This is a genomic window from Pseudomonas sp. 09C 129 (genome assembly GCF_002843625.1).
Taxonomy (GTDB): domain Bacteria; phylum Pseudomonadota; class Gammaproteobacteria; order Pseudomonadales; family Pseudomonadaceae; genus Aquipseudomonas; species Aquipseudomonas chlororaphis.
This window is the reverse complement of record NZ_CP025261.1, coordinates 4,505,948-4,563,618: the sequence shown is the minus strand read 5'-3', so window position 1 is coordinate 4,563,618 and position 57,671 is coordinate 4,505,948. Positions and strand designations below refer to the sequence as shown.

Annotated in this window: 47 protein-coding genes, 1 tRNA gene and 1 pseudogene (2 of these 49 running past the window's edge); 17 read left to right on the top strand and 32 right to left on the bottom strand. The window is 62.4% G+C overall.

The window, feature by feature from the left end; genetic code table 11:
• Together CXQ81_RS20420 and CXQ81_RS20415 are read left to right on the top strand one after the other, a co-directional pair.
• Positions 1-742, top strand: the 3' portion of a protein-coding gene (locus CXQ81_RS20420) for an amino acid deaminase (RefSeq protein WP_101338374.1). The gene continues 476 nt to the left of window position 1, outside the view; 742 of the gene's 1,218 nt are visible here — the last part of the coding sequence; its start codon lies off the left edge, out of view; the stop codon is at positions 740-742.
• A 160-nt stretch (positions 743-902) separates the two neighbouring features.
• Positions 903-1,820 (top strand): sugar kinase, encoded by a 918-nt coding sequence (locus tag CXQ81_RS20415; protein WP_101338373.1) that lies wholly within the window; start codon positions 903-905, stop codon positions 1,818-1,820.
• A gap of 182 nt (positions 1,821-2,002) precedes the next feature.
• Here the strand turns inward: CXQ81_RS20415 and CXQ81_RS20410 are convergent, their stop codons facing one another.
• The 12 genes from CXQ81_RS20410 to CXQ81_RS20355 form a co-directional block, all read right to left on the bottom strand.
• Positions 2,003-2,278, bottom strand: coding sequence for a peptidylprolyl isomerase (locus CXQ81_RS20410; protein WP_007932676.1), 276 nt, complete (start codon positions 2,276-2,278; stop codon positions 2,003-2,005).
• A 52-nt stretch (positions 2,279-2,330) separates the two neighbouring features.
• Positions 2,331-4,868: a PAS domain-containing sensor histidine kinase gene (locus CXQ81_RS20405; RefSeq protein ID WP_101338372.1), complete on the bottom strand. Its 2,538-nt coding sequence runs from the start codon at positions 4,866-4,868 to the stop codon at positions 2,331-2,333.
• 304 nt (positions 4,869-5,172) lie between these two features.
• A complete protein-coding gene (locus CXQ81_RS20400; RefSeq protein ID WP_101338371.1) occupies positions 5,173-7,128 on the bottom strand; it encodes an acetoacetate--CoA ligase in 1,956 nt (651 codons plus the stop codon).
• A gap of 157 nt (positions 7,129-7,285) precedes the next feature.
• Positions 7,286-8,071: a 3-hydroxybutyrate dehydrogenase gene (gene hbdH / locus CXQ81_RS20395; RefSeq protein WP_101338370.1), complete on the bottom strand. Its 786-nt coding sequence runs from the start codon at positions 8,069-8,071 to the stop codon at positions 7,286-7,288.
• Positions 8,072-8,078: 7 nt separating this feature from the next.
• A complete protein-coding gene (locus tag CXQ81_RS20390; RefSeq protein ID WP_101338369.1) occupies positions 8,079-9,470 on the bottom strand; it encodes a GntP family permease in 1,392 nt (463 codons plus the stop codon).
• A gap of 300 nt (positions 9,471-9,770) precedes the next feature.
• Entirely contained in the window at positions 9,771-11,189 is a 1,419-nt protein-coding gene (locus tag CXQ81_RS20385; protein ID WP_101338368.1) for a sigma-54-dependent Fis family transcriptional regulator, read from the bottom strand.
• A gap of 296 nt (positions 11,190-11,485) precedes the next feature.
• Positions 11,486-13,060, bottom strand: coding sequence for an ABC transporter ATP-binding protein (locus tag CXQ81_RS20380; protein ID WP_007924455.1), 1,575 nt, complete (start codon positions 13,058-13,060; stop codon positions 11,486-11,488).
• Between the two features lie 17 nt (positions 13,061-13,077).
• Positions 13,078-14,100 carry an ABC transporter permease gene (locus CXQ81_RS20375; protein WP_101338367.1) on the bottom strand — a complete coding sequence of 341 codons (1,023 nt, stop codon included), beginning with the start codon at positions 14,098-14,100 and terminating at the stop codon, positions 13,078-13,080.
• Positions 14,100-15,161 carry a microcin C ABC transporter permease YejB gene (locus tag CXQ81_RS20370; protein WP_101338366.1) on the bottom strand — a complete coding sequence of 354 codons (1,062 nt, stop codon included), beginning with the start codon at positions 15,159-15,161 and terminating at the stop codon, positions 14,100-14,102. Before CXQ81_RS20370 ends, CXQ81_RS20375 begins: the two co-directional genes overlap by 1 nt.
• A complete protein-coding gene (locus tag CXQ81_RS20365) occupies positions 15,161-17,029 on the bottom strand; it encodes an extracellular solute-binding protein (RefSeq protein WP_101338365.1) in 1,869 nt (622 codons plus the stop codon). The genes CXQ81_RS20370 and CXQ81_RS20365 overlap by 1 nt, the downstream gene beginning before the upstream one ends.
• Positions 17,030-17,164: 135 nt before the next feature.
• A complete protein-coding gene (locus tag CXQ81_RS20360) occupies positions 17,165-17,446 on the bottom strand; it encodes a peptidylprolyl isomerase (RefSeq protein ID WP_007924449.1) in 282 nt (93 codons plus the stop codon).
• Positions 17,447-17,788: 342 nt separating this feature from the next.
• Positions 17,789-18,880, bottom strand: coding sequence for a 3-deoxy-7-phosphoheptulonate synthase (locus tag CXQ81_RS20355; RefSeq protein ID WP_101338364.1), 1,092 nt, complete (start codon positions 18,878-18,880; stop codon positions 17,789-17,791).
• A 641-nt stretch (positions 18,881-19,521) separates the two neighbouring features.
• Here CXQ81_RS20355 and CXQ81_RS20350 point away from each other — a divergent pair.
• Positions 19,522-20,280, top strand: coding sequence for a carbon-nitrogen hydrolase family protein (locus CXQ81_RS20350; protein ID WP_101338363.1), 759 nt, complete (start codon positions 19,522-19,524; stop codon positions 20,278-20,280).
• Positions 20,277-20,723, top strand: a complete 447-nt coding sequence (locus CXQ81_RS20345) for a GNAT family N-acetyltransferase (RefSeq protein ID WP_101338362.1) — start codon at positions 20,277-20,279, stop codon at positions 20,721-20,723. The genes CXQ81_RS20350 and CXQ81_RS20345 overlap by 4 nt, the downstream gene beginning before the upstream one ends.
• A gap of 57 nt (positions 20,724-20,780) precedes the next feature.
• Here the strand turns inward: CXQ81_RS20345 and CXQ81_RS20340 are convergent, their stop codons facing one another.
• A complete protein-coding gene (locus CXQ81_RS20340; protein WP_007924438.1) occupies positions 20,781-21,011 on the bottom strand; it encodes a DNA-binding protein in 231 nt (76 codons plus the stop codon).
• 81 nt (positions 21,012-21,092) lie between these two features.
• Between CXQ81_RS20340 and CXQ81_RS20335 the strand changes: the two genes are divergently transcribed.
• The 5 genes from CXQ81_RS20335 to CXQ81_RS20315 all read left to right on the top strand — a co-directional run bounded on the left by CXQ81_RS20335 (position 21,093) and on the right by CXQ81_RS20315 (position 25,123).
• Positions 21,093-21,458, top strand: a complete 366-nt coding sequence (locus tag CXQ81_RS20335; protein ID WP_007924437.1) for a helix-turn-helix domain-containing protein — start codon at positions 21,093-21,095, stop codon at positions 21,456-21,458.
• A gap of 145 nt (positions 21,459-21,603) precedes the next feature.
• The gene (uvrY, locus tag CXQ81_RS20330; RefSeq protein ID WP_020295157.1) at positions 21,604-22,245 is read left to right on the top strand and encodes a UvrY/SirA/GacA family response regulator transcription factor; all 642 of its coding nucleotides are present in this window, start codon (positions 21,604-21,606) and stop codon (positions 22,243-22,245) included.
• Between the two features lie 2 nt (positions 22,246-22,247).
• Entirely contained in the window at positions 22,248-24,071 is a 1,824-nt protein-coding gene (gene uvrC / locus CXQ81_RS20325) for an excinuclease ABC subunit UvrC (RefSeq protein ID WP_007924433.1), read from the top strand.
• A 352-nt stretch (positions 24,072-24,423) separates the two neighbouring features.
• Positions 24,424-24,984 (top strand): CDP-diacylglycerol--glycerol-3-phosphate 3-phosphatidyltransferase, encoded by a 561-nt coding sequence (gene pgsA, locus CXQ81_RS20320; RefSeq protein ID WP_007924430.1) that lies wholly within the window; start codon positions 24,424-24,426, stop codon positions 24,982-24,984.
• Positions 24,985-25,047: 63 nt separating this feature from the next.
• A tRNA-Gly gene (locus CXQ81_RS20315) sits at positions 25,048-25,123 on the top strand.
• A gap of 141 nt (positions 25,124-25,264) precedes the next feature.
• Here the strand turns inward: CXQ81_RS20315 and CXQ81_RS20310 are convergent.
• From CXQ81_RS20310 to CXQ81_RS20290, 5 genes and pseudogenes are all read right to left on the bottom strand, one after another.
• A pseudogene (locus tag CXQ81_RS20310) lies at positions 25,265-25,462 on the bottom strand (IS3 family transposase); the annotation flags it as partial.
• A gap of 248 nt (positions 25,463-25,710) precedes the next feature.
• Positions 25,711-26,280, bottom strand: a complete 570-nt coding sequence (locus CXQ81_RS20305) for a hypothetical protein (RefSeq protein ID WP_009044406.1) — start codon at positions 26,278-26,280, stop codon at positions 25,711-25,713.
• 11 nt (positions 26,281-26,291) lie between these two features.
• Positions 26,292-28,493, bottom strand: a complete 2,202-nt coding sequence (locus CXQ81_RS20300) for a xanthine dehydrogenase family protein molybdopterin-binding subunit (protein ID WP_101338361.1) — start codon at positions 28,491-28,493, stop codon at positions 26,292-26,294.
• Positions 28,490-28,948: a (2Fe-2S)-binding protein gene (locus tag CXQ81_RS20295; protein WP_009044404.1), complete on the bottom strand. Its 459-nt coding sequence runs from the start codon at positions 28,946-28,948 to the stop codon at positions 28,490-28,492. Before CXQ81_RS20295 ends, CXQ81_RS20300 begins: the two co-directional genes overlap by 4 nt.
• A gap of 933 nt (positions 28,949-29,881) precedes the next feature.
• Complete coding sequence (locus CXQ81_RS20290; RefSeq protein WP_101338360.1) at positions 29,882-30,541, bottom strand: YdcF family protein; 660 nt, start codon at positions 30,539-30,541, stop codon at positions 29,882-29,884.
• 728 nt (positions 30,542-31,269) lie between these two features.
• On the opposite strand from CXQ81_RS20290, the gene CXQ81_RS20285 reads away from it, so the two are divergent.
• The 7 genes from CXQ81_RS20285 (at position 31,270) to CXQ81_RS20255 (ending at position 38,888) form a co-directional block, all read left to right on the top strand.
• A complete protein-coding gene (locus CXQ81_RS20285) occupies positions 31,270-31,539 on the top strand; it encodes a hypothetical protein (protein WP_009044401.1) in 270 nt (89 codons plus the stop codon).
• Between the two features lie 27 nt (positions 31,540-31,566).
• A complete protein-coding gene (locus CXQ81_RS20280) occupies positions 31,567-33,321 on the top strand; it encodes a monovalent cation:proton antiporter-2 (CPA2) family protein (protein WP_101338359.1) in 1,755 nt (584 codons plus the stop codon).
• Entirely contained in the window at positions 33,318-33,875 is a 558-nt protein-coding gene (locus CXQ81_RS20275; protein WP_101338358.1) for a DUF924 family protein, read from the top strand. Before CXQ81_RS20280 ends, CXQ81_RS20275 begins: the two co-directional genes overlap by 4 nt.
• An 8-nt stretch (positions 33,876-33,883) precedes the next feature.
• Entirely contained in the window at positions 33,884-34,801 is a 918-nt protein-coding gene (locus CXQ81_RS20270) for a LysR family transcriptional regulator (RefSeq protein WP_101338357.1), read from the top strand.
• 571 nt (positions 34,802-35,372) lie between these two features.
• Positions 35,373-36,122 carry a glucose 1-dehydrogenase gene (locus tag CXQ81_RS20265; protein WP_087092257.1) on the top strand — a complete coding sequence of 250 codons (750 nt, stop codon included), beginning with the start codon at positions 35,373-35,375 and terminating at the stop codon, positions 36,120-36,122.
• Between the two features lie 56 nt (positions 36,123-36,178).
• On the top strand, positions 36,179-37,192 hold the full coding sequence (locus tag CXQ81_RS20260; RefSeq protein ID WP_101338356.1) for an alcohol dehydrogenase catalytic domain-containing protein: 1,014 nt from the start codon (positions 36,179-36,181) through the stop codon (positions 37,190-37,192).
• A gap of 703 nt (positions 37,193-37,895) precedes the next feature.
• Complete coding sequence (locus CXQ81_RS20255; protein WP_101338355.1) at positions 37,896-38,888, top strand: lipase; 993 nt, start codon at positions 37,896-37,898, stop codon at positions 38,886-38,888.
• 226 nt (positions 38,889-39,114) lie between these two features.
• On the opposite strand, the gene CXQ81_RS20250 is transcribed toward CXQ81_RS20255, so the two are convergent.
• From CXQ81_RS20250 to CXQ81_RS20205, 10 genes are all read right to left on the bottom strand, one after another.
• Positions 39,115-39,399, bottom strand: coding sequence for a hypothetical protein (locus tag CXQ81_RS20250; RefSeq protein ID WP_101338354.1), 285 nt, complete (start codon positions 39,397-39,399; stop codon positions 39,115-39,117).
• Positions 39,400-39,522: 123 nt separating this feature from the next.
• Complete coding sequence (locus CXQ81_RS20245) at positions 39,523-39,999, bottom strand: RidA family protein (protein WP_218244943.1); 477 nt, start codon at positions 39,997-39,999, stop codon at positions 39,523-39,525.
• Between the two features lie 166 nt (positions 40,000-40,165).
• Positions 40,166-43,348, bottom strand: a complete 3,183-nt coding sequence (locus CXQ81_RS20240; RefSeq protein ID WP_101338352.1) for an efflux RND transporter permease subunit — start codon at positions 43,346-43,348, stop codon at positions 40,166-40,168.
• A complete protein-coding gene (locus CXQ81_RS20235; RefSeq protein ID WP_101338351.1) occupies positions 43,345-44,574 on the bottom strand; it encodes an efflux RND transporter periplasmic adaptor subunit in 1,230 nt (409 codons plus the stop codon). The genes CXQ81_RS20240 and CXQ81_RS20235 overlap by 4 nt, the downstream gene beginning before the upstream one ends.
• A gap of 42 nt (positions 44,575-44,616) precedes the next feature.
• On the bottom strand, positions 44,617-45,285 hold the full coding sequence (locus CXQ81_RS20230) for a hypothetical protein (protein WP_101338350.1): 669 nt from the start codon (positions 45,283-45,285) through the stop codon (positions 44,617-44,619).
• Positions 45,282-45,848, bottom strand: a complete 567-nt coding sequence (locus tag CXQ81_RS20225; protein WP_256593405.1) for a DUF2165 family protein — start codon at positions 45,846-45,848, stop codon at positions 45,282-45,284. The genes CXQ81_RS20230 and CXQ81_RS20225 overlap by 4 nt, the downstream gene beginning before the upstream one ends.
• Complete coding sequence (locus CXQ81_RS20220; RefSeq protein ID WP_101338348.1) at positions 45,848-46,546, bottom strand: HAD family phosphatase; 699 nt, start codon at positions 46,544-46,546, stop codon at positions 45,848-45,850. The genes CXQ81_RS20225 and CXQ81_RS20220 overlap by 1 nt, the downstream gene beginning before the upstream one ends.
• A 49-nt stretch (positions 46,547-46,595) precedes the next feature.
• On the bottom strand, positions 46,596-47,402 hold the full coding sequence (locus CXQ81_RS20215; protein ID WP_101338347.1) for an AfsA-related hotdog domain-containing protein: 807 nt from the start codon (positions 47,400-47,402) through the stop codon (positions 46,596-46,598).
• Between the two features lie 117 nt (positions 47,403-47,519).
• Entirely contained in the window at positions 47,520-48,698 is a 1,179-nt protein-coding gene (locus CXQ81_RS20210; RefSeq protein WP_256593404.1) for an MFS transporter, read from the bottom strand.
• A gap of 162 nt (positions 48,699-48,860) precedes the next feature.
• Positions 48,861-49,379 carry a MarR family winged helix-turn-helix transcriptional regulator gene (locus CXQ81_RS20205; protein WP_007924376.1) on the bottom strand — a complete coding sequence of 173 codons (519 nt, stop codon included), beginning with the start codon at positions 49,377-49,379 and terminating at the stop codon, positions 48,861-48,863.
• Positions 49,380-49,686: 307 nt separating this feature from the next.
• On the opposite strand from CXQ81_RS20205, the gene CXQ81_RS20200 reads away from it, so the two are divergent.
• Positions 49,687-52,566: an ATP-binding protein gene (locus tag CXQ81_RS20200; RefSeq protein WP_101338345.1), complete on the top strand. Its 2,880-nt coding sequence runs from the start codon at positions 49,687-49,689 to the stop codon at positions 52,564-52,566.
• Positions 52,567-52,658: 92 nt separating this feature from the next.
• Here CXQ81_RS20200 and CXQ81_RS20195 read toward each other — a convergent pair whose 3' ends face one another.
• From CXQ81_RS20195 to CXQ81_RS20180, 4 genes are all read right to left on the bottom strand, one after another.
• Complete coding sequence (locus CXQ81_RS20195; RefSeq protein WP_101338344.1) at positions 52,659-53,771, bottom strand: alkene reductase; 1,113 nt, start codon at positions 53,769-53,771, stop codon at positions 52,659-52,661.
• A gap of 320 nt (positions 53,772-54,091) precedes the next feature.
• A complete protein-coding gene (locus tag CXQ81_RS20190) occupies positions 54,092-56,329 on the bottom strand; it encodes a molybdopterin cofactor-binding domain-containing protein (RefSeq protein WP_101338343.1) in 2,238 nt (745 codons plus the stop codon).
• A complete protein-coding gene (locus CXQ81_RS20185) occupies positions 56,326-56,799 on the bottom strand; it encodes a (2Fe-2S)-binding protein (protein ID WP_053261686.1) in 474 nt (157 codons plus the stop codon). The genes CXQ81_RS20190 and CXQ81_RS20185 overlap by 4 nt, the downstream gene beginning before the upstream one ends.
• Positions 56,796-57,671, bottom strand: partial view of a cytochrome c gene (locus CXQ81_RS20180; protein ID WP_101338342.1) — the 3' portion only. It continues 390 nt past the right edge of the window; 876 of the gene's 1,266 nt are visible here — the last part of the coding sequence; its start codon lies beyond the right edge, outside the window; its stop codon occupies positions 56,796-56,798. Before CXQ81_RS20180 ends, CXQ81_RS20185 begins: the two co-directional genes overlap by 4 nt.

The window sequence follows — 57,671 nt, the reverse complement described above, 5'->3', positions numbered from 1 at the left end:
CCGTTGTGGCTGCCGCAGCGAGCAGGAAGTACTGGCGCTGGCGCAGGCGATCCAGGCGCAACCGGCCCTGGCCTTGTGCGGCATCGAGGGCTACGAAGGGGTGATCCATGGCGATCATGCGGTGACTGGCATTCGGGAGTTTGCCGGGTCCCTGGTGCGCCTGGCGGTGCAGTTGCAGGACGACGGGCTGTTCGCCATCGATAAGCCGATCATCACTGCCTCGGGGTCGGCCTGGTATGACCTGATCGCCGAGTCCTTCGAGGCGCAGAACGCCCAGGGGCGTTTCCTCAGCGTGCTGCGCCCCGGCAGTTACGTGGCCCACGACCATGGCATCTATAAAGAGGCGCAGTGCTGCGTGCTCGACCGGCGCAGCGACCTGCACGAAGGCCTGCGCCCGGCGCTGGAAGTCTGGGCCCATGTGCAGTCCCTGCCGGAGCCGGGGTTCGCGGTGATCGCCCTGGGCAAGCGCGACGTGGCCTATGACGCCGGTCTGCCGGTGCCGTTGCTGCGCTACAAGCCGGGCGTGCTGCCGGCCAAGGGCGATGATGTCAGCGCCTGCAAGGTCACGGCGGTGATGGACCAGCATGCGTTCATGACCGTGGCGCCGGGGGTTGAGTTGCGGGTGGGGGACATTATTGCTTTTGGTACTTCGCACCCGTGTTTGACCTTTGATAAGTGGCGCACCGGGTTGCTGGTGGATGAGCGGCTGGATGTGCTGGAGAGCATGGAGACCTGTTTCTAGGGTAGGTCTGGCACCTGCTGCGCAGGTGATCGCGGGCAAGCCTCGCTCCTACGGATATGAGGCGTACACGCCTTGGCAAACGACACCAACCTTGTAGGAGCGAGGCTTGCCCGCGAAGACGTTCTTTCTCACAACAAAAAACTCTCAGAGACACCCCACCATGAACACCTGCACCACCGGGAAACGCATCGCCCTGATCGGCGAATGCATGATCGAACTGCAACACCGCGCCGACGGCAGCCTGCAACAGAGCTTCGGCGGCGATACCTTGAACACCGCGGTGTACCTGGCCCGTGAACTGGGCGAGGGCGCCCATGTCGACTATGTCACCGCCCTCGGTGACGACAGTTTCAGCGACGCCATGTGCCAGAGCTGGGCCGAGGAAGGCATCGGCCTGGGCATGGTCCAGCGCCTGCCGGGGCGCTTGCCCGGGTTGTACTGTATCCAGACCGACGCCAAGGGCGAGCGGCGCTTTCTTTACTGGCGCAACGAAGCGGCGGTGCGCGACTGTTTCACCACCCCCGCGGCCGAGCCGATCCTCGCGGCGTTGCCGACCTACGCGGTGCTGTATTTCAGCGGCATCACCCTGGCGGTGCTCGGCGAGTTGGGGCGCAAGAAGCTGATCGAGACCTTGGTTGAAGCACGCAAGCGTGGGGCGCAGATCGTCTTCGACAACAACTACCGGCCACGGCTCTGGGCCTCGGTGGAGCAGGCGCAGGCGGCTTATCGCGAGGCGCTGGCCTATGTCGACCTGGCGTTGCTGACGGTGGATGACGAGCAGGCGCTGTTCGGTTATGCCGACAGCCAGGCGGTATTGGCGGCTTACGCGGACACGCCGGAAGTGGTGCTCAAGCGCGGCGCTGAACCTTGCCTGATCCGCTGTGGCGGCGAGTCGTTCGAGGTGCCGGCGCAGCGGGTGGAGCAGGTGGTGGACACCACGGCGGCGGGGGATTCGTTCAGTGCGGCGTATCTGGCGTGTCGACTAAAGGGCGGCAATCCGCAGCAGGCGGCGCAGGCCGGGCATCGCTTGGCGAGCCGGGTGATCCAGGTGCCGGGGGCGTTGATCCCAAGACCCTGAGGCACCCCTGTAGCCGCTGCCGCAGGCTGCGATCGACGGCGCAGCCGGCGCAAGGGTGGTATCCCCGATTTTTCAGATAGGTCGCGTCGCCAGGTTTTGCGGCCCCTGCGGTACCGATCGCAGCCTGCGGCAGCGGCTACAGGGTTGCAGTCGCGACGACGTAGCGGTCACGAGTGGAGACCTCAATCGCGGTAGAACACCTGCACCAGGTGGTAACCGAACTTGCTCTTGATCGGCCCGTGCACGGTGCGCAGGGGCTTTTTGAAGATCACCTGGTCGATGGCCCCGACCATCTGCCCTGGTCGCACTTCACCCAGGTCGCCGCCGCGTTTGCCGGAGGGGCAGGTGGAGTATTTCTTCGCCAGCACGTCGAAGGCTTCGCCCTTGGCGATGCGCTGCTTGAGCTGTTCGGCCTCTTCGGCGGTTTTCACCAGGATGTGGCGGGCTTGGGCTTTCATGGGGCAATTACCTTGGAACGGTGCGGACGGCGGGGGCGGATTATGCCTGAAATCAGCCCTGCCGGCCGATCATCTGACGAATCTTCTGGGCCAGCGCCTCGATGGAAAACGGCTTGGCGATCAGGTCCATGCCGGCGTCGAGAAAGCCCTGGCGCTCGGCGGCCTTTTCCGCGTAACCGGTCATGAACAGCACCTTGAGTTGCGGCCGCTGCTGGCGGGCGATCTCCGCCAGCTGCCGGCCGTTCATGCCCGGCAGGCCGACGTCGGTCACCAGCAGGTCGACGCGCCGCTCGGACTCCAGCAACGGCAAGGCGCTCTTGGCATCCTCGGCTTCGAAGGCGCTGTAGCCCAGTTCGCTCAGCACGTTGAGCACCAGCATGCGCACCGCCGGGTCGTCCTCCACCAGCATCACCGATTCGCCGGCCACCGCGTACGGCGCTTCGACGCTGGCCGGTGCCGGGCTGGCGGTTTGGGCACCGCTGTACAGGCGCGGCAGGTACAGGCGCACGCAGGTGCCCTGGCCCGGTTCGCTGCTGATGGTCAGGTGGCCGCCGGATTGCTGGGCGAAGCCGTAGATCATCGACAGCCCCAGGCCCGTGCCCTGGCCGATGGGTTTGGTGGTGAAGAACGGGTCGAAGGCCTTGGCCAGCACTCGCGGGGTCATGCCGGCGCCGTTGTCGCTGACGCCGAGCATCACGTAGTCGCCGGCCTTGACCGGTTCCAGGGTGCCCAGGTCGCTGCCGTTAAGGTAGCTGTTGGCGGTCTCGATGGTCAGCACGCCGCCGTCGGGCATGGCGTCGCGGGCGTTGATCACCAGGTTGAGCAGGGCGTTTTCCAGCTGGCTGGCGTCGCTGTTGATCGACCAGACGTTGGCGCCCAGGTTCATCTTCAGCTCGATATGCTCGCCCTTGGTGTGGTTGAACAGGTCCTGCAGCGAACGCACCAGCTGGTTCGGTTCCAGCGGCCGGCGGTCCAGCGACTGGCGCCGGGAGAACGCCAGCAGGCGGTGGGTGAGGGCGGCCGCGCGCTTGGCCGAGGACATCGCGGCCTCGGTGAAACGGCCGATTTCCGCGCTGCGGTCGGCGTCGATGTAGCGCTGCATCAGCTCCAGGCTGCCGATGATTCCGGTGAGCATGTTGTTGAAGTCGTGGGCGATGCCGCCGGTGAGCTGGCCCACGGCTTCCATCTTCTGTGCATGGCGCAGGGCGTTTTCGGCGCGTTCGCGTTCGAACATCTCGCTCTGCAGGCGCTGGTTGGCGGCGGCCAGCGCCTGGGTGCGCTCGGCCACCCGTTCTTCCAGGGTTTCGTTGAGGTTGCGCAGGGCTTCCTCGGTCTGTTTGCGCTCGGTCTCGTCGATCACGAAGATGTAGAAACCATTGATCGCGCCGTCGGCGCCGTAGCGTGGCAGGTACTTCATCAGCGCATGCCGCGCGCGCCCGTCGCGGTGCGGCGAGTTGGCTTCGAAGCTGCAGGGTTTGCCGGCCAGGGCGGCGGCGATCTTGTCGGCGCGGGTGGCGTAGATCTCGTCCCCCACCACTTCGCGGATGGTCCGCCCGTACAGCTCCTGCGGGGTCAGGCCGTACCAGTCGAGGTAGGCGCTGTTGTTCAGGCGAAAGCGCTCTTCGTGGTCGACGTAGCCGATCAGTACCGGCATGGCGTTGATGATCAACTGCAATTCGGTCTGGCTCTGGCGCAGCGCCTGTTCCATCTGCTTGCGGTCGGTCAGGTCCAGGGCGGCGCCGAGGAAGCGCACCGGCCGGCCATGGTGATCCTTGTAGCAGCGCCCGCGGGCGAAGACCCAGCGGATCTGCCCGTCGGGCTGTTGCAGGCGGTATTCCTCGGCGTATTCGGTGCCGTGGGTGATGCAGTGCTTGATGCTGCGCGCCACCATGCCGCGGTCTTCCGGGTGCACGCCTTTGAGGTAGTCGCTGATGGGCAGTTGCCCGGCCTGGGCCGGGTCGATGCTGTGCAGCTGGGCGAAGTGGGCGTCGGCGATAAAGCGGTCGTCGCCGATGTCCCAGTCCCAGGTGCCGACCGCGTCGGTCGCCGCCAGCGCCAGTTGCAGGCGCTCTTCGGTTTCGTGCTGGGCCTTGAGGCTGGCCGCCGAGCGCTGCTCCAGTTCCAGGGCGATGCGTCGGCGCTCGTTGGTTTCGATGCTGGTGACCAGGATCCCGGCGACTTCGCCGCTTTCGTCGCGGATCGGGCTGTAGGTCAGGTCCAGCCAGACGTCCGACTCGTGGCCGTGGCGCAGCAGGGTGAAGGGTTTTTCGCTGAAGGTGCGCACCTGGCCTTGCAGCACGGCTTGGTAGATCGGCGCGGTGAAGTCCTGGAGTTCCGGCCAGGTCAGGTGGGTCGACTGGCCGAAGGCGCCAGGGTGCTTGTTGCCGGCCAGCAGGGCGAAACCGTCGTTGTAGATCTGTGTCAGTTGCGCGCCCCACAACAGCAGCATCGGCATCGGCGAGTGGATCACGATGTCCACTGCGGTGCGCAGGCTCTGCGGCCAGTGGTCGACCGCGCCCAGCGGCGTGGCGGCCCAGTCCAGCCGGGCAATCAGGGTTTCGGCTTCGCTGCCGGAGGTGGGGGCGTTCATGTCGGGGGTGTCCTGAGCGTGCATCACGCCGGCATTGTAGCCGCTGCCGCAGGCTGCGATCGACGGCGTAGCCGGCGCAAGGGCGGTTTTCCCGGACCTGGTGGACCGGGTTGCCTGGTTTGAACCGGCCCCTGCGGTGCCGGGCGCAGCCTGCGGCAGCGGCTACAACTGGCACCGCGCCCAGCCCTTGTAGCCGCTGCCGAGCCTGCGAGGCTGCGTAAAGGCCCGCAGGGCCTTCAGCGGTCCTGAGATCGCGCCCCTGCGGGTTGTTCGCAGCCTGTGGCAGCGGCTACAGGGGCAACGATCAGTCGCGCAACTCGGGGCGATCGCGAAACTGCTCCAGCGCCTCGGGGTTGGCCAGGGCGTCGGTGTTTTTCACCGGCAGGCCGTGCACCACGTTGCGCACCGCCAGTTCGACGATCTTGCCGCTGATGGTCCGCGGGATGTCGCTGACCGCGAGGATCTTCGCCGGCACGTGCCTTGGCGTGGTGTTGGCGCGGATGACCTGGCGGATCTGCTCCTGCAGGGCGTCGTCCAGTTGCACGCCGTCCTGCAGGCGCACGAACAGCACCACCCGCACGTCGTTGTCCCATTGCTGACCGATGGCCAGGCTTTCCAGGACCTGCTCAAGTTTCTCCACCTGGCGGTAGATTTCCGCGGTGCCGATGCGCACGCCGCCGGGGTTGAGCACGGCGTCCGAGCGGCCGTGAATCAGCCAGCTGCCATGGGCCAGTTGCTCGGCGTAGTCGCCCTGGGCCCAGACCCCGGGGAACTGGCTGAAGTAGGAGGCGCGCAGCTTCTCGTGCCGCGGGTCGTGCCACAGGCCGATGGGCATGGCCGGGAAATGCCGGGTGCAGACCAGTTCGCCCTTTTCGCCGACCACCGCCTGGCCCTGGTCGTTCCACACCTCGACCGCCATGCCCAGGCCCTTGCCCTGCATTTCGCCGCGGTGCACCGGCAACAGCGGGTTGCCGATGATGAAGCAGGAAATGATATCGGTGCCGCCGGACATCGAGGCCAGGCACAGGTCCTGTTTGAACGCGCGGTACACGTAGTCGAAGCTCTGCGGCGACAGCGGCGAGCCGGTACTGAGCAGGGTCTTGAGGCTGGCCAGGGAATGGCTCTGGCGCGGCTGGATGCCGGCCTTTTCCAGGGCCACCAGGTACTTGGGGCTGGTGCCGAAAACGTTGATGCCTTCCTGGTCGATCAGGTCGATCAAGTGTTCGGGCGCCGGGTGGAACGGCGAGCCGTCGTACAGCAGCACCGTGGCGCCCACCGCCAGGGCGGAGACCAGCCAGTTCCACATCATCCAGCCGCAGGTGGTGTAGTAGAACAGCACTTCGCCGGCGCGCAGGTCGGAGTGCAGGCCGTGCTCCTTGAGGTGCTGCAACAGCACGCCGCCGGTGCTGTGGATGATGCACTTGGGCACGCCGGTGGTGCCGCTGGAATAGAGGATGTACAGCGGATGGGCGAAGGGCACGGCGACGAACGCCGGCTCGCCGCCGGGGCGGTAGAAGTCGTCCCACAGCGCGACGCTGGCCGAGGTGCGAAAGTCTTCGGCGCGGGCTTCGGGCCGCGCGTACGGCACGATGATCAGCTGTTGCAGGGACGGCAGGCGTTCGAGGATCTCGTTGACCTTGGCCGTCTGGTCGATCTGTTTGCCGGCGTAGCGGTAGCCGGCGCAGGTGATCAGCACCTTGGGTTCGATCTGGCCGAAACGGTCGATCACCCCCTGGGTGCCGAAGTCTGGCGAGGAGCTGGACCAGACGGCCCCGAGGCTGGCGGTGGCGAGCATACCCACCAGGGTCTGCCAGGTGTTGGGCATGCAGGCCGCGACCCGGTCGCCAAGGCTGACGCCGGCGGCCCGCAGGCTCTGTTGCAGGCCGGCGACATGGGCCGCCAGCTGGTTGTAGGTCAGCTGTTCGCGCTGGCCGTTCTCGTTGATCGCGATTACCGCGACACCGTCGTCACGCCGCTTGAGCAGGTGCTCGGCGAAGTTCAGGGTGGCGTCGGGGAACCACTGGGCGGCGGGCATGTTGCGGCCTTCGATCAGCACCGCGCTGGGGGACGCATGGAACTCGACGTCGAAGAAGTCGACGATGGCCTGCCAGAAGTCCTCGCGCCGCTCGATGCTCCATTGGTGCAGGGCGGGGTAGCCGTCGAGGTCCAGGTCGTGACGGTGATTGATCAAGCGCCGGAAGGCTTCCATGCGGGTCTTGCTGATGCGCTCGGCACTGGGTTGCCAGAGTAATTCGGACATGGGTGGCCTCTTGTTTTTCTAATGCACACAAAGCGATTTTCAAACGCCCTGTAGCCGCTGCCGCAGGCTGCGATCGACCGGAACGGTCGTGGCGATATCACTGGCGCTGAAAGACCCTTCGGGTCTTATCGCAGCCTGCGGCAGCGGCTACAACGGCTTACTGCGCCAACCAGCCGCCATCGATATTCCACGCCGCGCCACGCACCTGGCTGCCGGCCTCACTGCACAAGAATAGGACCAACTCGCCCAGCTGCGAAGGCGTGACGAACTCCAGGGATGGCTGTTTTTCCGCCAGCAGGTCGTGCTGCGCCTGTTGCGGATCGACCCCCGCGGCGATGCGGTCGTCGATCTGCTTTTGCACCAGCGGGGTCAGGACCCAGCCCGGGCAGATGGCGTTGCAGGTGACGTTGCTGGTGGCGGTCTCCAAGCCGACCACCTTGGTCAGGCCGATCACCCCGTGCTTGGCCGCCACATAGGCGGCCTTGCCCACCGAGCCGACCTGGCCATGCACCGAGGCGATGTTGACGATCCGCCCCCAGCCCTTGGCGCGCATGCCCGGCAGGCTCAGGCGGGTGCTGTGGAACACCGACGACAGGTTGATGGCGATGATCGAGTCCCAGCGCTCCACCGGGAATTCCTCGACCGCCGCCACATGCTGGATGCCGGCGTTGTTGACCAGGATGTCGACGCCGCCGAACTCGCGCTCGGCGTAGGCCAGCATGTCGGCGATCTGCGCCGGGTCGCTGACGTCGGCCGGGTGATGGCCGACCTTGCCGCCGTGGTCTTTATTGAGGCGCGCGACCTCGGCGAGCACCGTCGAGGCATCGCCGAAGCCGTTGAGGATCAGGTTGGCGCCGGCCCTGGCCAGGCTCAGGGCTATCCCCAGGCCAATGCCGCTGGTGGAGCCGGTGACGAGGGCGGTCTTGCCCGCAAGATTGCTCATGAATACCTCACACAATGCCGGTGGCGTAGAAAGTGGCGATCACGACGAAGACGGCCAGGGTCTTGATCAGCGTAATGCAGAAAATGTCCTTGTAGGCTTGGCGGTGGGTCAGCCCGGTGACCGCCAGCAGGGTGATCACCGCGCCGTTGTGCGGCAGGGTGTCCATGCCGCCGCTGGCCATGGCAGCCACGCGGTGCAGCACTTCCAGCGGGATGTTGGCGGCGTGGGCGGCGCTGATGAAGGTCTCCGACATGGCCGCCAGGGCGATGCTCATGCCGCCCGAGGCGGAGCCGGTGATGCCGGCCAGCAGGGTCACGGTGATGGCCTCGTTGACCAGCGGGTTGGGGATGCTTTTCAGCCAGTCCGACAGCACCAGGAAACCCGGCAAGGAGGCGATCACCGCGCCGAAACCGTATTCCGAGGCGGTGTTCATCGCCGCCAGCAGGGCGCCGCTGACCGCGCTCTTGCTGCCCTCGGCGAGCCTGCCGCGAATGGCCGAGAAGCCGAACACCAGGACCATAATGATGCCCACCAGCAAGGCGGCCTGGACCGCCCAGATGGCGGTGAGCTTGGCGACGTCGGTCTGCACCGGGGCGGCCATGCCGGCCAGGGCCAGGCTGTGGGTCTTGCCGTACCACTGGGGAATCCAGTGGGTGAACAGCAGGTTCATCAGGCCCACCAGCAGCAGCGGCGACAGGGCGATCCAGGGGTTGGGCAGCTGGATGTCGGCGGCGGTTTCCGGCTCGTTGCGCAGGTCGCTGCCGTAGCCTTCACCGGCCTTGTGCGCCTTGTTGCGCTGGTGCTGGAGAAACAGCATGCCGGCGCAGAACACGAAAATGGTGCCGATCACCCCCAGCCAGGGCGCAGCCCAGGCGGTGGTGTTGAAGAAGGTGCTGGGGATGATGTTCTGGATCTGCGGGGTGCCAGGCAGGGCGTCCATGGTGAAGGAGAACGCGCCGAGGGCGATGGTCGCCGGGATCAGGCGCTTGGGGATATTGCTCTGGCGGAACATCTCCGCGGCGAACGGGTAGACCGCGAACACCACCACGAACAGCGACACGCCGCCGTAGGTCAGCAGGGCGCAGACCAGCACGATCACCAGCATCGCCTGGCGGGTGCCGAGCAGGCGGATGGCCGCCGCGACGATGGAGCGGGAGAAGCCCGACAGCTCGATCAGCTTGCCGAACACCGCGCCGAGCAGGAACACCGGGAAGTAGAGTTTGATGAAGCCGACCATCTTCTCCATGAACACGCCGGTGAAGGCGGGCGCCACGGCGGACGGGTCGGTGAGCAGGACGGCGCCGAGGGCGGCGATGGGGGCAAAGAGGATAACGCTGTAGCCACGGTAAGCAGCCAACATCAGCAGCGCGAGGGCTGCTAGGGCAATGATCACACTCATGGTGTGTCTCTCCAGGATTGTTATTTTTGTAGGGTGTTGCGGGTGTGGGAGGGGCTATAGCGAGTTTTGTGCCAGATGATTAAGTATTTGATAAATAAGGATATTTGTATGATTTTTGAGGGGTGGAGTGATGTTTTGTCTCTGTTTTGAGACTTTGGGTGGCTGAAAGGGCGTCATCGCGGGCAAGCCTCGCTCCTACGGAAACACTCCGCGCTTGTGTAGGAGCGGCCGGTCGACGCTCGATTGCCCGCGATCAGCGCGTAGCGCTGGGCCTTTCTCTGTGTGGAGACGTGCGTCTCTTTATTGAGACTCTTCGATCCCCAGCGCCGCCATCTTCTTGTACAGGGTCGAGCGCCCCAGCCCCAGGCGCGCCGCTGCTTGCCCCACCTTGCCGCCACAGTGCGCCAGGGCCGACTCGATCACCTGGCGGTCGAAACGCTCCCGCGCGGCGGCGAAGGTTTCGTCGGGCTGCACTTCGGCGGCCTGGGGGCTGGCCGCGCGCGGCACCGGGCTGAAGGTGCCGATGGCCGCGCGCAGGTCGCCGGCGTTGAGCATCAGGTCGTCGCTGAGCAGGGCGGCGCGTTCCAGCACGTTGCGCAGTTCGCGGATATTGCCCGGCCAGGCGTGCTGGCCGAGCAGGGCCAGGGCATCGGGGGCCAGTTCGTGCTGGCTGCGCAGTTCTTCGAGGATGGCTTCGCTGAGGGCCGGCAGGTCGTCCAGGCGTTCGCGCAGCGGCGGCACCTGGATCGGCAGCACATTGAGGCGGTAATACAGGTCGGCGCGGAATTCGCCGCGCTTGATCGCCGCTTCCAGGTCGGTGGAGGTGGCGGCGATCACCCGCACGTCGCTCTGGATCACCTCGTTGGAGCCCACTGGCTCGAACTCTTTCTCTTGCAGCACCCGCAGCAGCTTGCTTTGCAGCGGCAGGGGCATGTCGCCGATCTCGTCGAGAAACAGCGTGCCGCCCTGGGCGATCTGCAGCTTACCGGCGCGACCCTTGCGGTCGGCGCCGGTGAAGGCGCCGGGGGCGGTGCCGAAGAACTCGGCCTCCAGCAAGGCCTCGGGAATCGCCGCGCTGTTGATGCTGACGAAGGCCTTGTGCGCCCGTGGCGACGCGGCGTGGATGGCCTGGGCCAGCAGCTCCTTGCCGGTGCCGGTCTCGCCTTGCAGCAGCACCGGCGAGTCGGCGCTGGCGCTGCGCCGGGCACGGCGTTTGACTTCCAGGCTGGCGGCGCTGGTGCCGATGAAGTGGGCGAAGTTGTATTTGGCCTGCCGTGCCCGCAGCAGCGAGCGGGTCGAGGCCAGCTCTTCCTGCATGCTCAGGTAGCGCTTGAGCATCGGCGACAGGCTGCGCAGCTCGTCGAACAGGGCAAAGCCGATGGCGCCGATCACCGCCCCGGCGTCGTCGTGGATCGGCAGGCGCATCACCACCAGCGGGTCCTTGGGGGTGTCCTGCATGTCCAGCAGGATCGGCCGCCCGGTGCGCACCACTTCGCGCAACAGGCTGCCGGGGATCACGCTTTCGCAGGCCTTGCCGATGGCGAACGCCGCCGACTCCAGGCCGAAGCGCCGGGCGTAGCGCTCGTTCATCCAGACGATATTGGCGTCGCGGTCGACGATCACCGTGCCCTCGCTGGATTGCTCGATGATCTCGAACAGCGAACGGATCGCCAGTTGGCGGACCCGCTGGTAATCCTTGAGGCTTTCGGTGTCGTTCATGGGGGAGGTCCTGAAGGGAGCGCGCGCAGATTATGCCGGGAATCTTCACGGTGACGCGACCATCAGGGTTGACGCTATCCCTGTAGCCGCTGCCGCAGGCTGCGAAAGGTCCGAAGGACCTCCGGCGGCCTCCAGACCCTGCGCCCGCTTCGCGGTCGATCGCAGGCTTCGCCAGCGGCTACAGAGTGGTGCTTCTGTAGGAGTGAGGCTTGCCTGCGGTGGGTTCGGCGCGGTGGGCCTGCAATACCGCGGTGCTTGCATCGCGAGCAAGCTCGCTCCTACAGGGGAATGAGGGTTCAGGCGGGGTGGGCGGCGGCCAGCAGTTCCTGGGTGTAGGGATGTTGCGGCGCGTCGAACACTTCGTGGCTGGGGCCGCGTTCGACCACCTTGCCATCCTTGATCACGATCATGTCGTGGGCCAGGGCACGCACCACCGCCAGGTCGTGGCTGATAAACAGGTAGGTCAGGCCGTGGCGTTCCTGGAGCTGGCGCAACAGCGCCACCACCTGTTTCTGCACCGTGCGGTCGAGGGCCGAGGTCGGTTCGTCCAGCAAAATCAGCGCCGGCTTGAGCACCAGGGCCCGGGCAATGGCGATGCGCTGGCGCTGGCCACCGGAAAACTCGTGGGGGTAGCGATGGCGGCTGGCCGGGTCCAGGCCGACTTCTTCCAGCACCTGGATCACCTGCTGCTCGCACTGCTGGGCGGTGGACTGGCTGTGCACTTCCAGGCCTTCGCTGATGATCTGCGCCACCGACATCCGCGGGCTGAGGCTGCCGAACGGGTCCTGGAACACCACCTGCATCTGCTTGCGCCACGGCCGCAGCTGCTTCTGGTTGAGGCCGTCGAGGGCCTCGCCCTGGAAGCGGATGCTGCCTTCGGAGTCCAGCAGGCGCAGGATCGCCTGGCCGAGGGTCGACTTGCCGGAGCCGGACTCACCGACGATGCCCAGGGTCTTGCCCCGTTGCAGGCTCAGGCTGATACCGTCCACCGCCCGCAGGTATTGCTTGCGGCGGAACAGCCCGCCGCCGATCTGGAACTGCACGTTGAGGTCATCCACCTGCAACACCACTTCGCGCTCGTCCCGGGGCAGGGCTTCGCCTTCCGGCTCGGCATTGAGCAGCACGCGGCTGTAGGGGTGCTGGGGCGCGCTGAACAGGGTTTCGCACGGCGCCTGCTCGACAATCTGCCCGGCCTTCATCACGCAGACGCGCTGGGCGATGCTGCGCACCAGGTTGAGGTCGTGGCTGATCAGTAGCAGCGACATGCCCAGGCGCTGTTGCAGGGATTTGAGCAGCAACAGGATCTTGCGCTGCACCGTCACGTCGAGGGCGGTGGTCGGTTCGTCGGCGATCAGCAGTTCCGGCTCGCAGGCCAGGGCCATGGCGATCATCACCCGCTGGCGCTGGCCGCCGGAAAGCTGGTGCGGGTAGGCCTTGAGCCGTTCCTCGGGTTTCTGGATGCCCACCAGGCGCAGCAGCTCGAGGATCCGCGCCTGGGCCGCCTTGCCGCCCAGGCCCTTGTGCAGCAGCAGGGTTTCGCCGATCTGCTTTTCGATGCTGTGCAGCGGGTTCAGCGAAGTCATCGGCTCCTGGAAGATCATGGCGATGCGGTCGCCACGCAGCTTCTGCAAGGTCCGTGCTTCGGCACCGAGCAATTCCTGGCCACGGTAGCGGATGCTGCCGCTGCTCTGGGTGTCGCAGTCGGGCAGCAGTTGCAGGATCGAATGGGCGGTCACCGACTTGCCCGACCCCGACTCGCCGACCAGGGCCAGGCACTCGCCGGGGCGGATATCCAGACACAGGTCGCGCACCACTTTCTGACCGTTGAAGGCCACATTGAGGTCGCGGATTTCGATCAGGTTGTCAGTCATTTAACAGTCCGCTTGATTCAGGAGCGTGGATCGAAGGCATCGCGCAGCGCCTCACCGATAAACACCAGCAGCGAGAGGATCAGCGCCAGGGTGAAAAACGCCGTCAGGCCCAGCCAGGGCGCTTGCAGGTTCTGCTTGCCCTGGCCAATCAGCTCGCCCAGGGAGGCGCTGCCGGCGGGCATGCCGAAGCCGAGGAAGTCCAGGGCGGTGAGGGTGGAAATCGCTCCGGTGAGAATGAACGGCAGGTAGCTCAGGGTGGCGTTCATCGCGTTGGGCAGGATGTGCCGCACGATCACCTTGCGGTCGTTGAGGCCCAGGGCCCGGGCGGCCTTGACGTATTCCAGGTTGCGCCCGCGCAGGAACTCGGCGCGCACCACGTCCACCAGGGCCAGCCAGGAGAACAGCGCCATGATCCCCAGCAGCCACCAGAAGTTCGGCTCGACGAAACCGGAAAGGATGATCAGCAGGTACAGCACCGGCAGCCCCGACCAGACTTCCAGCAGGCGCTGGCCCAGCAGGTCGACCCAGCCGCCGTAATAGCCCTGCAGGGCGCCGGCGGCGATGCCGATCAGGGCGCTGATAAAGGTCAGGGCCAGGGCGAACAGGATCGACACCCGGGCGCCGTAGATCACCCGGGCCAGCACGTCACGGGCCTGGTCGTCGGTGCCCAGCCAGTTGACCGCGGTCGGCGGGCTTGGGGCCGGGCGGCTGAGGTCGTAGTTGGGCGTGTCTTCGCTGAACGGGATCGGAGGGAACAGCAGCCAGCCACCGTCTTGGCGGATCAGCTGCTGCACGTAGTCGCTGCGGTAGTCGGCCTGGAACGGCAGTTGCCCGCCGAACTCCTGCTCGGTGTAGCGCTTGAGCACCGGGAAATACAGCGAGCCCTGGTAGCTGACCACCAGCGGTTTGTCGTTGGCGATCAGCTCACCGCCGAGGGTAAGGATGAACAGGCCGATAAACAGCCACAGCGACCACCAGCCACGGCGGTTTTTCTTGAAGCGGTCGAAGCGCCGGCGCGCCAGCGGGGAGAGCTTGAGCATCAGGCGTTCCTCGCGGCGAAGTCGATACGCGGGTCGACCAGGGTGTAGCAGAGGTCGCCGATGAGTTTTATCAGCAGGCCGAACAGGGTGAAGATGAACAGCGAGCCGAACACCACCGGATAGTCCCGCGACACGGCGGCCTCGTAGCTCATGCGGCCGAGGCCGTCGAGGGAGAAGATCACCTCGATCAGCAGGGAGCCGGCGAAGAACACGCTGATAAAGGCCTGGGGAATGCCCGAGACCACCAGCAGCATGGCGTTGCGGAACACATGGCCGTAGAGCACCCGGCGCTCGCTCAGGCCCTTGGCCCGGGCGGTGACCACGTACTGGCGGGTGATCTCGTTGAGGAACGAGTTCTTGGTGAGGATGGTCAGGGTGGCGAAACCGCCGATCACCAGGGAGGTCACCGGCAGCACCAGGTGCCAGAAGTAGTCGACGACCTTGCCCAGGGTGCTCAGTTGCTCGAAGTTCTCCGAGACCAGCCCGCGCACCGGGAACCAGTTCAGCGAGGTGCCGCCGGCGAACATCACGATCAGGAACATGGCGAACAGGAAGGCTGGCATGGCGTAGCCGATGATGATCGCGGTGCTGCTCCAGATATCGAAATGGCTGCCGTGGTGCACCGCCTTGCGGATCCCCAGGGGGATCGACACCAGGTAGGTGATCAGCGTCGCCCAGAGCCCGAGAGAAAGGGTCACCGGCATTTTCTGCAGGATCAGCTCGGTGACCGTGGCGCCGCGGAAGAAGCTCTTGCCGAAGTCCAGCTGCGCGTAGCTCTTGAGCATCAGCCACAGGCGTTCGTGGGCCGGCTTGTCGAAACCGTACTGCTTCTCGATGTCCTTGATCAGCTGCGGGTCGAGGCCACGGCTGGCCCGCGAGTTGCCGCTGACGCCGTCGCTCGAACCGCCGAGGTTGCCGCCACCGCCTATGCCTTGCAGGCGGGCGATGGCCTGTTCCACCGGGCCGCCGGGGGCGGCCTGGACGATGGCGAAGTTGACCAGCAGGATGATCAGCAGGGTCGGGATGATCAGCAGCAGGCGCCGCAGGATATACGCCAGCATCAGTGCGGTCCTCCGGGCTTGCCGCGCTGGACGCGCTCGGCAGCCATTTGCTCGTTGGTCAGGGGCGTGCGGCTCATTTCCCACCAGCTTTCGATGGCTTCGTCATTGCTGGCGGGAATGGCCGGCATGCCGAAGCGGTTCCACCACACGGTGGAGGTGCCCGGCGGGTAGTAGTTGGGGATCCAGTAGTAATTCCATTGCAGCACCCGGTCCAGGGCGTGGGCGTAACTCAGCATCTGTGGCTGGCTGGTGGCCTTGACCAGGCCGCTGATCAGGCTGTCCACCGCCGGGTTCTTCAGCACCATCAGGTTGCTGGAGCCAGGGTCGTTGGCCGCCGCCGAGCCGAAGTAGTTGTACAGCTCCAGTCCCGGCGAGGTGGTCACCGGGTAGCCGGTGACGATCATGTCGTAGTCGCGGGCCATCAGCCGGTTGACGTACTGCGAGGCGTCGATGCGGCGGATTTCCAGGGTGATGCCGATCTGCGCCAGGTTGCGCTTGTAGGGCAACAGCAGGCGTTCGATGCCGTTCTGGCTGTTGAGGAAGGTGAAGCGCAGCGGCTCGCCGTCGGCGTTGACCAGCTGGTCGCCGTCGGGTTTCCAGCCGGCCGCTTCGAGCAGGGCCAGGGCTTGCAGCTGTTTATCGCGGATCAGGCCGCTGCCGTCGGTTTTCGGCGCCTCGAAGACCTGGCTGAAGACTTCGTCGGGAACCTGCCCGCGCAGTGGTTCGAGGATCTTCAGTTCTTCGGCATCCGGCAGCGCCCGCGCGGCCAGGGCGCTGTTGGAGAAGAAGCTCTGCTGGCGGATGTACAGGTCGCGCATCATCTGCCGGTTGCTCCACTCGAAGTCCCAGAGCATGGCCAGGGCCTGGCGCACGCGGCGGTCCTGGAACATCGGCTTTTGCAGGTTGAACACGAAGCCCTGGGCCGGTTGCGGCGCCTGCTTGGCCAGGTGGGCCTTTTGCAGGCGGCCATCGCTCAGGGCCGGGCTGTCGTAACCGATGGAGAAACCGGTGGCGGAGAACTCGCGGTTGTAATCGTAGGCGCCGCCGCGCAGCACTTGGCGGGCGACGTCGGTGTCGCCGAAGTACTCGATGCTGAAGCGGTCGAAGTTGTACAGGCCGCGGCTGACCGGCAGGTCCTTGCCCCACCAGTCGGCATCGCGGGTGAAGGTAATGCTGTTGCCGTTATCGACCTTGCTCACCTTGTACGGGCCGCTGCCCAGGGGCGCTTCGTAACCACCGCCGCCGGCGAAGTCGCGACTCTTCCACCAGTGCTCGGGCAGTACCGGCAGGGTCGCGATATCCAGGGGCAGGGTGCGGTTTTCATTGCTCTTGAAGTCGAAGCGGATCACCCGCGGCGACTCGACTTCGACGTCCTTGACGTCGGCGAACTGGGTGCGATAACGCAGACTGCCCTGGGTCATCAGCAGGTTGTAGGTGTAGCGCACGTCTTCGGCGGTGATCGGCTGGCCGTCGGCGAAGCGCGCCTTGGGGTTGAGGTAGAAACGCAGCCACAGGCCGTCGTCGGCGCGCTCCATCTTTTGTGCCACCAGGCCGTACACGGTGTAGGGCTCGTCCAGCGAGCGCTGGGCCAGGGGCGAGTAGATATAGCCGTCGAGTTGCGAGACGCCGATGCCTTTGTCGATGTAGGGCAACACATGGTCGAAGCGGCCGATCTCGATGGCCGAGCGGCGCATGCTCCCGCCCTTGGGCGCCTGGGGGTTGGTGTAGGCGAAGTGGCTGAAGCCGGCGGGGTACTTGGCCGGTTCGCCATAGACGGTCAAGGCGTGTTGCGGTGCGGCGTCGGCACTCGCGGTGCCCAGCAGCAGGGCCAGGGCGGTGAAGATCAGGGAGGGGAAAAGCAGTCGCATTGTCAGCCTTAAGAGCCGGGTGATCGATGATCACGATTTGTACGCTACCGGCGCGCTGCTGACCAGCGCGGGCCGTAGCCCAAACACAACGGCCCACCAAAGGGCGGGCCGTCGTTCACGCAAATCGCGACAGGATCAGTCCTGGCGGCTGGTCACTTCCAGCAGGTGATAACCGAACTGGGTTTTCACCGGGCCTTGCACGACGTTGACCGGGGCGCTGAACACCACGGTGTCGAATTCCTTGACCATCTGGCCTGGGCCGAACGAGCCGAGGTTGCCGCCGTCACGGCTGGATGGGCAAGTGGAGTTCTTCTTGGCGACTTCGGCGAAGTCGGCGCCGGCTTCGATTTCGGCTTTCAGTTCGTTGCACTTGGCTTCGCTGGCAACGAGGATGTGACGGGCAGTGGCTTTGGCCATGGGGAGTTGCTCCTTTCAAGAAAGTGGTGAGCCTACCGGATTGTGTAGCCTAATTCTCGTCAAAGTTCCGTCAAAGCATTGCAGCAAAGGATGGCCGGCAGCTCCACCTGTAGCCGCTGCCGAGCCCTGGCGAGGCTGCGATCGACCGCCCGGCGGTCGCCTGGCCGGACGAGCGCGCAGCCCAGGTATGCCGCATCCTCAGGTTTACGGGGCTGTGCCCCGATCGCAGCCTGCGGCAGCGGCTACAGGCCCAGTTCCCGCCCGCGATATAGGCGATGCGAAAGGTCAGTTACACCTCGTTATCGTTCATCGCGGGCAAGCCTCGCTCCTACAGGGGCGGGATCAGGCGGAAGCCGGAATGGCTTGCCGACTGTTGCGCAGTTGCCGGGCGGCATTGCGCAGCAGCTGCTCGGTGGCGTCCCAGCCCAGGCAACCGTCCGTCACCGAAACCCCGTAGCGCAGGGTCGGGCTCAGGGGTTGGCAACCCTCGAACAGATGGCTCTCCAGCATCACCCCGACCAGGGACGAATCGCCCTGCAGGCGCTGTTCCAGGACCTCGCCGAACACCGCCGGTTGGCGTAACGGGTCCTTGCCGCTGTTGGCATGGCTGCAATCGACCATGATCCGCGCCGGGATCTTCAGTTTCTGCAGGTCGTGCTGGACCTGGGCCACGCTCTGGCGATCGTAGTTCGGGCCGCGATGGCCGCCACGCAGCACCAGGTGAGTGTCGGGGTTGCCCGGGGTCTGGATCACCGCCGGATGGCCCTGGCTGTCGACGCCGAAGTGGCGGTGCGGGTGCGCTGCCGAGCGCATGGCGTCGCAGGCGATGCCGACGCCGCCGTCGGTGCCGTTTTTGAAGCCCACGGGCATGCCCAGGCCGCTGGCCATTTCCCGGTGGATCTGCGATTCGGTGGTGCGCGCGCCGATGGCGACCCAGCTCAGCAGGTCGTCGAAGTAGCCTGCGGCCATGGGTTGCAGCAGCTCGGTGGCGATCGGCAGGCCCAGGCGGAGGATTTCGCGCATCAGTTCGCGGGACAGGGTCAGGCCGCCGGCCATGTCGTCGCTGCCATCCAGGCGCGGGTCGTAGGCCAGGCCTTTCCAGCCGACGGTGGTGCGCGGTTTTTCGACGTAGGCGCGCATCACCAGCAGCAGGTCGTCGCTGACCTCGGCGGCCAGGCGGGCAAGGTTGCCGGCGTATTCCAGGGCGGACTGGGGATCGTGGATCGAGCAGGGGCCGACGACGACCAGCAAACGGGAGTCTTCACCGTTGAGGATGGCGCGCACTGCCTGGCGATGGGCGGCGACTTGCTGGCCGAGGGCCGGGCTGAGCGGCAGTTGCTGCTTGAGCTCCAGCGAGCTGGGCAGGCGCTGGCTCAGGGTTTCGTTGGCGCAGTTGCGGGTGGACAGCGGCAGAGCGGAGACGGACGAGTTCATGTTCAAGGCTTCCTGGGCAGGCGGCGGGTAGTGTCCCGCGCGCGGCCCTACTGGGGTGTTCGACAATTGGCCGGATTGGCTGTGCAGGTGTGTTTGCCACCAGTAGGTGACCGATCGGAGGCGGCAGGCTGTCCCGAACGGAGGCTGCTAAATCGCCAGGTGGTGCAAGTGTCGTAACGGTAATAGGTGGCGTAGTTCATGGTTTCAATCCTCGGTAAGTTCGGTGTGTTGCTGAAAGTCGTGGTTAAAAATCGTTGGCCCAGAAAAACAAAACCCCCGGTCGGGAGGCCGACCGGGGGTGAGATTTTCTCTGGTAGGCGACCCGTTCAAGTGGGCGCCGTTTGGGTATCAGGCGCGCCAGTGGCTAAACCAATACCCAAAATAAAAGCTCGCCGGAGCGCAGGCGTTTTTCACCCAGGCAGCCGCACCGACGCGCGAGGCGCTGGCAGTGTGACGATGCATGGAAAGGGTGAGGGACGACATGCTGTTTCTCCGTGAAGTGGGCCGAGCTTACTAGAGGCCGGGGTGGCGGTTCAATCGGAAATTCCTATTACATGACCAGTAAGTGCCTATGAGTTAAGCGCTTTGAAGTTTTATGACACACTCGCCACGCCCTCATTTGTGCTCATTCAGGATGAATCATGACCTCCCTGACCCTTGCCGCCGCCCAATCGATTTCCGTCGCCGGAGACCTGCCGGGCAATATCGCCCGGCACCAGGCCTTTATCCGCACCGCGGCGGAGCAGGGCGTGCAATTGCTGGTGTTTCCCGAGTTGTCCCTGACCGGCTACGAGCCCACGCTGGCGGCCGAGCTGGCGGTCTTGCCCCCGAGTCCGTTGTTGCAACCGTTGTGCGACCTGGCCCGGGAGCTGGGGGTGACGGCGGTGGTGGGCATGCCCATTCGCCTGTCGGCCGAGGGCCCGTTGTTGATCGGCGCCCTGGTGCTGGCGGCCGATGGTTCGTTGGCGGTCTATAGCAAGCAGCATTTGCATGCCGGCGAGGAGTTGGTGTTCAGCCCAGGCGCGGGTGGTGCGAACCTGAGCTTCGCCGAGGACCGGGTGGCCCTGGCGGTGTGCGCCGATTTCTCCCAGGCCAGCCACGCGCATGCGGCGGCGCAGTCCGGTGCCGGCATCTATACCACCGGCGTGCTGATCAGCGAAAACGGCTACGCCGCGGACAGTGCCTTGTTGCAGGGGTACGCGGTGGAGCACGCAATGCTGGTGCTGATGGCCAACCACGGCGGACCGACCGGGGGCTGGGTGTCGGCGGGCCGCAGCGCGATCTGGGGGCCGGATGGCGCTCTGATCGTGGCCGCCGCAGGCTGTGGCGACGAGTTGCTGATCGCCCGGCGCGACGCCGGTCGCTGGAGTGGTCAACAAGTGACGGTCGAAGCGCCTTGAACGGTTTCCAACTGCGTCCGGCCAGCACCCCGGAGGATCTGCTGTTCGCCCGCGACCTGACCCGCAGCACCATGCTGGGCTATTACATCCGTCACGACCTGTTGTGGCTGGACGAAGCCTTCGATGTGGCCTGGGCCGGGCGGGAGAACCTGCTGATCTGCCAGGACGCCGAGGTGCTGGGGTTCATCAGCCTGAGTCGCGATTCCAGGGCCTTGTATATTCGCGAGTTGCATGTGCTCGAAGCGTTTCGCGGGCAGGGTGCCGGGGCCTGGACCATCGAACAGGTGCGGGCGATGGCGCGCGGCGAACGGCGCGGGCTGCTGCGGCTGACGGTGTTCAAGGACAACCCGGCGCAGGCGCTCTATGGGCGCATGGGGCTGAAGGTGGTCGGGGAAGACGAGTGCTTTCTACGGATGGAGCGAAGCAGCGCCGCGGATGCGTAGCCGCTGGTTTTTGTGTGGGACGGCGGTTGTCCCGAGCAGTGTGGCGACAGTCGAGGATCAGGCGGGCGCCTGATCGGGATCCTCCGGCTCGGCCAGGATGATGCCGTCTTTCATACCCAGCAATACGGCCACCTTGTGCGCCTCTCCGCGTCGTCCTTTCTTGCGGCCGGCCAATACCTGGTAGGTGGTGGCTGGGTCGACCCCGTGTTCACGGGCGAACTGTTGAACCGATTTACCTTGATGTTCAAGCCAGGCCTTGGCTTGTGCGGCAGTGCGGATACCGGGCATAGTTCAAAACCGTTCAAATTTGTTCAATGCTTGAAGGGTGTAACACCCCTAGGGGTGCATAAAAAAGGATCATACATCCAAATGAGTGGAATCGGTTCGCGGTTAAGACAGGAAAGGGAACGCCTGGGGTTGTCGCAGAAAAAATTTGGTGAAGTTGGCGGCGTGGAAGCCAATGCCCAAGGCAGATATGAAAGTGGAGACCGTGTGCCCAAGGCGGATTACTTGTCCCGGGTGGCGGCAAAAGGGGTCGATGTCCTTTATATAGTGACCGGCAGGCGAACCCCGACCAGGGCCGATAACCTCAGCCAGAGCGAAGAGAAAATCCTCGTCAGTTATCGGGCTTTGTACAAGGAAGATCAGGACGCGATCCGGCACCTGACCCATACCCTTGCCGAGCTTTCGGTTTCCAGCCTCATGAAAAGAAAGGCGGACGCCCGAGAGCCTTAGGGCAGGGCGTTCGCAGCGCATCAACCATCCACCGGATACCCCTGGTGAACAAGTGCTTTTTATATGGTGTTTGTCATTAGGTCAGCACGCTGCTTTTTTGCTAAGGTGTCCGGCAACCTATAAGACCAAATCGCGAGGTGTCTGCTTGATTAGGGTGCTAGTAGTCGATGACCATGATCTCGTTCGTACAGGTATTACACGAATGCTGGCTGACATCGATGGCCTGCAAGTGGTCGGTCAGGCCGAATCAGGGGAGGAATCCCTGCTCAAGGCTCGGGAGTTGAAACCCGATGTGGTCCTCATGGACGTCAAGATGCCCGGGATCGGCGGTCTTGAAGCCACGCGCAAGTTATTGCGCAGTCACCCGGATATCAAAGTCGTGGCCGTCACCGTGTGTGAAGAAGATCCGTTCCCGACCCGCTTGCTGCAAGCCGGTGCGGCGGGTTACCTGACCAAGGGCGCGGGTCTCAACGAAATGGTGCAGGCCATCCGCCTGGTGTTTGCCGGCCAGCGTTACATCAGCCCGCAAATTGCCCAGCAATTGGTGTTCAAGTCATTCCAGCCGTCCAGTGATTCACCGTTCGACGCCTTGTCGGAGCGCGAGATCCAGATTGCGCTGATGATTGTCGGCTGCCAGAAAGTGCAGATCATCTCCGACAAGCTGTGCCTGTCTCCGAAAACCGTGAATACCTACCGTTACCGTATCTTCGAGAAGCTCTCGATCAGCAGTGATGTCGAACTGACGTTGCTGGCGGTTCGCCACGGCATGGTCGATGCCAGCGCCTGACAATGACCGACCCGTTTGATCCCAGTGCTTTTCTTTCCACCTGCAGTGGCCGTCCTGGCGTGTATCGCATGTTCGACAGCGATGCACGTCTGCTCTACGTCGGTAAAGCCAAGAACCTGAAGAGCCGCCTGGCCAGCTACTTTCGCAAGACCGGCCTGGCGCCGAAGACCGCTGCCCTGGTGGGGCGCATCGCGCAGATCGAAACCACCATCACCGCCAACGAAACCGAGGCCCTGCTGCTGGAGCAGACGCTGATCAAGGAATGGCGGCCGCCGTACAACATCCTGTTGCGCGACGATAAGTCCTATCCCTATGTGTTTCTGTCGGACGGCGAGTTTCCGCGTTTCAGCATCCATCGCGGGGCGAAGAAGCAGAAGGGCAAGTACTTCGGCCCGTACCCCAGCGCCGGGGCCATTCGCGAGAGCCTGAGCCTGCTGCAAAAGACCTTCATGGTCCGCCAGTGCGAGGACAGCTACTACAAGAACCGCACCCGGCCGTGCCTGCAATATCAGATCAAGCGCTGCAAGGCGCCGTGCGTCGGCCTGGTGGAGGCCGAGGTGTACGCCGAGGATGTGCGCCACTCGGTGATGTTCCTCGAAGGCCGCAGCAATGCCCTGACCGATGAACTGTCGGCGGGCATGGAGCAGGCGGCCAGCACCCTGGACTTCGAGAAGGCCGCCGAGCTGCGCGACCAGATTTCCCTGCTGCGGCGGGTGCAGGACCAGCAGAGCATGGAAGGCGGCAGCGGCGACGTCGATGTGGTGGCGGCGTTCGTCAACCCGGGCGGCGCCTGCGTGCACCTGATCAGCGTGCGTGGCGGTCGGGTTCTGGGCAGCAAGAACTTCTTTCCCCAGGTGGGTATCGAGGAAGAGGTGGCCGAGGTCATGTCGGCATTCCTTGGCCAGTACTTTCTCAGCAGCCCGGAGCGCGACCTGCCCAGCGAGTTGATCGTCAACGTGGTCCATGAAGATTTCCCGACCCTGATCACCGCGATCCAAGCCTTGCGCGGCCGTGAGCTGAGCATCAGCCACCGGGTGCGCGGCACGCGGGCGCGCTGGCAGCAACTGGCGGTGACCAACGCCGAGCAGGCCCTGAGCGCGCGGCTGGCCAATCGGCAGCATGTGGCCGCACGTTTCGAAGCCCTGGCCGAAGTGCTGAACCTGGACGAGCCGCCGCAACGCCTGGAGTGTTACGACATCAGTCACTCCAGCGGCGAGGCGACCGTGGCGTCCTGCGTGGTATTTGGCCCGGAAGGTCCACTGAAGTCCGATTACCGGCGCTACAACATCGAAGGCGTCACCGCCGGCGACGACTATGCGGCGATGCACCAGGCCCTGACCCGACGCTTCAGCAAACTCAAGGACGGCGAGGGCAAACTGCCGGACATCCTGTTGGTGGACGGCGGCAAGGGCCAGCTGTCCATGGCCCGCGACGTGCTCAACGAACTGGCAGTGCCCGACCTGATCCTGCTGGGGGTGGCCAAGGGCGCGACGCGCAAGGCCGGCTTCGAAACCCTCTACCTCAACGATGCGGCCCATGAGTTCACCCTCAAGGGCGACTCACCGGCGCTGCACCTGATCCAGCAGATCCGCGACGAGGCTCACCGTTTTGCCATCACTGGCCACCGCGCGCGCCGCGGCAAGACCCGCCGCACCTCGACCCTGGAAGGCGTGGCCGGCGTCGGCCCCAAGCGCCGCCGCGACCTGCTGAAACACTTTGGCGGATTGCAGGAACTGTCTCGCGCCAGCATCGAGGAGATCGCCAAGGCGCCGGGGATCAGTAAAAAGCTCGCTGAACTGATTTATGCGAACTTGCATAGTGAGTAGGGGAGAGTTCAGGGGCGGAAAGGGTCATTTGTCGTCCTTGCATTAGTTGATCCGCGAGTCTCTTTGTCGAGCTTTGCGAACCTGGCAAGTGGCAAGTGGCGATGGGCAAGGTTTTAGGACGCTTCTGAACGTGGATGGAGCCTGTGCGGGTTTGAGTACCTGGCATGCGGAGTACCCATGCCTGATTCTTGTCGCGCTCGTTCAGGCCTCCTGAAGTTGCTCTTTCCAGGCGCTCAAAGTCTTGGAACAGTGTTAGACACGCTGTGCGAGAAGCCCGTAGAATGGCCGTGCCTAGCTCATCTGCTGTCTTTTTCGAGTAGATTGCCAACTCACCTCGTAGCCAGTTGTGCCGATGAATATCCCTAATCTGATCACCGTTCTACGCGTTCTGCTCATCCCGATCTTCATTTTGCTGTTTTACCTGCCTTACTCCTGGAGCTACATGGCCGCCAGTTCCGTCTTCGCGTTCGCCGCGGCCACCGACTGGCTCGATGGTTACCTGGCGCGGCGTCTGGAGCAAAGCACACCGTTCGGGGCCTTCCTCGATCCGGTGGCCGACAAGTTGATGGTGGCGGTGGCCCTGGTACTGCTGGTGCAAGAGCACGGCAACCTGTGGCTGACCCTGCCGGCGGCGGTGATCATCGGACGTGAAATCGTCGTCTCCGCCCTCCGCGAGTGGATGGCCGAACTGGGTGCCCGTGCGCAAGTGGCGGTATCCAACATGGGCAAATGGAAAACCGCCGCGCAGATGCTGGCGCTGGTGATCCTGCTGGCCAACCCGCCGGCCTTCACCTTCTGGGTGCTGCTGGGTTATGCCCTGTTGCTGATCGCGGGAGGGCTGACCCTGTGGTCCATGCTGCAGTACCTGCGCGCCGCCTGGCCGCATCTGAAGACTGATGTGGAAAAGAAATAAAACTTTTTTGAATCAAGGGGTTGACGCAGTTTCGAATTTCTATAGAATGCACACCACCAAGACGCGGGAATAGCTCAGTTGGTAGAGCACGACCTTGCCAAGGTCGGGGTCGCGAGTTCGAGTCTCGTTTCCCGCTCCAATTATTGTTCTACAGGCCTCTATTGAAGTCTGCAGAAACTGAAAAAGAGGCTTCGGCCTCTTTTTTCGTTCCAGTAAGTTTTTCTCGAAAGTATTAGCAGCCACGATTTTTTAGTACATTTTTTAGTACATTAATCCGGCGCTTTGCCCCCTGATCCGAGTGAAACAGTAGGTCCTGCGGATCCAGCACAACCGCCAGATAGTGCCATTTATCCTGGGCCCAGATGTAAGTGATGTCCCCGCACCACACCTGGTTGGGTGCCGGCACATCGAACTCCCGACTCAAAATGTTCGGGATATCCAAGCATTCGGCCGTCGCTCTTTTGGTTAACGGAGTGCCGCAGTCAATCACACAGACCACGCGGCGGGTATGGATCTCGCGATGCTCGATGGAGACCTCAACCGCCTAGGCGCAAAGCTGCCAAAGGGCTGATGCCAATACCCCGGCCTTGACCCGTTGCTGCCTTGCGGTCCTATTCGACGCGTTCAGCGGCGAGGTTAGCTCTCCAGCGCAGCATGCCTTGAGTCGCAGACGTCGATAGGCCAATGACGTTAACCAGCAGCAGCGTCATGTGTTGATTGTCACGCTCAGCGTGCCGCTGCTTGCTCGTCCGGGCATGGCATCCCAGCCTTGGCCCAGAGCTCCAATCGCTCGATAAACTGATCGTGTGTGATGCTTGGCGTGGATCGACCAGCACCGGGATCCCAAGCCCATAGCACCAGCGGATCGGTTCTCATATGTTCGATGACTTCTTCGGGTGTTTTACGATTGCCATTGCGTTTGGGGTCCTGCATTTGATGGCATATCTGCGCACTGGTCAGCCCCTCCCAGACCATAGGCAACGGTGGCATATGCCACCCGCGAGCACCTGGCACCTTGCCGTCGGCGGTGTTCTTCTCTTGATGGCAGGCAATACATTGCATCGTGGGTGCTCCCAGACCTGCCGTGCCACGCACTACATTCTGGATATGAGCAATCATCGAATCTTTTTGGGTCGGCCGTGCACTCTGATGGCAGTTCATACAGCGGGGGCTTTGTAAGACGCTCACGACTGGATCGAACAATTGATAAGCGTTGGGCTCCTGAGCCTGTGCGTCGAATGACATAATACTCAGCGCGGCAGACAGCCGCAGAATCGTCGCTCTTGTGATGTACATGTCAGGTTACCTTAGACAACACGAAAGGAATGGCGTAGCGGTAGCGACCGTACTGGCTGCCCGGTCGCCCATAGGATTGCGTTGGCCAGCGCTGGAGCCACGCCAGCAACGCCAGGCTCCCCTGCGCCACCGGGAGACTCGGCGCTTTCTACTACCATCGTTTCGATCTGCGGCATCTGACTCATGCGGACGACTGGATAGTCATCGTAGTTGCCCTGCTGTACCTCGCCTTTGTTCAGGGTAATTTCGCCGTACAGCGCTGACGAGAGACCAAAAGCAATGCTCGACTCCATCTGCGCCTTGACCAGGTCGGGATTAACCGCCACGCCGCAGTCAATGACGGAGTACACCTTATGCACGGTAAGCGTTTGATCAGTCGCGACGCTAGCCTCGACCACGGTCCCTACAAAACTACCGTATGACTCGTGCACCACAATGCCTCGGAATACGCCTGCTTTCGGTTGCGTCGACCAATTGGCCAACGTGGCCACTGCATCGAGTGTGGCAAGGTGACGCGGCTTTTCTTGCAGCAGTTCACGACGCATTTGGTAAGGATCCTTGCCTATCCCATGCGCAATCTCTTCAAGAAAGTGCTCAACGGCGAAGGCTGTATGCGAGTGCCCCACTGAGCGCATCCACAATACGGGAACCTGGAAGCGTGGCGTGTGCAAGTCGACTCGCAGATTCGGGATGGCGTAAGGAATATCTTCAGCTCCTTCAACCGAGAGCGAGTCAATGCCGTTTTTGACAATGAAGCGTTCCATCACTGTGCCCGTACCGATCGACTGCACGGCGATACGGTTGGTCCAAGAGGTAATAGTGCCCTGAGAGTCAAGAGTCGCACTGAGCCGATGGTAGGCACTGGGACGATAATAACCGCCCTGGATATCTTGATCGCGTGTCCAGATCATCTTGACCGGCCGACGAACTGCCTTGGCGATGTGCGCGGCCGCGATGATGACGTCGAAACCGAGCGAAGAGCGTCGACCAAATCCACCGCCGGTCAACAGGGTATTGAGTTTTACCTGCTCCGGTTTCAGCCCAAGTACCGAGGCCGCCGCATGTTGGTCACCTTCGGGCCATTGCGTGCTCATCCATACTTCAGCAGTGTTTCCTCCGCGATAATCGATGGTGGCATTGAGTGGCTCCATCGGCGCGTGAGTGAGGTAAGGAAACCAGTAGTCGGCGGTGAATGTTTTCGCGGCGCTCCGTTGTGCCAATTCTATATCGCCAGTGCTACGTGCCACCGTTCCTTCAAGTGACATCAGATGACGATACATAATGCGCTGTTCATCCGTCGAAACGCGCTCGCCATTCACATCGCTATACATCAGAACGAGGGCATCACGAGCTCGCTTTGCCGACCAGAAATCCTTGGCCACCACAGCGACCCCCTGCGGCGTTTCATAGACACCAACGACATTGGGCATAGCCTTGGCCACTGTTGCGTCGACGTGTGAGATTTTGCCACCGAAAAGCGGCGCGCGCGCGAGCACCGCGATGAGCATGCCAGGTACATAGGCATCCATGCCAAACTTGCCCGAACCGTCGACCTTGGTCATGGCGTCGATACGGCGGAGTGGTTTGCCGATGATCTTGAAGTTCTTCGGGTCCCTGAGCTTTGGATTTTCTGGCGGCTCAATACCCACGGCATCGACTGCTAGCTCACCGTAAGTGGCGCTACGATCGCTCGCGTCGTGGATCACGCGGCCGGTGTCGGTACGCAGTGATGACACATCGACGTGCCAGCGCTTTGCGGCGGCAGCTAGCATCACTTCGCGGACAGCGGCACCGGCTTTACGCTGAGGCTCGTATTGGGCGATTGTCGTCAGGCTGCCACCCGTAAGTTGCTGATGCATTAGAGGGTTCTGATAGGCGGGTGCCGTGGGTGCCTGCTCCCAACGCACACGTTGCCAATCAGCGTCCATTTCCTCGGCAACCAGCATTGGGATTATGGTTGTGACGCCTTGCCCCATTTCGGTATGACCCACAATTACCGTGATCCAGTTGTCAGCAGTGATACGTACAAAAGCATTAGGCTGCACGGTTTTATGGGGCATCTGTACAGGGGTACCCGCCATCACTTCGGGTAAATGAAAACCCACCATGATCCCGCCACCGGCAATTGCGCTTAATTGAAGAAAATGTCGCCGACTAAGGCCTGTGACTGAGGCAGAGTGCTTCGTTTCAAAGGTATCCAGAATGCGCTTCATGCCAGGCTCTCCGCAATCTGGTGAATGGCTGCCCGAATACGTGGGTACATCCCACATCGACAGATGTTGCCTGACATGGCCTGATCAATATCAGTGTCGGTGGGCTTCGGTATTTGTGTAAGTAATGCCACCGCGGCCATTACTTGACCCGATTGACAGTAACCGCATTGGGGGACATTGAGGTCCGTCCATGCCTTCTGCACACGCTTGCCAATATTAGAACTCCCCATCGCTTCGATGGTGGTGATGGACCTGCCTGTCACAACTTCGGCAGGCGTCACGCAGGATCTAACGGGTATGCCATCGAGAAGCACGGTGCAGGCACCGCACAGGGCTGCACCGCAACCAAACTTGGTTCCCGTGAGTTGCAAGTCTTCACGTAGTGCCCATAAAAGAGGACGACCATTCGAGGCGTCAACTTCTCGCCAATCTCCATTAACTTTAATCTTAGCCATGATATTCCCTCTTTATTGGACGGAAAAATATGGAGCAATCTCACCTACGGCTGTAGCGATGATGCCGGTGGCAAGAGTGGCGTGGATATAGTAGAAGTAGGCACCCTACGGCCTGGTTACTCGAGCGGGTAACGTGGTGGTATTAAAGCCAAGCATGTGCCTGCAACTCGGAATCAACGGGTGATGACCAGGTAACTGTAAGACAATAGAAGTTCCTACAAAGCGCCAAAGCATGAGGTGACGATAGAGCAGGTTTTGCCTGGGATACCACTTCGGCATCCAAGGCTTTGATCTCAACAAATAGTCGTACCTGGATCGCTTTTACTCGATGCACTGTTGCAGTGAATCACTAGTGGCTTCCCTGTTGTGCCAAGTCGCGAGGAATCAATCCACCTGTTTTCTGCTCCCCCGTCGATGAAAACAATTTCACTCTTGGTCGGGTAGCCTGCTACATAGCCTGCTCCTGGTGGCAGGAGATATCGCTTACTTTAAAACGTTCGAATTTAAAAATAAGCTAGCCATTTATGGATAGACAATCCTTGATTTCTGAACAATGGAAGTATGCCTCCGAACATCCGGTCCCGCACACTTAAACCGGCTCCCATCTATGAGGGGAGCGACTTGGCAATATCACTTGCCCGCTGGATCGACATGAAGGGTAATGGGTTAAACGATTGTAATAAGTTCGTAGCATTTGAGACTGTAATCCAGCGCTTTGCTAATAACCGAGCCGACGTGTACGAGCTGGCTCTGGGCAATCATCCAGGCGTGCAAGAGGTCCATCACTGGCACGGCCTTATCGTCACTACCAACTTGACCTTCCTATCTTGCAGGAAGTTGCGAGGGTGTTTTCCGCCGCGGACTGCGTCTTTTCAGGACGTCGTGCTGCCTGCACGCCAGTTGGTGATGCCAAGATGTCGACAAGTATTTCTGTCAGATGACGGACCCCGGCTCTGTTGTCGGCGGATTCGATTTCGCTGGATCGATGCGATCCAGGCTTGAACCAGGAATTGCTGGATACGGCCCAAGCTCTTCAAGCTCCCGTAGGAGTCCGCTGTCGATGTAGCCAGGAATCTTTCGATACTCACCCAGCACTCGCGCGTAGAACTCAGGGTCTTGATGCCAACTGGATTTGTCGACGCGGAAATAATTGATCCACCGCGCACTTATCGAGGGTTCGGGCCAGTGGCGCCGCAGCGTCATCAGGTATCGCCGCGCCGAGCAAACCTTGCCGACGGCAAGGACGCTGCGCCGCTCTTCGGGAGCAAGTTGCGATTGCGCCAGCGCACGCGCAAAGCGAACGTTCTCGCCGGTGTTCATGGCTGTGGGCTCTATGAGGAGGGCGGTCTCCGGAATGCCGAGTTCCATCAGCCGGCTCGCGATGACGCGCGCCTCGATGGTGGAGCATTCTCCAGTTTGGCCGCCCGAGACGATAGCCCGCAGAAACATCTGAGCGTGCCACAGGGTAGCGATCTCCGCACAGAACTCTTCAACGCCGTGCCGCGTGCCAAAGATCAACGCCAGATCGGAACGGGTGGCCGGTATCTCCGGCATTACGTAGTCACCGATCGCCTGCAGCTCTTCGTTCGTCATCAGATCACCTTGTGCAAGTAGGGTCGAATTCGAGAATGCGGATCATACGAGGAAGGGCGTCGCTTGGTTGTCATCCCGAAAGCGTCCTCCATTGCCAAAATGGAATCTGGATCGGCGAGTACAGCATGTCACCGCTGATTACTGTGCGCAGTGGCGGGCACCGTGGCCGATAGCCAAACAGAAAAATGCTCGATGACATATGGCTGACATCAAGTTGTTGTCTTTTATGAAAAAGGCAGTTTGAACTGGGCGGAATTTTGGGATTGTCTATCCAGATTGGACGAGTTTATCTGTCAGTCCCTCTTACCTAGACTTCAACGCTATCCAGCAGGCAGGGCGGATATTTCCCATGGTCGCCATTCTGTCACTGGAGCAATTGTATTTCTCGCCGGTAGTGAGGCCAGGGTCCTGGGTGGTCTGCTTGCACGCGACCTGAACCAGAGGGTTTCGCTTGACTGCAACAGAGCTGTACGCCTATGGGGCTGTCGTCGCGGTTCCTGCGGTAGGGCACAGTCTTGCAGGGGGCGATTCTACGCGAAGCGCCGCGGCTCCCTTTCGATTGCCCATGCAGGACAGCGCACCCGATGCATGGGCGGTTTGTGCCTTCTCAACATCGGTATTTTCGCCTGTGCCCGCGAGGCGCAACAGCGTTTTTTGCTTATTGCGCGAGGCTTGTCGGGGCAGGGCGTTTTGCCCAGCCTGACGTTGCGCGAACCAGGAGGTTGGACATGCATGTACTGATGGTCATGGCGGGAGGTCTGCTCCTTCTGTTGGTGTTTATTCTGTTCGGCTGGCTTTGGGGCGGGGACAGCCTGGGCATGGCACTGGCGGCCAAGGCCTTTGTCCCTTTCTGGCTGCTGATGGCAGGCATCAATATGTGGGTGGGTGTCACCTACGCGGGTTATAGCGTGCGCCAAGAGTTGCCTATCCTGTTGCTGGTCTTCGCCATGCCTACCCTGGCCGCGGGCATTGCTCTCTGGCAGTTCGCCCGTGCCTGACATGCCTTGGATACGGGAGATTCATTTATGTCGGTAGAGGGCAGCGCGGGTGATCTGGTCAAGGTCGTGACCTTACTGGGGGCGGCGGTGGTGGCAGTGCCCCTGTTCAAACGCCTGGGCCTGGGCTCCGTACTGGGCTATTTGGCGGCGGGGCTGGTGATCGGTCCCTTCGGGCTGGGCCTGTTCAACGACCCGCAGACCATCTTGCACACCGCCGAGTTAGGGGTGGTGATGTTTCTCTTTGTCATCGGGCTGGAAATGCGCCCCTCTCATCTGTGGAGCATGCGGCGCGACATCTTCGGCCTGGGCAGTCTGCAGACACTGACCTGCGGTGTGTTGCTGACCGGGGTAGGGTTGGCGTTCGGTTTTCCGCTGGCGGTGTCTTTCGTCAGCGCGATGGGCTTTGTGCTCACGTCCACCGCCATCGTCATGCAGTTGTTGGGCGAGCGTGGCGACATTGCCGCAGCACGCGGGCAGAAAATCGTGGCGATACTGCTTTTCGAAGACCTGTTGATCGTACCGCTGTTGGCGCTGGTGGCGTTTATCGCCCCTCTCGATCCTTCTGCACCGGTTGCCGACTCGCGCTGGGCCAGTATCGGCATCGCGGCAGGTTCACTCGCGGCGCTGGTCGCCGTGGGGACCTGGCTGCTCAACCCGTTGTTTTACATCCTGGCCAACTCCAGGGCGCGCGAGGTGATGACCGCGGCCGCATTGCTGGTGGTGCTGGGCGCGGCACTGTTGATGCAACTGGGCGGTCTGTCCATGGCCATGGGGGCCTTCCTCGCCGGGGTGCTGTTGTCGGAGTCGACTTTCCGTCACCAGCTCGAGGCGGATATCGAACCCTTCCGTGGTTTGCTGTTGGGGCTGTTCTTCCTGGGCGTCGGGATGTCGCTGGACTTGACGGTGGTCGCACACAATTGGCCGCTCATCGTCGCCGGTGTGCTGGCGATGATGGCCGTCAAGTCACTGTGTATCTACAGCCTGGCGCGGCTGACGAGGAGTTCCCACGCCGATGCCATGGACCGGGCCGTGCTGATGGCCCAGGGCGGTGAGTTCGCCTTTGTGCTCTTTGGCGCCGCCTTGGCCAGTGGGGTGATAGCCCCGCAGGTCAACGCCAACATGACTGCCGTGGTCGTGCTCTCCATGGCACTGACGCCGTTGGTGGTCATCGTCTACCGGCGTTGGGGACCCAAGCACGGAGCCTCCCTGGAAGGCACGCAGGCGCCGGAGAATCTGGCCGGCAGCGTGCTGATCATCGGCTTTGGCCGTTTTGGGCAGATCGTGAGTCAGCATGTGCTGGCGATGGGCGCCGATATCTCCATCATCGACAACCAGCCTCAGGTTATACGCGACGCCAAGGATTTCGGCTTCAAGGTGTACTACGGCGACGGCACCTACCCCGACATATTGCATGCCGCCGGGGCGCACCACGCCCGCGCCATCCTGGTATGCGTCGACGACCGCAAGGCCGCCACGCGAATCGTCGAGTATGCCAAGACCCGGTTCCCCCATGCCCGTGTGCTGGCACGCGCACTCGACCGGGAGCACGCTATCGAACTGATCAACGCCGATGTGGATTACCAGATCCGCGTCACCTTCGAGTCGGCCATGACCTTTGGGCAAGAGGCATCGAAGGTGCTGGGCGCGACACCCGATGGGGCCGAGGAGATTGCCGCCGATCTACGCCGCAAGGACGCCGAGCGCCTGGCGCTGGAGGTAGCGGGTGGTATTTATGCCGGCAAGTCCATGATCCTGGGCAATGCGGTCGCCAAGGACCGATGATCATGGCCTCTATCACCGACACGCAGGCAACTGCCGTCGTCCGGTTCTGGCGGGAGGCGGGCGCCAGTCAGTGGTTCGCCAAGGACCCAGCGTTCGACCGACGCTTTCGCGAGCGTTTTCTCGACCTGCATCGGTCGGTGGTTCGCGGTGAACGCGACGCTTGGCTGGATACCCCCGAGGGCGCGCTGGCGCTGCTGATCCTGCTCGACCAGTTTCCGCGCAACGCCTTTCGTGGCACCGCGGACATGTACGCAACGGACACCCAGGCCCGACATGTCGCCCGCCTGGCGCAGGCAGCGGGGCATATGGAGGCGGTCGATGCTGATCTGAGGCTGTTCTTCTGCCTGCCCTTTGCCCATTCCGAGGACCTCGTCGACCAGGATTTTTCGGTCCTGCTCAATACTCGATTGGGGCAACCCTGGCTCGCCCATGCCGAAGGGCATCGGGATGTCATCCGCCGATTTGCTCGTTTCCCCCATCGCAATCGGCTGCTCGGACGCGAGAGTACGCCTGAGGAAAAGCGTTTTCTGGAGGAGGGGGGCTTCGCCGGTTAGGCATTATTATGGACAAGCTTATCCAGTACCGTATTTTCATCCAGGTCTCCGAAATGGGCAGCTTCATCAAGGCGGCCCACATGCTCGAATTGCCGCGGGCTTCGGTATCTGCCGCTATTCAGGAGTTGGAGACAGATCTGGGCGTACGGCTATTGCATCGAACGACACGACGGGTGCAATTGACCGCCGATGGCACTCAGTTGCTGGAGCGGGTACGACGGCTACTGGCGGATGCTGACGACATCCAGCGGCTGTTTCAGCTGCATCAACACCAGGTCTCTGGACGCTTGAACATCAATGTTCCCAGCCGTATCGCCCGAAGGCTGATCGCACCGGCCCTGCCGACTCTCAAGCGCAGCTTTCCAGAGCTGCAGCTCGCCTTGGGCTCCACAGATCGCGCTATCGATCTGGTGCAGGAAGGGGTCGACTGCGTCGTCCGCGTTGGCCATCTGCTCGACAGCAGTCTGTTCGCCCGGACGATCGGGCATATCGCGCTGATCAACTGTGCCTCTGTTGATTATCTTCGCCAGCATGGCACCCCGAAGGAGCCGGGAGACCTGACACATGGGCATTTCTCGGTAGGGTATGCCTCGCCGAATAACGGTCGTGAGCTACCTTGGGAGTATGTAAGCGATGGCAAGACCCATGAGGTGGCAGTACCCAGCTGGGTGATCGTCAATAACGCCGAGAGCTATATCGCTTGCTGCATGGCGGGAATGGGGTTGATTCAGATCCCCCGGTTCGATGTGCAACACCTGCTCGATTCCAGGCAACTGGTGGAAGTCATGCCCGAGTTTCGGGCCGCGTCGATGCCTGTCTCGCTGCTGTACCCACATCGACGCCAACGCTCGCGTCGGCTCAATGCGTTCATCGAATGGTTTGAGGTGTTGATGCTGCCATCTCTTGAGTCTCCGGATTCGCTCTGATCCGCTCATGTTCGTTCAGCATCCGCCACTCGCGGCGCGAACTTTGCCTCGGCCTGTCATCAGCTTGACCTCCAGTACTTCGCCAATGTCGGAGGCGCTATGCAAGGGCGCAATATTTGTATCGAAGTTGAAGCCCTGGAGGGTGGTCGGACCGATGTGGTCGTCTCATCTATATATGTGTCAGTCGCCGTGGCCGTTATCCAGACTGATAGACACTTGCTGATTCTGATGTTCAGAGACGAACAAACACGGAGAGGTTTGCCACTTCGAATAAAGCGATCTATCAACCAGCCTATCAAGTTGAGGTCATAGAACTTGACGCCTCGAAGTCAGAAACGGTTGCCAAGCTGTACAAGCAGTATCCGCAAGGGATTGGACGTGTTTCCTGGATTGTTTGTCTGGATTTTATGGGCTTTCCATTGAAGCCCGATTAATTACACTTAATCTTCAGACATAGAGGACTATCTGGCTGTAAACAGGATGACCGTGATCGACGACTTCGTCGAATTCACTCACATACCCCACGCCTCCAGTTTTATTCAACGCAGTTAATTAACAGGAGTATGCAGTCATGAGTTTGCAAGGAAAAGTTGCAATAGTCACGGGATCGTCCAAGGGGCTCGGGCGCGCCATTGCGCTACGCCTGGCCGAACGCGGTGCCAATGTCGTGATCAATTACTCGAGAGACAAAGCACCTGCTGATGAAGTAGTGGCTGCGGCGATAGCTGAAGGTGTCAAGGCGATCAGCGTACAAGCAGATGTGTCCAACGTTGTTGAAATTGAAGCGTTGTTTCAGGCCGGGCTCAGGACATTCGGCAAAATCGATATTGTCGTGGCCAACGCGGGCATAGAAAAGGTCAACATTCAGGTGGTCGACGTGACCGAGGAGGACTTTGATCTACTCTTTCGCGTTAACACCAAGGGTCCCTACTTCGTCATGCAGGCTGCAGCTCGCCACATCGCTGATGGCGGCCGAATCATCAATATTGCCTCCAGCTCGACATCGCGCCCGCAACCAGGACTTGGTCTTTACGGGACTAGCAAATCCGCGCCGAAATATCTCGTGCGGGTGTTAGCCCAGGAAATCGGTCATCGCAAAGTCACCGTCAATTCACTTGTCCCTGGCCCGATCGACGGCGCCGGCATCTTCACCGGAGTCGGTGACGACGATCCTTACAAAAAGAGTTTGCTCGAGACGATCCCGATTGGGAGGCTCGCAAAGGCACAAGATGTCGCTGATATCGCGGAATTTCTCGCCAGCGACCAATCGTTCTTCATTACCGGTGAAGAGATTCTGATGAATGGCGGCTCAAGCAACTGAATCGGGCAAACGAAACCGCATCCGGTTTCTATTGCCCTCTAATTGGGAGGTGTGTAATGACTGAGACAATGCTAATGAAGGCGGTACAGGCCGTAGAGGTAGGGGGAACTTTCGTCGTGTCCCAGGTTCCCGTACCCGTACCTGGTCCACGACAGGTTAGGGTCAAAGTACATGCGTGTGGCGTCTGTGCTGGGGAAAATATTGCTCGAATGGGCATGCTGGGTGTGACTTATCCCCGAGTACCTGGGCATGAAGTGGCCGGTGAGATCGACTCGGTAGGCGCCGAGGTGACGACCTGGAAACCTGGAGACCGTGTGGGAGTTGGCTGGCACGGGGGGAGTTGTTCTAACTGTGAGTATTGCCGTCAGGGCGACTTCACCAACTGCACCGACCGTATGATCGTGGGGGCGAGTTACGATGGAGGGTATGCCGAATATATGGTGGTACCGCAAGATGCTTTAGCGCGGATTCCCAATGTGCTGTCTTTTGCGGAGGCTGCTCCGCTGATGTGTGCGGGTATTACAACATTCAACGCGTTACGTCATTCTGGCGCTCGTCCGGGCGATACGGTTGCGATTCATGGCGTGGGAGGGTTAGGCCATCTTGCCGTTCAGTTTGCGAATAAAATGGGGTTCCGCACGGTAGCGGTGAGCCGTGGTCGCGCCAAGGAAGCCCTGGCCCGCAAGCTTGGAGCTGACGAATACATCGACAGTACTGAGGGGAGTGCAGGGGAGGCCCTGGCCCGTTTAGGTGGAGCGACAGTAGTGCTCTCAACGGTAGGATCAGGCGCAGCACAGGCGGATCTGACCTTGGGTCTCAAGCCTAATGGTCGTCTTGTGTTTGTAGCGACCGACCATCAGCCTCTGGGTGTTTCCCCTGACTTACTGGTATTTGGTCGGCGTAGTATCGCTGGTTGGTATAGTGGCAATGCCAAAGACAGCGAGGAAACTATGGCGTTTGCGGCGCTCAAGGGGGTGCGAGCAATGATTGAAACCTATCCGCTTGAAGACGCAGAGGAAGTCTTCCTGAATATGAGCAAAGCAAAATTTCGTTCGGTGCTTACGATTTAACGCATTGTGTAGAAGTGCGGGTCTGATCTGACAGTTGCCAGGTTCTTCAGTTCTGACTGTCAGATCGACCCTCAATCGACCCCAAGTTGATGGAGTACCAGAAGGTACAACTCACCTACACTTACCAACAGCAGCATGTCATCCACGTGTTGAGCGATGTGATGGCGACACAAGTTGGAAAGTCCTTTTTTTGCCCTGTTGTTTCCCGTTTCAGGCTCTGTACGAAATTCTTTGAAGCCGCTGCCGCACTTGAGCACCGGGGTTCGGCAGTAGGCTATGATGGCAAAACGGTACGAATCCCCGATGCGGCTTGGAAGCGGGTTGCTGAATCTCTTCGAACAGCCCCGACGAAGTGGCCGACCGATGGCTACTCCAGTGGCTGCCCATCAAGTTGAACAAGCAGGGTTGAGCGCATCGCGTCGACAAACTTGCAGAAAGCTATGCAGCGATGGCCTCGTTAGTTTGAGCCATGCGGTGTTTGCGACGTTACTTTGCGTACAGAACTTAGCGAATAGGCACTGCCGCAGGTCAGCCCTCTGACCCTTGGCCATCGGGGCGAATTGCGGCGATGCATTTGTCCAGTGCACCGTACTCACGCTTCCAAAACTGCGACTACACTCGATCTTGCTGGCCCGGAAGGATCGACGGTAGCCATAAGTTTTCGTTGGTCCCTTGAAAACTTTCTTCGAGACAAGGAGCAGTCATGACTTCGCTAGACTCACTTCAGCAAAGGCAAATCAGTCTTACACACGCTTTCGTGGTCAATAATGCGGCGAGGTATTCGCCGTCCTGGGAAAACATCAAGAACCCTTCACCAAACCAGGTTAAAGACAACATTCTTTCGCGTCTTAATGGTTCCAAGGTAGGCGGCGGCTATGGCGTAGCCTGGGGCCCCGCTCTGGTGATGGATGGTGATTACACGGCTCACATCACAGTGGTGCTGATCGGCGGGAAAAATGAGAACGACATCGTAGTAGTGACGAGCGGGACCCTTCTCAATTCTCCCCTGGATCAGCTGGACGATCTTGATATTTTTCCAATGGTGCCGTTGCAGAAACTTATCAAGAGCTGCCCGGTGCCGGCGAACATATCTCAGGGAACTGAGGGGGGTGTACACGCGATATTGCATACGGCATCCAAGATCGGTTCTCAGGGCACGCTGTGCGATTTTCTAGGGAAGCAGCGAAGCGGGGCGACGATCCGGTTGGTCGGTCATAGCCTTGGCGGTGCGCTCATGTCAGTGGTCGCGCTTTATCTGAAAGACAAATTCTCGGGCTTTAACTTTTATTGCGAAACGATTGCTGCACCAACGGCTGGCGATGGTTTTTTTGCGAGCTATTTCAATAAGCAAATGGCCGGTAATGCGCTACGGATATACAACACTCTGGATGCTATACCGATGGCGTGGTGCGCCACTTCTCTCGACTTCTCCTTGACGCTCTATGAGCCAACCAATGTCATTGATGAAGACACGAAGAAAGCGGTTTGCCGTGGAATAGATACCGTTACAAACAATAATTTGAACTATACGCAATGGGGCATGGGCAGCGCACAAATGGAGCTGCGGCTCTGTGGGAAACTGCAATCCAGTTGCACAAGCTATAAAGCCCAATCCGGCTATCAGCACATCTACGAGTACATATCGCTGCTGGGGTTGCAGCCTGGCGATATACCGATGCCACCGTTTGGCAGCTAGTGCGATAGTCTCAAGATGTTCGAGTTGCAGTTGCCGGCATTGCTTCGGGAAGCCTGCGCAACTGCAATTCGCGCATCCGGGAACGGCTTGGGAAGCTCCGGACAAGTTCCCAAGCCTGCTGAAACACGGCCTCACTGCAAAACTGGTTCTCCCCGAGCGATCATCGAGCGCCTACCCGAGGGGCTAAGTTAGTGCACGATAAGACGCAACGAGACACGGAACAACGTTAGAGCCGGGCATCAATCCAGGTCCACACATCTTTGTTAAGCCAACCTTGATGTTCCCCACTGTTCAGTTTGGTGACGAAGATACGGTCATTGCTATCAAGTTTAAGTCGAAGATCTTCATCGATCTGGGCTGCTGTGGCGTTACTGCTAATCCAGCGAACAGATTCCAGCCCAGGATCTTTAACATTCGGATAGCGATCCAAATGTTGGATGAACACTTGGCGAGCTTGAGCGTAATTGCCGCGTTCCTTGTTGAGATTCCATGTGACCAAAAAAACAGACATCTGCTACCCCTTGTTTTCATCATGGGAGCGCCGGGCATGCCAATTGCTGGCACACAGTGGGCGTCGATATAGGGATGGCGCCTCTTCTCCAATAAGCGCCATCCACAGGTTCCATGGCCGAACTCAGCCAGGTATTGCGAATACCGCTTCGACCTCGATATTGACCTCTGGCGAGAACAAGCCGGCCACCCTCACCAGCGAGCTGGCCGGGTAGGCACCGCCATAGTGCTTCGACAGGACTTCACGCAATGCGCCGACTTCGTCCATCGAGGTCACGAAGATGGTCACCTTGATGAGGTCGCGCATGCCGATTCCCTCAGCCTGGGTGACGCGCTTGACCTGTTCGAATATGGCTTCGGCCTGCCTGGCGATGTCCTTGCCCTGGGCCGGCGTACCGAAGGCTGTCATGCCGGACAGGTACAGGGTGCTGTTGTGACGAACCGAAACGGAGTAGGGGCCGGCCGGTTCGGGCAGGGAGGGATAGTTTTTTCGGGTGACCACTGAGGTTTCTCCATTACCGGAAATGGGGCTATCTGCCGCCGATGCGGGCAGAGCATTGACCAAGCCTGCCAACACACAGGCAACTGCGAGAGCTTTCATAACGCTACTTCTCCTTCGACAAAAAATGCTGCTTCAGCTGGGCTGCCAGCCGCCTCCCTGGGCCCGATAGAGGGCACCTGTGCTGGGCGGCTGTACTGCGGTCCAACGGAGCATCCCGTCAGCAGGAGCGCGGCCAGGCCGATGTGGACGGGGGATGACAGGCGATTCATGCCTTGTCCTCCCAAAGCATCTTCTTCATGGTCGCGCGCCGTTGGGCGCGTCTTTCCACCAGGCGACGTAGCCATACATAGAAGACCGGGGTCAGGAGCAGGCCGAAGAAGGTGACACCGACCATCCCCGAGAACACCGCGATGCCCATGGCCCGGCGCATCTCGGCGCCGGCACCGGAGGACAACACCAAAGGCACCACGCCCATGATGAAGGCGATGGACGTCATCAGAATCGGGCGTAACCGCAGATGGCAGGCCTTTAGCACTGCGCTGACGCAATCCAGGCCCTGCTGCTGTTTCTCCCGGGCAAACTCCACCAGCAGGATGGCGTTCTTGCACGCGAGCCCTGCCAATACGATCAGGCTGATCTGGGTGAAGATGTTGTTGTCGCCGCCGGTGAGCAGCACCCCGGCGATGGCTGACAGCAGGGTCATCGGGACGATGAGGACCACCGCCAGCGGCAGGCTCCAGCTCTCGTACTGCGCGGCCAGTACCAGGAACGCCAGCAGCACGCACAAGGGAAAAACCAGCAGGGCGGTATTGCCGGCGAGAATCTGCTGGTAGGTCAGTTCGGTCCACTCATAGGCCATGCCGTTGGGCAGTTCCTGCTGCAACAGCCGCTCCATGGCTGCCTGGGCCTGGCCGGAGCTGTACCCCGGAGCCGGGCTGCCGTTGATCTCGGCGGACAGGAAACCGTTGTAATGCATCACTCGGTCGGGACCGGACGACTCCCGTATCCGGACGAAGGATGACAACGGAATGAGGTCGCCCTGCCGGTTGCGTACTTTCAGCCTGCCGATCTGCTCCGGCGCCACGCGGTATGCCTGCTCGGCCTGGACATTGACGTGGTAGGTCCGCCCGAAGCGGTTGAAGTCGTTGGCGTACATCGAGCCCAGGTAGACCTGTAACGTGTCGAAGATTTCGTCGATCGCCACCCCATGGACCTTTGCCTTGTCCCGATCGATATCCGCGTCGATCTGCGGGACGTTCACCTGGTAGCTGGAGAAGACACCGGCCAGTTCGGGTAGCGCCCTGGCTTTGTCCACCAGCGACTGAATCTGCTGGTAGAGCGCTTCATGCCCCAGGCTGCCGCGGTCCTCGATCTGCACCCGAAAGCCCCCGATAGAGCCCAGGCTTTCCACTGGCGGTGGGGGAACCACCATCACGAAGGCCTCCTGGATCCGCCCATACTCGGCGGCCAAGGCCTGGGCGATGGCGGTGTCGGACATCGAGGCGTCCTTGCGTTCATCGAAGGATTTGAGCGGGATGAACATGAGCCCCGCGCTCACGCTATTGACGAAGCCGTTGATGGACAGGCCGCTGAAACTCACGGTATTGGCCACCCCCGGATGCTTCAGGGCAAGCTCGGACATCTTCAGGATGACGGCCTCGGTACGGTCCAGGCTGGCGCCTTCGGGCAACTGGGCAAAGGCGACCAGGTACTGTTTGTCCTGCTGAGGGATGAAGCCTGTGGGGGTTTTCTCCAGCCCCAGATAGGCCAGTCCCACCAGGCCGACATACAACATCAGGACGATGGCGCCCGCTCGCAGCAGTCGCGTGGCGAGGCTGACATAGCCCGCACTTGCCCGTTGGAACAGTCGGTTGAACGGAGCGAACAGCCAGCCCCCGAACAGTCGGTCGATCAGCTTCGACAGACGATCCTTGGGCGCGTCCTTGCCTTTGAGCAGTATCGCGGCCAGGGCGGGCGACAAGGTCAACGAGTTGAACGCCGAGATCACCGTCGATATCGCGATGGTGAGCGCGAATTGCCGGTAGAACTGCCCGGTGAGGCCGGAGATGAAAGCGCTCGGAATGAACACCGCGCATAGAACCAGGGCGGTGGCGATGACCGGGCCTGTCACTTCCTTCATCGCCTGGCGGGTCGCTTCTACCGGCGACTTGCCCATGTCGATGTTGCGTTCGACGTTCTCCACCACGACGATGGCGTCGTCGACCACGATACCGATAGCCAGCACCAGGCCGAACAGCGATAGCGCGTTGATGGAAAAGCCCAGCAGTTGCATGACCGCGAGCGTGCCGATCAGAGACACTGGCACTGCGGCTAGCGGAATGATCGACGCGCGCCATGTCTGCAGAAAGAGGATGACCACCAGCACGACGAGCGCGACGGCCTCCAGCAGCGTATACACCACCGCGGTGATGGAACTGCGCACGAAGATCGTGGGATCGTAGCCGATCGAGTACTCGACGCCCGGTGGGAAGTCTTGAGCGAGCTCGCTCATCCGCTTGCGAATCCGGTCGGACAGCTCGATGGCGTTAGCATCCGCGTCCTGGAAAATCTGCAGGGCGGTGGAAGGGCGACCGTCGAGGTGCGCGCGCAGGGCGTACTGGCTCGAGCCCAGTTCGATGCGTGCGACGTCGCGCAGGCGGACGATTTCGCCGTGCTCGCCGACATGCACGATGATGCGCTCGAACTCGTCCTCGTCGACCAGCCTGCCTCGGGCGTTAATGAGCAACTGGAAGGCGTTGTCGCTCGCGTTTGGCGGTGCGCCGAGCGAGCCGACGGCGACCTCCCGGTTCTGCTCGCGGATAGCGCGTATCACATCCGTCGCGGCCAGGTTGTAGGAAGCCACCTTGTCCGGATCCAGCCAGACCCGCAGGGCATAATCGCCTATCCCCAGCAGGCGGATGTCGCTGACACCCTCGATCTTGTACAGCTCGTCGATGACGTGAATGGTCAGGTAGTTGGCAAGATAGGTCGGGTCGTACTGGCCGCTCGGCGAATACAGGTGAACGACCTGGGCCAGCGCCGGCGACGTCTTGTCCACCGTCACGCCCAGCCGCTGGACATCGGGAGGCAGCTGGGTGGTCGCGCGGGTGACCCTGCTTTGCACCTGGACCAGCGCGGCATTGAGGTCCGTGCCCAGTGCGAAGGTCAGGGTCAGGGTCATCGAGCCGTCCGAGGTCGACTGGGAGGACATGTAGAGCATGTTCTCCACGCCGGTGATGGCCTGCTCCAGCGGTGAAGCTACGGTCTTGCCGAGCACGTCGGGGTTCGCGCCCGGAAATTGTGCCCGCACCACAATAGTGGGCGGCACGACTTCCGGATACTCACTGACCGGCAACTGGAACAGAGAGACGATTCCGCCGATCAGAATGAGCAGCGACAGGACGATGGCGAAGATCGGGCGTCGCACAAAGAACTGCGAGATGTTCATGGCGATGTCCTCCGCTCCGGGCCTTGTTGTGCGACAGGCGTCGGTTCGGTAGAGGCATTCAGCCGCGTCAAACGGGCCAGCACCTCAGCGGTCGCCATGGCCACCGCTTCCGGTGTAACCCTGGCACCGGGACGGGCATGCTGCAGGCCATTGACCACGATGCGGTCTCCTGCCTTCAGGCCCTCGCGGATCACGCGCAGGCCTTCGACCTTGGGGCCAAGCTGGACGGCGCGATAGCTCACCACCGCATCTTTGCCCAGCACCAGTACGAAGCGATTGCCCAGGTCGGTGCCAATCGCTTCGTCTCGGACCAGGGTGGCGGGGTAGCGGTCGCTGGCGGGTAATTGCAGGCGAACGTAGAGCCCGGGGGTCAGCTCGTTTTCGCCGTTGTCGATGACAGCACGTGCCTGCAGGGTACCGGTACGTGGATTGACTTGGTTGTCGAGGAAGTCCAGGCGACCTTCATACGCGGGTCGTTCGTCGGTACTCAGTGCCAAATGCACCGGCACACGGGAAGGGGAGAAGGCCTTTTCGCTTCGTATGCGGCGAATCTGCTTCAGGTAGGTGGCTTCGTCGATATCGAAGTACGCATAGAGCTCCTTCGTGCCCACCAGCGTGGTGAGCAGTGTGGCCCCCTCATTGACCAGGTTCCCGGCGGTCACCTGCGCGCGGCCGATGCGGCCGTCGATGGGCGCCGTGATGCGAGTGAAGCTCAGATTCAGGCGCGCGGCGTCGAGTTGGGCGCGGATCGCCGCAACGGCGGAACTGGCTTCGTGGTACGCCGTCTTGCGTGCGTCAGCCAGCTCGGCGGAAATCGCCTGGTTGGCCCTCAGCTTCTCGCCGCGCTGGGCTTCACTGGCGGCGCGGGTCTGTTTGGCGCGGGCCTGCTGAAGTTGTGCGTCGAGGCGATTGACCTCCGCCTGCAAGGGCCTGGGGTCGATCTGGAACAACAGCTCGCCTTTCTTGACGAGCGAGCCGTCTCGAAACAGCACGCGGTCGATATGCCCGGAGACCCTCGGCCGTAGATCGACTGACTCCGGGGCTTGAAGCCTGCCCGAGAATTCGTCCCAATCGGCGAGAGACTGGACGACGACCTCCGCGACGCTGACGACGGGGAGGGGGTGTTCCGTACTCGCTCCCTGGTTGGGCTGACCGCAGGCGCTCAGCGTGCTGACGGCGACCAGCGCCAAGGCGTGCTTGAGGCTGTTGGAACTGGAGATACGCATGATTGACTCCCAAAGATGGTTCACCTGGCCCTGACGGCGGCGTCAGAGCGACTGGGCCCAAGCGCCTGGTTGCTTTGCCTGCCAGCTGTCATGCAGCCATTTCTCGGTCTGGCGCTTTCCGGGGAAGGTGATCCAGACGATGTCGCGTTCGAACACCATGGGCTTCCCGTCGCTGCCGACGATGATCCAGAACCAGCGACCGTCGGCCAGATTGCGTGCCTTCACTTTCATGCCGCTCAAGGTCACGACCTCTTCGTGGCCGTCGCGCGTAACCTTCAACGGTTCATCGTGGGGTTCGATCCAACTGATCTTCATACGCTCGATCAGGTCGGGGGCATGCTGCTCGAGAAACAGCCTGGCAATTTCCTCGGAGCGTTCGCGCGACGGCAGTGGCTTGCCGACCAGGTCCAGCGACATATTGGCGAAGCCCTTGAGCACGCCGGCGTCCGAAACCAGGGTGCTGAAGTGTTCGCCATCCAGCCCTGCGTTGCGGCCATCGCTGCGCACGTAGCGGGTGAGTAGCGCTTGCTCGCCGTCGACAGTCACCTGGCGGCGAGCGGACTCCTGGTAGATGGAAGGCACTGCGATCGGGCGGGTGGCGGGCTGGTTCATGGCAGGTTTCTCCTTGGGCGAATCGGTGTTGGCGGTGGCAGTGATCGCTGCCAGAGCCATGGCGAGGGCAATGCTTGCGGTGCGAACCGGCGAGTTCATGGAAGGCTCCTTTCGAGTGGTTGACTGCCAGGCGTGGCAGGGGCTGCGGGCTGTACAGCTGGCCATGATTGGGGCTCGCCTTGAACGAAGAGCTGTGCCACCAGGCCTATCAGAACCAGCGTCATGTGCACCGATTGAATGGCGCCCTGCTTCAGCCAGTAGCCGAACCACAGGCCTCCGCAGATGAAGCCGAACCACAGCAACAGGAAGCAGGTCAGGGCGACGACGGCGCGGTTGCGGGCGACGTCCAGCGCGGTACGACTGCCCAGGCGCCAAGCCTTGGCGTAGGCGAATGCCGCATACCAGAGCAGCATCGAAACGACGATCTGGATGCCTGCCACCGCGTACAGCGCCGTTTCGGCCCAGTGCGCTGGCCAGGCGCGCCATCGTAGGGCCGCGCCCAGCAGTTCCTCTTCTTCCAGCAACACCATGGAAAGGGTGTTGCCGATATGGAAGCGGTTGGTTTCCGGGTCGGTGAGGTTGTTGAGTACGGCGATGCTCAACCAGAGGGCAAGACTGGCCACCACCGCCAGGCGGCTGAAGGAGAACGGGTGAAACGACATCATGGTTCTCCTCGATACAGGGACGCGTCGGGGTAGAGGATGGGCCAGTCACGTTGCTCCGCATGCCTGACCAGGGCCGGGTCGCCCGCCACTACCGTAGGATTCCCGACGCTCATCAAGAGGGGGAGGTCCGTCAGGTGATCGCCGTACCCGTAGCAGTCGGCTGGATCGACGCTGAGCGTATCCATCAGGCGCAAGGCGGCTTGCTGTTTGCCCAGGCCAATGGTTTGCGGCGGGATGAGCTGGCCGGTAAAACGCCCGTCGCGCGTCTCCATTCGATTTGCCAGAACGTGGGTGACCCCGAGTTCCGTCGCAAGGGGGGTGAGAAACTCCACGGCCGAGCCCGAGACGAAGGCGACTATGTCTGCGTTGCTCTGGTGCTCCTGAAGTGCCTGCAGGACTGGACGGATGAAGAATTTCGAGCGCGTCCGTTCCTGGACGTACCAGGCCTGGGCCGCGTCGGCCACCAGATCCGGCTGGTGGTCGCGGAAGTCTTCGTAGAACAGCGTGTTGATGGCAGAGCGATCGAAACCTTTCCTGACGTACTCATCGATACGTCTGGCAGAGGCAACTTCCGCCTCATTGCCACGTTCCTCTCCCCATAGCCGACGGAAGTAGAACCCTCGGAAACTGAACATGCTCTTGAGGTCGATGAGGGTTTCATCGACGTCGAAGAAAGCGATTCTTCGTGCTGTCATTACGATTACTCGAAAGGCGCTTGCACCTGGGTGCAAGCGGGCGATGGGATCAAAGGGTGGGAATCGGCTCAGTCATCAACTGCGCATGCGGATGCGGGGTCATGCGCAAGCGGCGGCGCAAGGTGTCGACTTGTGAGGACAGGGCGCGAGAGGCGAGCGTGGCCTCGCGCAGACCGAGGCGCTCGGCATCCATGACGCAGAACTTGACCTCCACGCCAGTGACGGATTGTTCGCCCTGCCAGACCTCCATCGTCGCCTGCACTTCGACGCGGTCGGGGCGCGGTTGCTTCAGGTCGATCAAGCGATAGCGGATCTGCGCCGGCAGCGGGAAGGCGAAGGCGGTGTAGCGGACATTCATCTCGTTGAGGACGAAGTAGCGTTTATGCGGTTTGTAGTCGTCCAGATGGAAGCGCTCCGTCACCGCCAGGAACATCTGGCGGCACGCTTCGAGCAGCACCATGCCTTGCACATGCTGTCCAGTGAGGTGGTCGAGCATCAGCTCGTTTTCGGCATGGAGCAGGAGGCTGGCGGTATAGAGGCCTTCCTCGTTCCTCTCCGGAACGGAGATCAGCACGTTCTTGCGCTGGCGCTTGTGGGCGAGCTCCTGGCCCGCCAGCTCCGCGCCCGTCCACAGGTCCCAATGATCGAATTCATCGGCATGCCCGCTGGCGATCGCCATGCGATAGGCATGCTGAATTTCCTTGCGGCCAAGCCCCTGCCCGGCAACGACCTTGCAACCTCTCAGCACGGATGGTCCCGGTGTCTTTAGCACCAGCAGCAGCGTGCTGTAGGACATCACGTTTTCATGCCTTGCGAAGTCTTCGAACTGGTTTGCAACTACAACGTAGATACTCATCAATGGATTCCCTTTCTATACCCGGGGCCTTCGGCAGGTCGTTTGGCCGATACCGGATTACTACAAAAACAGACCCGCTTCCCACTGACGTCCTGCGTGGAAACCAGGGCCGCTCGACTAGCGCACACGGGAGCTGTCATCTACCCGTGCAGCGCTGTACAACGCTGCAGCGCCGAGCCCCGCTGCGAGTACCAGAAGAAAAGATTCCACCTGCCAGGCGCGACTGATGTTTGCCAGCCACGGTCCAAGGCTCGCCCCGACAAAGAGCACGAAGGTGTAGAAGGACACCGCCAGGCCGCGAACATCAGGCGATGCCGCCGCGGCGATTCGAGCGATCAGCCCGGGGACACTGATGGCCACTCCCACGACATAGACGACACTGGCTGCCAGCAGCAGGGGAATGTGTTCTTGACCGGCGCTTGCACAGAGCACCAGTCCAAACGCCGCGACGCCAAGCCCCGTGGTAGCGACCCGCTTGGCTCCCCAGCGACCAATCAATTTGGCAGCGAGCAGTGGCGCGAGAAACGCCGGCAACGCCACGCCACGTGCTTGCATTCTGCTGATGCCCTGGCTTTCGATGAGCTCGCCCAGGTGCATATCCAGTCCTATGTAAAAGGCGACGAATGACATCAGCAGCAGGAGTGCGGGCAGATAGACACGGCGCAGGGCCGGGTTACCGAGCAAGGTGAAGATGGGTCGATATCCTTCCCACATCGAGCCCTTCGGACGTACCGCTCGAACTCCTTCCGGGACTGTGGCCAGGCGCAACGCGGTCGCGGCATAGATCACCACCAGTGGCATGAGGGCGTAACCCAGGCCCCAACGCCCCGCAACGAGGCTGCCGTAGATCTGCCCGAGCACACCTGCCGACAGGAACGCCGTACTCATCCAGGCCACTCCCCACACACGTTGCTTGGGGGTACCGCGCTCGGACAAGTAGGCGAGGGCCACGGGCGGGAAGGAGGCGGCGGCGAATCCCTGCAATGCCCGGCCGCAGATGAACAGGGTCGGCGTCTGCGCCCATGCGAGCCCCAGCGTGATGATGGCCAGCAGCACCAGGCCGCCGACCATGACCGTCCTGCGGCCAAGGCGATCGGACAAAGGCCCGAACACCAGAAAACCCGTGGCGTATGCGAACCCGAAGGCGCCCAGTGCGAGGCCAGCCTGTTCCTGCGGCAACTGATAGGCCTGTGCCAAAAGGGGCAGGATAGGCACCGGGATATACAAGAGAGAGACCACGGCGAGCGCGCAGAACACCATCTGCACCAGCAAAGTCGCTGTGGGTTGTTGAGCCATATCCTGTGTAGATGTGTGCATTGCTACATATCTCGATCAATAGAGGCGCCAGGGCATTGAAGTCGCGGCGTTACTGGCCGCGACGCGAGGGAGCCGCCCAAGGTTTAATTTTCTGTAGGTTGCTGTGTAGCGTGCTACATGATTTTTAAAAGACTCGGCCGATCAGCCGAGTTCCGTTTCCAGGCGCATTGTCCGCAGGGCAGGGGCCACCCTCATCATCAGCTTCACCAGAAGCTCGCGCTCATCGTCTTTGAAGTGGCTCATGAACTTGGCGACCCACTCGTAGTGTTTGGGCAGCACCCGGCCAAGGGTGCTGTCGCCCTCCGGGGTCAGCCGGACGATCCAGTAGCGCCCATCGTCCGGGTCCGGATGTTTCGTACAAAGACCGGCAGCTTCCATCTGCTTGATGGCGCGCGTCATCGTCTGCGAAGCCACGGCTACCCCATCAGCCAGCGCGCCGATCGAGAGCCCGCCGGGGTTACGCTTGAGCAGCAGCAGGACGAAGAACGGTGTTTGGGCAAGATTCTCGTGCGCGAGGTTGGCATTAAAGGCCGAGAGCATTTCATCCGTCGCCGACGCCCATACCAGCCAGGTATAGAGCCCCTCGACATCGGGGTTGTCATAGAGCTTGCCGAAGTGCTCGAGGGTTTCGCGCGAAGGCAGGTCTTTCAGTTCGAACATGGTATCTGTGCATGGCTGTGTAGTCGGCTGCATGTTGGTGACCGAGTCGTCGGGATGTCAAGCCAACGCTAATTGGGCTGACCAATTCAGATAAATCATGGAGGGGCAAGAAACAGTCGTACTCATTGTGCGGTATTCGTCTGTCAGCCCCTGCCTTCGATGGTCTAGGATGGGCTATTTGCCGCCGGCAAAGCCGCCAAGACCTAGAGTTGCAATTGAGTTCACGACATTTTCGACCGCGCCGCAGTGACCGCCTGCGAATCGCCACCTGCCGCAAATCCCGCAAATCCCTCAAGGAAGGTTCCCCATGCTACTGAGGTCCCTCGCAGCTATTGGCATTCTGTTGCTGGGTTTTCTTTCACCGATATTTCCGGCTCACGCGCAAGACATTGCGTTGTCCGGTCGGATGACCACCAGCAGCCACCCCTGGCTGGACCCCAGGGCGCGGCACTGGCTGGAAGGGCGGGGGCCGCTCACGATCGGGGTCGTGCGTCTCGATTATCCGCCCCTGTCAGTGCTCTATGGCGACCGCTACCAGGGCATCACCGCCGACTATCTGGCCCTGATGTTCGAGCGGCCGCCCAAGGTGCGCGCCTACTCGTCGCGGGCATCCGCACTGGCGGCCTTGCGCAGTGGCGAGATCGACCTGCTGGGCGCGGGCAGCGATGTCGAAGGCCGGGAAAATGGCCTGCTGCTCAGCGAGGCTTACCTGCCCGACCGGCCGGTGCTGGTGACGTCGCAGGCCCAGCCCTTCGATCCCGAGCAGGCCGGTAGCGTTCTGGGAATGACCGTCGGCTATCTTCAGCAACAGGCGGTACGAGAGGTCTATCCCCATAGCAAGGTCGAGCTTTTCGATTCGCCCCAGCGCGCGCTCGAGGCGCTGGTGCTGGGGGACGTAGACGCGGTGTTGGGGGACGCCGTGTCCTCGCATTACTTGATGCAAACCCATTACCTGCTGGGCCTGCGCATCGACAACTTTGCTCCTGTCGACAGCCAGGGTTTCCGCTTCCTTCTGCGTCCGGGCGACGAGCCGCTGAGGGGCATCATCGACCGGGCGATCCCCGGGATATCCAGGCGCTATGGGGACGATATCCTGCGCAGCTGGAGCGCCGGTCGCCGCTTGAGCATCGACGAAGCGCGGGTGAAGCTGGCGCCCGCGGAACAGCGCTGGCTGGACAGCCACCCGCAGGTCCCCGTGGCCATCAATTACTCGCTTGGAGCGCTGGGCGAGCTGGGACGGGACCGCGATGTCACCGGCATTGGCCGCGACTACCTGGAGTTGATCAGCCAGCGCAGCGGCCTGAAGTTCTCCTACCTGGGTACGCCAAACACCCTTGAAACCAACAAGCTCATCGCCGAGGGGCGCGCGCTGTTGACCCCGGCCATGCCTCAGTCCGAGCTGTTCGAGACGCCACTGGATGTCTTGCCGCCGTACCTGCGCAGCTCCACCGTATTGATGACCGCGACCAGTGCTGGCCGCCGCGCCGGCCGGCGTTTCACCGGGCTTGACGATCTGCATGGGAAGACGCTGGCGACGGGTGAAGGCTACTTTTTCATCGATACCATAAGACGTGACTATCCGGCGATTCGGCTCAAGGTATACCCCACGTTCCTCGAGGCCATGCGCTCGGTCGATTCGGGGCAGAACGAGGTGTACCTGAGCAGCGACTACACCGGCCGCTATCTGTCGGCCCAGTACTTCGACAATCGCATCCAGGTCACCGGGATCCTGCAGAGCACCTCCACGCCCATCGGCATCGGGGTGGCGAAGCACCAGCCGGAGTTGCGCAGCATCCTGGAGAAGGCGCAGCTGGCAATCACGCCTGAAGAGGTCGCGGAAATAGTCAAAGCCTGGGCACCGCGTTTCTCCAGGGGCGGGAGCGACTTCTGGCGTGACCATCGCGACAAGATTCTCCAGCTGGGTAGCCTCTTCGCGATCCTGATCGCCATCTCGCTGATCTGGGCCTTCTACCTGCGACGCCAGGTCCGCAGGACCCGGGCGGCCGAGGAACGGGCCGAGGCCGCCAACCAGGCCAAGAGCGTCTTCCTGTCAACGATGAGCCATGAGATACGCACGCCGCTGAACGCGATCATCGGCCTGCAGGAACTCGCCCTGCGCAGAGCGAAACAGGGGGAGGCCGACAGCGTATCCCTGTCCGTCGCCCAGGAAGCGGCCCAGGGGCTCCTGTTGCTGCTGGGCAATGTGCTGGATATTTCTCGCATCGAGTCTGGAAAGATCGATTCGTTTCCTGAGCCGGTGCTCATCAAAAAACAGATTGAAGGCGTCGTCTCGGTAGTGGCGGGCATGGCGCGACAAAAAGGCCTGACCCTGGACGTCAAGATGGAAGGCGACCTGCAGGCATGGGTGCTGCTGGACCCGCTGCATTTCAAGCAGGTGCTGTTCAACCTGCTCAGCAACGCCATCAAGTTCACCGAGCGCGGCGGCGTCACCCTGCAGGCCCGTACCCGCCGTGAGGGGGACAGCTTGTGCCTGGACCTCGATGTCATCGATACGGGCGTCGGCATTTGTGCCGAGGACATGGGCAAGCTGTTCAAACCCTTCTCCCAGGTGGGCGTACCAGGCACTGAGCAGATGTCCGGAAGCGGCCTGGGACTGAACATCAGCCGCCGCCTGGTGCAACTGATGGGGGGTCAGATCAACCCGCGTAGCGAACCTGGCAAAGGGTCGTGCTTCAGCCTCGAATTGAGCCTGCCCATCTGCGACCCTCCAGCCGCTGTCGAGGGCGAAGCTGCGCAGCAGGCCCAGCCCGTTTCTGCCCAAGTGCAGCCACTGTCCATCTTGCTGGCCGAAGATAACGCCTTCAATCGCGTCACCCTCAACACCCAGCTTGAGACCCTGGGGCATCGGGTCGTGGTTGCGGAAGACGGGCAGGAAGCCTTCAAGCGCTGGCTGAGCGCGGACTTCGACATCGTGCTCACGGACGGCATGATGCCCAGGATGGACGGCTTCGAACTCGCCAGGCGGATCCGCTGGGAGGAGTCCCACAGCGGCCTGCCACGCTGTCGCATCATTGCCCTGACGGCCAGCATCGAGGCGAGCGCCGTGGAGCGCTGCATGGCCGCCGGGATGGACCAGGTCTTGTTCAAGCCTGCAACCCTTGAAACGCTGCGGCAGGCTATCGCGTCCGTCCCGGCAGGCGGAACCGGCCCCGAGGAACCCCGATAAGCCGAAGCGGCCCTTTGCACGCCGGGTATCGGCCACCCTCGCAAGCGCGGCCGACTCGATGAACCCGGGAGCAGGGTTACCGGGAACGCTCCTTATGGATGAACGGGGTAATCGATGTATCCGCGCTGATCGCCACCAAAGAAGGTGCTTGGGTCGGGGGCATTCAGCGCCAGCCCGTCGCGGATCCGCCGGGGCAGGTCGGGGTTGGCTAAAAAGGGCCTGCCAAAGGCGATCAGGTCGGCGCGGTTGGCGGCCAGGGCCTGCTCCGCCGATTGCGGATCGTAGCCGCCGGCGAGCATCAGCACGCTGTTCCACTCTGAGCGCAGTTGCCCGATGATCGCGTCCCAGCGCGGGTCGAAGTTCTCGTCCTTGACGGTGCCGACCACGGCCGGTTCCACAAGGTGCAGATAGGCCAGGGGCCAGCGGTTCAGGGCGCGGACGATATGGCCGAAGGTGGCCTCGGGCGTTGCGTCGCCCATGCCCATGAAGCGACCCATGGGAGTGAGGCGTACCGCCACTCGTTCGGCGCCCACCTCATCGGCGACGGCCTCCACGACCTCCAGCAACAGCCGGGCGCGATTTTCCACGCTGCCGCCGTACGCGTCCTCGCGCTGATTGCTGTTGCTGTTGATGAACTGGTCGAGCAGGTAGCCGTTGCCTGCGTGGATTTCCACGCCGTCCATGCCGGCCTTCAGGGCGTTACGCGCCGCGCGCCGATAGTCGTCGACGATCTGCGCGATCTCCGCCACTTGCAGGGCGCGCGGCACCGGCACATCGCCCCAGACGCCGTTGCCCTCGTCGTCGACGATAAAGGTCTTGCCTGGAACCGGCAGTGCGCTGGGCGCCACCGGCAGGGCGTTGTCGGGCTGGAAGCTCGGGTGAGAGACACGCCCCACATGCCACAGCTGCATGAAAATCAGCCCGCCGGCTTCGTGCACTTGGGTGCTCACCTGGCGCCAGGCCGCCACCTGGGTATCGCTGTAGATCCCTGGGGTCCAGGCGTAGCCCTGGCCCTGGCGGGAAATCTGCGTGGCCTCGGTAACGATCAGCGCGGCACTCGCGCGTTGCCGGTAATACTCGGCGTTCATGGCGGTGGGCAGGTCGCCCGGCTGGCCGGCGCGGGAGCGGGTCAGTGGGGCCATGGCCACGCGGTGAGCCAGGGTGTAGGGGCCGACCGCAAGGGGTTGGAACAGGTGCTGAGTCATGGGTATTTCCTTATGAGGGCATCGATCGGGATGCCGTGGGTGCTCAGGCGGACGGTGCCTGGTTGAACAACAGGTGATTGCCGATTTGCGTGTCTTTGTTGGGCTCTAACCTAATCCGCCGGGCCGTGGCTGATAATCCAGCCGCCGCTCTACGCTGCATTGCGTGAAACGCAACGTCCTGAAGGGCGACGGGTGCATGGCGCGGCGGGCGGGCAGTCGATGGCGGGCGCGGCGATTGGCCCGCTCGATCCTCGATGCCTTGGCAGACTGCGAAAGGGCCGCCGCCGAAGCAGCGGCCCGGCCCTGCGCCGGACTCCAGGCTAGGCCGGCTGCTCGGAGCGGGTCAGGGGCAGGTTCAGCCAGCGCCGGCCGGTGGCATTGGCCACGGCATTGCCGATGGCGGCGGCCATGGGGCCCTGGACGATCTCGGCGGCGCCGAGGAATGGCTGTCCCGGCTGATCGAGCAAATGCACCTCGACCTGCCGAGGCAACTGCGGAAAACGCAGGATCGGATAACCGCTCCAGTCGTAGCTGCGCACGCCGCCCGGGTCGTAGCCGACCTTTTCGAACAGGGTCCAGCTGGCGGACTGCACGATGCCGCCTTCCACCTGGTTGCGCAGGCCATCGGGGTTGACGATCTGGCCCACGTCCACCGCTGTGACCACTCGATCGAGCTGCACCTCGCCGGTCTGTGGATGCACCCGCAGCAGGACGGCGATGGCGCAGTAGCCCATGATGTTTTTGTAGCGGGCAAACGCGAAGCCGATGCCTGCGCCGGGCTCCTTGCCCTTGTGCGGCCAGCCGCTGGCGTCCCGCACCCGTTCGACCACCGCCCGTGCCCGCGGGTCGCTCAGGTGGGCGAGGCGCAAGGCCACCGGATCGGCGCCGGCCCGGGTGGCCAGTTCATCGATGCAGGCTTCGATGGCGAAGATATTGATGTGGGCCCCCAGCGAGCGCATGGCGGAGGTGCGAAACGGCATGCGGGTGACGAAGTTCATGTCGATGCGGGTGGACGCCAGGGTGTACAGCGGCACGGCGTTGCGATCGCCATCCCCTTCGGGCTGGGCAATGGGGATCGACGGCGCGGAAACGAATGGCCGGGCCAACAGCCGCGCGGGAATCAAGCGGCCGGCATTGACGATGCGTTCGTTGTGCGGCGTGGTCCACAGCTCATAGGCCCAGTCCTGCAATCGGCCCTGGGCGTCGAGGCTGGCCTGGACCTCGGTGAGCATGGCGCAGCTGTAGGGCTCCCAGAGGTTTTCCTGCTCGCGCATCCACTGCACGCGCACCGGCGTGCCGGCGAGCCGCATCGCGATCAACGCGGCATCGGCCGCCGCATCGTCCGCGCCGTTGTGGCCGTAGCACCCGGAGCCCTCGGTATGGATGCAGCGCACCCGCTCCGGCGCTAGCCCGACCATCTCGGCGATCCCCGCGCGCAGCGGGTAGACCCCCTGGGTGTGGGTCCAGACCGTGAGCACGCCGTCCTTGAACCAGGCCACGGCGCAGGACGGGCCGATGGAACCGTGCATCAGGTACTGCTTGCTGAACCGCGCGCGATAGCGGGTGCTGGCGCCGACCGCCGGGTTGCCTTCATGGCTGATCGGGTAGCGGCGCGCGGGCAGGCGGGTCAGTAGCGCGTGGATGTCCCGCGCTTCGGGGATCGCCTCTCCAGCGCTCCAGCGGGCCTGCTCATAGCCGCTGCGCATCGCCTTGATGGCTTGCCACTCATCTCGGGCGACCACCGCCAGGTAGTTACCGTCCTGCACCACCCGCACCACGCCGGGCAGGGCCTTTAGCGCCTCGGCATCGAAGGCTTCCAGGCGGCAGCCAGGGCGGGGCGGGCGGATCACCCGGGCATGCAGCATGCCCGGCAGGCGCAGGTCCTGGACGAACGCGGCGCCGCCACTGACCTTGGCTGGGATATCCAGGCGAGGCAGCGAGTGGCCGATCAGCTTGAACGCGGACGGCGGCGTCGAGGGCGATTGCGCCTGCGCATAGTGGTGCAGGTCCACGCCCTTGACCGCCTCGGCATAGGGCATGCGCTGCCCGGCCGGGCCCTGGATCTGGCCCTCGTGCGTCGTCAGCAGCGCGGCGTCGACGGCCCAGCTGCGCGCGGCCGAATCCAGCAGCAATTGCCGGACCTGGGCCGCGGCGTTGAACAGGGCCGTGCCGCTGTCGAAAATGCTGTGGCTGCCGGCGGTGTAGCCTTCGTTAGGGGTCAGGGCGGTGTCCGCGGTAAGCAGGGTGATCGCGCCTGGCGCGAGGTCCAGGCGTTCGGCGGCAATCTGCAACAGCGCGGTTTTCACCCCCGTACCCAATTCGGCCTTGCCGGTGTAGACGGTGACGCCTTCGGCCGCGACGCGGATCCAGGCATCGAGGTAGGGGTTGGTGCGCAGGCTGCCCGGGAGATCGGGCGCCAGTACTACCGTGCCGAGGGTATCGACTTCGCTGTCGGCCAGCGCCTGGCGCACCGCCGGGACCAGGGTGAACGCCAGCACCAGCGCGCCACCACGCAGGAACGCGCGGCGCCCCTGGTCGACTTCATGGTGCCGGGTCATGGGGCGCTCCGCTCTTGCCTGGCCACGCGGCCGATGGCGTCGATGATCCGCAGGTGGGTGCCGCAGCGGCACAGGTTGCTCGCCATATGCTCGCCAATGGTGGCTTCGTCCGGATGAGGGTCGCGCTCCAGCAGCGCCTGGGCGCGCATCAGCATGCCGGCGATGCAGTAGCCGCACTGGGCGGCCTGGGCCTCGATAAAGGCTTTTTGCAAAGGCCCCGGGCGCTCCGCCGTACCCAGGCTCTCCACCGTGCGGATGGCCTTGCCCTCCAGGCCGCTGCAGGGCGTCAGGCAGGAAAATACCGGTCGGTCATCCACCAGCACCGTGCAGGCTCCGCATTGGCCCAGGCCGCAACCGTACTTGGCGCCATTGAGCCCCAGGTGATTGCGCAGGGCATACAGCAACGGCATGTCGGGCTCCAGCTCCAGCGCATGGGGCGAGCCGTTGACGTTGAGGGTCATGTGGGTCATTGCGCCTCCTGGCGTAATTCGTGAAGGGTGGAAGAAAGGTCGGCCCACGGCTGGCCCGGACTGGCCTGTTCGCGCAGGAACGAGGCCAGTGCCGCCAGCTGCTGATTGTCCAGGCTGGCGGTGAAGGGCGGCATGACCGGGCCGGGCAACCCCGGGGTGGCGGGCACGCCTTCGAGCACGGTCTTGAGAAAGTTGCGCGCGCTTGAGGCATGCAGCGCCGATGTCCGCTCCAGGGCCGGGCGCCCATCGATCTGGCGCATCGGTGCGGCCGGGCCATGGCAACCGGCACAGGCGCTCTGGAACAACTGGGCGCCAGGCGCCTGCTCGACCACTTCAGTGGGGCGCGCGGTGGCTGAAGCGGGTGCGGCGGGAGCGGGGTCCTTGAGGCTCAGCAGGTAGTCGGCAATCGCCTCGGCGTCGCTGGTCTGCGTGTTGCCCAGGCTGAGGCTGACCGGGCGCATCGGCCCGGCGGCGGTGCCATGGCCCTCGACCACCTCAGCCCGCAGGTAGCCCGCCAGTTGCTCGCGGCTCCAGGGCGCGGCGCGGTTGGCCAGGCCCAGCAGGGACGGCGCCTGCCAGCCGTCCACTATGCCGCCGCCAAGATGCTGGGCAGACTGCTCGGCGCCCAGCGGGTTGAGCGGAGAATGGCAGCCGGCGCAATGGCCGGGGCCTTCGACCAGATAGCGGCCACGGTTCCAGGTTGCGGATTGCTGCGCCACGGGCGCCAAGGGCTCCGCGTGCAGGAACAGCAGGTTCCAGAACGACACCAGCGGGCGGATGTTCATCGGGAAATTCATCCGGTTCTGCATGGCCGGCGAATGCACGGCGGGGCCGCTCATCAGATAGGCGTAGAGGTCCGTGATGTCCCGGTC

What these genes read in the sequence shown, in the direction of transcription:
- CXQ81_RS20415 (WP_101338373.1), top strand. Translation starts at nt 903, where the DNA reads ATGAACACCTGCACCACCGGGAAACGCATCGCCCTGATCGGCGAATGC.
- CXQ81_RS20410 (WP_007932676.1), bottom strand. Translation starts at nt 2,278, where the DNA reads ATGAAAGCCCAAGCCCGCCACATCCTGGTGAAAACCGCCGAAGAGGCC.
- CXQ81_RS20405 (WP_101338372.1), bottom strand. Translation starts at nt 4,868, where the DNA reads ATGAACGCCCCCACCTCCGGCAGCGAAGCCGAAACCCTGATTGCCCGG.
- CXQ81_RS20400 (WP_101338371.1), bottom strand. Translation starts at nt 7,128, where the DNA reads ATGTCCGAATTACTCTGGCAACCCAGTGCCGAGCGCATCAGCAAGACC.
- hbdH (WP_101338370.1), bottom strand. Translation starts at nt 8,071, where the DNA reads ATGAGCAATCTTGCGGGCAAGACCGCCCTCGTCACCGGCTCCACCAGC.
- CXQ81_RS20390 (WP_101338369.1), bottom strand. Translation starts at nt 9,470, where the DNA reads ATGAGTGTGATCATTGCCCTAGCAGCCCTCGCGCTGCTGATGTTGGCT.
- CXQ81_RS20385 (WP_101338368.1), bottom strand. Translation starts at nt 11,189, where the DNA reads ATGAACGACACCGAAAGCCTCAAGGATTACCAGCGGGTCCGCCAACTG.
- CXQ81_RS20380 (WP_007924455.1), bottom strand. Translation starts at nt 13,060, where the DNA reads ATGACTGACAACCTGATCGAAATCCGCGACCTCAATGTGGCCTTCAAC.
- CXQ81_RS20375 (WP_101338367.1), bottom strand. Translation starts at nt 14,100, where the DNA reads ATGCTCAAGCTCTCCCCGCTGGCGCGCCGGCGCTTCGACCGCTTCAAG.
- CXQ81_RS20370 (WP_101338366.1), bottom strand. Translation starts at nt 15,161, where the DNA reads ATGCTGGCGTATATCCTGCGGCGCCTGCTGCTGATCATCCCGACCCTG.
- CXQ81_RS20365 (WP_101338365.1), bottom strand. Translation starts at nt 17,029, where the DNA reads ATGCGACTGCTTTTCCCCTCCCTGATCTTCACCGCCCTGGCCCTGCTG.
- CXQ81_RS20360 (WP_007924449.1), bottom strand. Translation starts at nt 17,446, where the DNA reads ATGGCCAAAGCCACTGCCCGTCACATCCTCGTTGCCAGCGAAGCCAAG.
- CXQ81_RS20355 (WP_101338364.1), bottom strand. Translation starts at nt 18,880, where the DNA reads ATGAACTCGTCCGTCTCCGCTCTGCCGCTGTCCACCCGCAACTGCGCC.
- CXQ81_RS20350 (WP_101338363.1), top strand. Translation starts at nt 19,522, where the DNA reads ATGACCTCCCTGACCCTTGCCGCCGCCCAATCGATTTCCGTCGCCGGA.
- CXQ81_RS20340 (WP_007924438.1), bottom strand. Translation starts at nt 21,011, where the DNA reads ATGCCCGGTATCCGCACTGCCGCACAAGCCAAGGCCTGGCTTGAACAT.
- CXQ81_RS20335 (WP_007924437.1), top strand. Translation starts at nt 21,093, where the DNA reads ATGAGTGGAATCGGTTCGCGGTTAAGACAGGAAAGGGAACGCCTGGGG.
- uvrC (WP_007924433.1), top strand. Translation starts at nt 22,248, where the DNA reads ATGACCGACCCGTTTGATCCCAGTGCTTTTCTTTCCACCTGCAGTGGC.
- pgsA (WP_007924430.1), top strand. Translation starts at nt 24,424, where the DNA reads ATGAATATCCCTAATCTGATCACCGTTCTACGCGTTCTGCTCATCCCG.
- CXQ81_RS20305 (WP_009044406.1), bottom strand. Translation starts at nt 26,280, where the DNA reads ATGTACATCACAAGAGCGACGATTCTGCGGCTGTCTGCCGCGCTGAGT.
- CXQ81_RS20300 (WP_101338361.1), bottom strand. Translation starts at nt 28,493, where the DNA reads ATGAAGCGCATTCTGGATACCTTTGAAACGAAGCACTCTGCCTCAGTC.
- CXQ81_RS20295 (WP_009044404.1), bottom strand. Translation starts at nt 28,948, where the DNA reads ATGGCTAAGATTAAAGTTAATGGAGATTGGCGAGAAGTTGACGCCTCG.
- CXQ81_RS20290 (WP_101338360.1), bottom strand. Translation starts at nt 30,541, where the DNA reads ATGACGAACGAAGAGCTGCAGGCGATCGGTGACTACGTAATGCCGGAG.
- CXQ81_RS20285 (WP_009044401.1), top strand. Translation starts at nt 31,270, where the DNA reads ATGCATGTACTGATGGTCATGGCGGGAGGTCTGCTCCTTCTGTTGGTG.
- CXQ81_RS20280 (WP_101338359.1), top strand. Translation starts at nt 31,567, where the DNA reads ATGTCGGTAGAGGGCAGCGCGGGTGATCTGGTCAAGGTCGTGACCTTA.
- CXQ81_RS20275 (WP_101338358.1), top strand. Translation starts at nt 33,318, where the DNA reads ATGATCATGGCCTCTATCACCGACACGCAGGCAACTGCCGTCGTCCGG.
- CXQ81_RS20270 (WP_101338357.1), top strand. Translation starts at nt 33,884, where the DNA reads ATGGACAAGCTTATCCAGTACCGTATTTTCATCCAGGTCTCCGAAATG.
- CXQ81_RS20265 (WP_087092257.1), top strand. Translation starts at nt 35,373, where the DNA reads ATGAGTTTGCAAGGAAAAGTTGCAATAGTCACGGGATCGTCCAAGGGG.
- CXQ81_RS20260 (WP_101338356.1), top strand. Translation starts at nt 36,179, where the DNA reads ATGACTGAGACAATGCTAATGAAGGCGGTACAGGCCGTAGAGGTAGGG.
- CXQ81_RS20255 (WP_101338355.1), top strand. Translation starts at nt 37,896, where the DNA reads ATGACTTCGCTAGACTCACTTCAGCAAAGGCAAATCAGTCTTACACAC.
- CXQ81_RS20250 (WP_101338354.1), bottom strand. Translation starts at nt 39,399, where the DNA reads ATGTCTGTTTTTTTGGTCACATGGAATCTCAACAAGGAACGCGGCAAT.
- CXQ81_RS20245 (WP_218244943.1), bottom strand. Translation starts at nt 39,999, where the DNA reads ATGAAAGCTCTCGCAGTTGCCTGTGTGTTGGCAGGCTTGGTCAATGCT.
- CXQ81_RS20240 (WP_101338352.1), bottom strand. Translation starts at nt 43,348, where the DNA reads ATGAACATCTCGCAGTTCTTTGTGCGACGCCCGATCTTCGCCATCGTC.
- CXQ81_RS20235 (WP_101338351.1), bottom strand. Translation starts at nt 44,574, where the DNA reads ATGCGTATCTCCAGTTCCAACAGCCTCAAGCACGCCTTGGCGCTGGTC.
- CXQ81_RS20230 (WP_101338350.1), bottom strand. Translation starts at nt 45,285, where the DNA reads ATGAACTCGCCGGTTCGCACCGCAAGCATTGCCCTCGCCATGGCTCTG.
- CXQ81_RS20225 (WP_256593405.1), bottom strand. Translation starts at nt 45,848, where the DNA reads ATGTCGTTTCACCCGTTCTCCTTCAGCCGCCTGGCGGTGGTGGCCAGT.
- CXQ81_RS20220 (WP_101338348.1), bottom strand. Translation starts at nt 46,546, where the DNA reads ATGACAGCACGAAGAATCGCTTTCTTCGACGTCGATGAAACCCTCATC.
- CXQ81_RS20215 (WP_101338347.1), bottom strand. Translation starts at nt 47,402, where the DNA reads ATGAGTATCTACGTTGTAGTTGCAAACCAGTTCGAAGACTTCGCAAGG.
- CXQ81_RS20210 (WP_256593404.1), bottom strand. Translation starts at nt 48,698, where the DNA reads ATGGCTCAACAACCCACAGCGACTTTGCTGGTGCAGATGGTGTTCTGC.
- CXQ81_RS20205 (WP_007924376.1), bottom strand. Translation starts at nt 49,379, where the DNA reads ATGTTCGAACTGAAAGACCTGCCTTCGCGCGAAACCCTCGAGCACTTC.
- CXQ81_RS20200 (WP_101338345.1), top strand. Translation starts at nt 49,687, where the DNA reads ATGCTACTGAGGTCCCTCGCAGCTATTGGCATTCTGTTGCTGGGTTTT.
- CXQ81_RS20195 (WP_101338344.1), bottom strand. Translation starts at nt 53,771, where the DNA reads ATGACTCAGCACCTGTTCCAACCCCTTGCGGTCGGCCCCTACACCCTG.
- CXQ81_RS20190 (WP_101338343.1), bottom strand. Translation starts at nt 56,329, where the DNA reads ATGACCCGGCACCATGAAGTCGACCAGGGGCGCCGCGCGTTCCTGCGT.
- CXQ81_RS20185 (WP_053261686.1), bottom strand. Translation starts at nt 56,799, where the DNA reads ATGACCCACATGACCCTCAACGTCAACGGCTCGCCCCATGCGCTGGAG.